We start from the raw sequence: 56,528 nt of genomic DNA, 5'->3' as shown, positions 1-56,528 counted from the left end.
GCGAATCCATGTTATTGAGGATGTTAGCCGCCGATTGCAGACCACCGATGGTCGACGATTTGAGCCGTTGCTGCCCCGAGAACTGCCGCTCCATAATCTCGTCCAACTCTTGCAGGGCGCGTGGCTGAATCCCCTCCAGGGTCGCCACCCGCATAACGATATCGTGCCGAATCCGCTCCGGCATCTCAGCAAGCACCTGCCCGGCCTGATCCGGCTCAAGATAAGAGACGACGATAGCAATGATCTGCGGGTGCTCGAGACGAATCATCTCGGCGATGGTCCGCGGGTCGAGCCACTTCAGCTGATCGAGCCCGCGCGTCGTCCCACCCATGACGATCCGGTCGATGATCGAGGCGGCCTTCTCCTCACCGAGCGCCTTCACCAGGGTGCTGCGGATGAACTCCGTCGAGCCAATCCCGAGCGAGGTCTGTTCGGCAGCGGTGTTGATAAACGCATCCAGCACCTCATCGACCTGTTCGCGAGTGATCTTTCCGACCTGCGTCATCCCCAGGCCGAGCTTTTGCACCTCACGCGGACCGAGATAGCGCATGATTTCGGCGGCTGCATCCTCGCCCAGAGTCAGCATCAGCACCGCAGCCCGATCTGGACCCTTCATGCTACTCGCCATGCCGCATCACCCCCACCGCTCGCTCGTCGCCCAATCAGCGATCGTCTTCATCCAGCCATTGCTTAACGGCGTTGGCCGCCAACTCCGGTTCATTCTCGATCAACTCCAACACCGCCTGCAGTTTAGCCTCGTAGGGGCGCTCACGCATATCGCTCAATTGCTCACCGCCCAGGCCAGCCAAGCGCAACGTCGCCTCACTCTCCTGCTCTCCTTCACCAAGCGGACTCGCCAGTGCTGCCTGCTCACGCTCGGCAGCCTCGCCTTCGCTCTCTTCAGGTTCGACACCGCCAAGCACCCGATTCACAATCGGGCGAATCGCAATAATGTAGATCAACAACCCGATTGCGGCGAAGACCGCCAAGCGAATCAGGTCCCTCACCCACTCCTGCTCCCAAACCTCGGGGGGCGGATCGGGCGGCGAGACGATCTCGGCAAAGGGAACGGTTACGACGCTAACGGCATCGCCGCGCTGCTGATCGAAGCCAACCGCATCACGGACCAACGCCTCAAGCCTGGTGATCTCGGCATCGCTCAACGCCTCGCGCACCACCTGACCTTCTTCGTTCTCAACGTAGCGGTGATCAATCAGCACGCCAACGGTGAGCCGATCTAGCACGCCGAGCGCCGGCTGCGCCTCGACCAGGCTCCGCCCCACCTCCCAGTTGCGAGTCTCATCGGCGCTAAAGGGCGTCCCCCAGCCACCGGCACGGTCGTTATCAGGATCGAGCGCCCCCGGTCCGGGCGGCTGATTGGTCAACGCTCCCGGGATGCCGATCGGCCACTGGTAGCCACCACCGCTGCGCTCCGACATCTGCTCACTGCGAATCGCACTGCGCTCCGGATCGAAGAACTCCTCAAGGTGTCGGCGCGTATCGAAATTAAGCCGTGCGCTAACCTGCGTGCGCACGCGCCCCGGACCGATCAGCGGCTCCAGCAGGTCCTCGACCCGGCGCTCGATTCGCTCCTCGACCTGACGCGTCAGCTCGTGCTGTTGCGCAGCGGCTGTTGCCTCGGTCGGTCGCTCATCGGCGGTCAACAAACGTCCGCGATGATCGACGATACTAACGTTTTGATGACTTAGATCGGAGACGGCGCTGGCAACCAAGTGGACGATGGCATCGACTTGCTGGCGCGGCAGCTGCCGCTCCTCGCTCAACTCGAGAATCACCGAAGCCTTCGCCTCGCGCCGATCACGCACAAAAACAGACTGCTGGGGAACATCAAGGTGAACGCGCGCCGAGCGCACCGCCCGCAACGACTGGATCGAGCGTGCCAGCTCGGTCTCCAGCGCCCGATCAAAGCGAGTGTGCTCCATGAACTCGCTGACCCCGAAACCGGGGTCCTCGCTGAGCATCTCGTAGCCGAAGCCAGTCGTGCCCCGGGGCAACCCCTCAGCGGCGAGAAAGATACGGGCACGGTGGACATGCTCGGCGGGCACCCGGATATCGCCGGTGCGCTCATCAAACTCGACCCGCACGCCCCGCTCTTCGAGGACGTTGATGACCTGCGCAGCGTCCTCGGAGTCGAGATCGGCGTAGAGGGTTCGCAACTCGGGAGGACCTTGCGCCCAGATAAAGAGCGCCACCCCAAGCCCCACGATGGCGAGCAGGCCAACGCCCAGAGCGATCTTGCGCAGCGGATTTTCACCCAGCCAAGCCTCAAGCTGCGCCTGCCAATCTTCGGGCAAATAGCGCCCAAGGCCGGAGCTATCACGCCCTCCAGCATCCTGTCCCGAGCCGTTTTCCACCGGCGACGGCGGCATCGCGCCATCCGCCTCGGCCATTGCCCGGCTCTCAGCCATGGCAAACCCTCACGAGCTAGACTTGCATATTCCGGATTTCTTCATAGGCCTCGAGGAAACGGTTGCGCACCTCTTTCATCGCCTCGAAGGAGATCTGCGCCTTTTGCGCGGTGATCATTACATCGGTCAGAGAGACATCCTCGCCGCGCATGTAGGCATCGCGCAGCGACTCGGCATCGACCTGACGCCCGTTGACCTGCTCAACCGCCTGCCGCAGTAAGTTTGAAAACTCCTCAACCGGCGGGCCATCGGTCTGCCGCTGCGGTGACTGCTGAGGCGTGCCGGTGGCACGCATCTCGGACAGTGCTTGCTCGATTCGGAAATCCGCCATAGCCACGATCCCTCAACTTCCGTAGGCGTACAGGACAACCCCGCCCGAACGCTCCGGAATCTCTACGCCCTCTTGCCGCATCCGCGCCAGCTTATAACGCAGCGTGCGGCTACTGATCCCCAAACGCGCTGCGGCCTCCTTGCGACTCCCACCGACCGCCGCCAGAGTCTCCAAAATGCGCCGATACTCCCGACTCTTCAGATCCTCCTCCAGCGTCGTTGCTCCTCCATCAGCCGCCGGCACCGGGGGGTGCTCAGAGATCGGGGCAGCCGCCGCCCGCATCGCCACCGCCGGATGTGTCAACGTCGGAGCGGGCGATACCGTTGACGCGCCCGCGCCCTCCGCCCAACTCGCCGTACTCTGCGGCTGCGCCTCAACGGTCACCGGCTCGAAACGGATCGCCTCGCTATCGACGGCATCGCCTTCGGCTAGAATCAAAGCGCGCTGAACGACATTCTCCAGCTCACGAACATTGCCCGGCCACGTATGCTGTACCAGTTTCCGCTCAGCCTCTGGGGTCAATCGCGCACCCCGACCGTTGAGCTGAGCATACTTGACTGCGAAGCTCCGTGCGAGCGGAACGATATCGGCAGGACGCTCGCGCAGCGGCGGCAGGTGAATCGGGAAGACGTGTAGCCGGTAGTAAAGATCCTCGCGAAACCGCCCAACTCGCACATCGTCGCGCAGATCGCGGTTACTGCTTGCCAACACCCGCACATCCAGCGGCACAGGACTGTCCCCGCAAAGCCGCTCGATCTCCCGCTCCTGCAAGGCCCTTAAGAGCTTAGCCTGTAAGCCTAGCTCAATCTCCGAGACCTCATCAAGGAGCAGTGTCCCCCCTTGCGCCTGCTCGAACTTTCCGGCGTGTGCCCGGTTCGCGCCGGTAAAGGCACCTTTCTCGAAGCCGAAGAGCAGTGCCTCCAGCATACTTTCAGGAATCGCCGCACAGTTGACCGCGACGAAAGGACCAGCAGCCCGCGGCGAACGCTCGTGGATGTAGCGGGCGAAGATCTCCTTGCCCGTCCCCGACTCACCGGTCAGCAGCACGGTCACATCCTTGCTCGCGACACGCTGAGCGAGTGCCAACAGCTGCCGACTGCTGTGGTCTTCTGCCACCAACCCGGGCCCATGAGCGGTGATCCGCGCCACCGCCGCAGCCAATTCACCCTCCGCGCCTTGCTCGGCGACGTAGTCCGCCGCACCGTCGCGCATCGCCGCCACCGCACCACTGACTTCGGCCGCTGCCGAGACGACAACGACCGCGGGCGCCAACGGGTGCCGGGCCACCGCTCGCCACTCATCGCCGTCGACTCCGCCCTCACAGCAGACCGCGGCGCTCACCCCGCCCCGCTCCAAAAGGCGACCTGCTGCAACCGCTCCCTCCGCCTCAACGGTCTGGAACCCGGCACTCTCCAGCGCCCGAGATTGCCGCTCCCGACGCTCTGCCTCGCGAGCCACCACGAGCACACATTGCTGAGTCATAAGCCTAACCCCCTAAGCACGAAACCGACCGCGGCCACATGCCGCCGATTAGCGGCAAATTATGCACTGTTCGTGCCAGTTTCTGCCGCTCTGCCGGCACATCCTGCAACCCCTTGCCGTACAACGCTCCACCTCCCTCTATGCGTAGCGCCCGTGCGCCTCGGGAAAGGACCACCACACACCTAGCCGGCAAGAAAAGGCCGGAAGGCGGCAAAATCTTGCCGCCCGAAGGATAAGCATCGCTCACTTTCCGGCTTTGCGCAAGAAGCGAGCGGACCAGCTGGCCGACTGCGAAGACAAGGGAGAACAAGGGAGAACAAGGGAGAACAAGGGAGAACAAGGGAGAACAGAGGGGAAAAAGGGGGAAGGGGAGAAAAAGAGAGACAAGCCCGAGGAGGGAAGCTGCCGCCACGGCGACGCCCGCGAACAAAAAGACCTAGGAGGACCGAGCCCTGCTCAGCGCGCGGAACCGCCGGAGTCTTCGCCGCGATCAACCGCCTTGGAGACCTGATGATAGGCGGCACCGGCCTCTCGGCGCCGCTGATCCATACGGGAGGCCTGACCGAGCCGATCGCGCTCCTGCTCCATCAGCTCCCGGACTTGTCGACCAACCTCCAGGGCCTGCCGCAGCCGGGCCGCCGCGCGCTGGCTGCCCATCCCTTCGCTGTCTAAATCGGCCTCGGGGAGACGTCGCAGCTGCTCGACGCGCAAAGCATCGCGCTCCATAACCCCGTCCCAGTCATACTGCTCGGCGCGCTCAAGCATCTGCCGAGTCAGCTCTAGAACTCGGGCGCAGCAGCGCTCGGTGGCATCCTCTGCGACACCGACACCACCGAGCGGCTGCTCGTCGGTCACCATCCGCTGACGGGCACCGCCCCCGTCAGCGCCCTTGGGCCGCCGCTGCCGCCGCCGCTTCACGGTCGCGCAACTCCGGCGGGATCGCATCCCACGCGCTCTTGATCTCACGCATCAGCGAGGCCACCTCATCGAGGTATTCGACCTGGCTGTGCATGTTGGCCTCGACCAAGCGGCGCTGCATGTAGGAGTAGAGCTCTTCAAGATTACCGGCAATCCGGCCGCCGCGCTCGTGATCCAAGCCCGAGCGCAAACCGTCGAGGATCGAGATCGACTTACTGATCAGTTCGCCCTTGGCCGAGACCTCACCACGCTCCATTGCGCCGCGGGCCTGCGAGACCCGATCCAGAAAGCCGTCCATCAACAGCTGCACCAAGCGGTACGGATCCGCGTATGCAGCGCTCGAGTAGCTTCCGACCTGTTGGTATTGATTTACGCCGCGATGCATAGTCTTTTCCCATTCTATGTGCCTAGGGGGCATTGAGGGTTTTCCGGTTTCGCACCTATTGTGTCGGCAGATTACAGCGACTCTTGAGGGGGGGGTGTTGGCCATTATCGAAAAAAAAACGCGGATCACTTATTCTTCGTCATCATGGCCAACCGCTGCTCGATAAACTCGGAAGTCCGATTCATCTCGGCCACCCGCTGATCCATGCGGGAAAACTGGCTCCGCAACTGCTCCTCGCGCCGCTCCATGCGTCGATCAAGGCGCTCCCGGTCACTATCGATGCGCTCCAAGCGACTCTCAAGACCATCAGTCCGCATGCTCAACACGCCACCGCGTCCGGCGACCTCGTCGAGCACCCCATCGAGCCGCCCCATAACGCCGTGCTCAGGATCGGTCATCAGCTGTGTAACCAACTCAGGATGCGCCCCCGCCATACGCTGCAGCTGCTCACTGTCGAGATCGAGCGTACCGTCGCGATTGGTGCGCACCCCCAAATCACCGAGCGCGCGCAACGGTTGACCGGCCAAAGCCGCAACCGGTTCAGTTAGAGCGCGGCTCAGGCGTGAGCTGATGTTGCTAACGCTCGGATCGCCCTGCAATGGGGCCGCCTCATCGGCATCTGGGTTATAGGCAGTAAGCTGGTTGATCTGGCCCCGCACCTGATTGTAGGTCTCGATCAACGCCTGGATATTCTCCTCAATCAGCCCGGTCTGCTCACGCACCGAGACGCGCGTACGCCCCTCACCGCCGAACTCTAAGGTGACCCCCTCAATCGCGCCCTCAATGGTATTCTCGGGGCGCGTAATCACCATGCCGTCGATCACCGCCTGCGCATCGGTAGCCGCCTGCACTTGCTCGAAGGCCCCAACGCCTTGCTGCCCCCCTCCTGCAGCTACGCCAAACTGCAGCAGCGAGAGGTCGCCTTCGTCTTCATCCGCGCTCTGCTCGGCGCGGATCTGCTGAATGGCGTTGGCTTCACCGGTGCCCTCGGTCGCAATGGCCAGCCGCGGACCGGCGCCGTCGTCAACAATCGAGGCGCGCAACCCTTCGGCTTGCTCATTGATGGCGTCGCGAATGCCGAGCAGCGTCGACTGCTCTTCGCCGATGTGAACGATCTGCTCGCGCCCCTGGCCATCCGTGATGATCAGCCGACCGGTGCCGATCGGATCGGAACTCTCGGCAAAGACACCGGTCGCAGTCGCGATGCGCTGTCCCTGGGCTAGCTGCAGGACTTCAACATCGTAGTCCCCCGGCGGGGCGCCCTCTTCGGCGCGTACACGCGCTACGTCACTGTGGGTCGAATCGGTATCGATCCCGGAGTAGGCCGAAGCATCGGCCAATCGCCCGATCCCTTCGCGAAACTCACCGACCGTCGCACGCACCTGGCCCAGCGCCGAAATCTGCTCCCGCAGCTCCTCTTCGCGACGCTCCAACCGCTTATCGGTCGGCGCGCGCTCGGCCCGAATCAGATCCTGAACCATCTTGCGCGTATCAATCCCCGTGCCGACATCCATCTTACTCGGCATATGGGGCATTTGATCGGTGACCGACGTAGGCATGGGAGCCCCCTTTATCGCTACTGAATCGTCATCGCCCGTCGCCGTCAAGAGACCTCAGCCCCGCACCGGCACACCCTAGCCACCCCGTCGCCCACCCCTTAGGCGTGCTCGTCGAAGAGCATCCCCTGGACCTCCTTCAAGTGAGCGGCCACGGCGAGCATCTCCTCCGGGGGGATCTGTCGCACTACATCCTCCGTCCCCCGCACATAGACCGTTACCACAGTCTTGCCGGTGCGATCGTCGACACTGATCTCCAGGTCCCGCCCCATCTTGCGGATGAAGTTCTCGAAACGCTCCACCGCCTGCGCTAGGGCCTCCGGATCTTCGGCGCGATAGACATCAAGCGGAGAGAGATCACCCGAGGGCGCCATCAAGAGGTGCTGAGCACCCTTGCCCTCTTTTTGCTCCGACTCTCCGGCACCGCCTGCCGCTTCGACCCCCCTGCCTGCCCGTTGGTTCCCGCTCACCTCGTCTGGCGACTGATTGACGGTGCGCCCCCATCCATAACCTGCAGCGGTCACAGCACTGTAACCATGGATCTCACTCATACTGCCTCCCCACCCGCCCCGTGCCACGGAGCCTCACGGGCCAGGTTCCGGAAAGGCAGTCCGGATCCTAGCCGCGGTTATTGTTGGAGTAGCTGCAGCACCATCTGCGGCATCTGGTTCGCCTGCCCAAGGACCGACGTCCCAGCCTGCTGCAGAATCTCCGTACGCGTCATCTCGGCCGTCTCTTCGGCAAAATCGGCATCGAGAATTCGCGAGCGAGACGCGCTCAAGTTCTCCGAAGAGATGTTCAAGTTATTGATCGTTGCCTCAAAACGATTCTGCACGGCACCAAGGTCAGCACGCACTGAGTTGATCCGCCCCAGGGCAAAGTCGACAGTCCGGATGGCGTTATCCGCCGCCCCCCGAGTCTGCACGTTGATCGTCTCAACCAGGCCGTCGACCTCCTGACCCGAGACTGCATACCTCTTAGTCTGGAGCAGATCGCCGTCGGCGCCAAGCAGGCCGATCTTAGCCAGCTCGTCGGCATCCGCCTCAATGGCGATCGTTCGACCTAGATCGTTAGCCAGCTGGATACCCCGCTGCACATGCAACCCTTCGCTGTAGTCGAAACCAGCCTCCAAGGCCCCATCCAGGCCGTCTGGAATACCCAGTGGCCATGCACCGACATCTGAGCTGGTCAGCCGGAAGTCAGACTCTGAGGAGAGCCTCACGCGACCATCCTGGATCTCGGCACGCACACCGGTCGATGCACTCTGCTGGTTAATCGCATCAATCATGTTCTGCTGTGAGGCAGACTCATCCTCGGAGACAACCTCAAAGTTAACTTGGAGACCGTTGATTTTCAGGCTGCCGTGCTCCTGCTCCCCCAAGGCTGCGAAGTCGAAGTCGAACTCCTGCATCGCCCGATCGGCACGGAAGACCTGCACCCCGGTGACCGGGTTGCGCTCGTTGATTCGCTCCACAATTTCGGCGACACTGCGCGCACCACTCATATCGATCGCCGTACCGTTAATGTGGATCGAGACCCCATCCAGATCCAACTCCTGACTCTGCCCAGAGGCAATCTGAGTCAACACACTGTGTCCATCAAGAATCTCGGCACCCAATCGCTCACCCCGCAGATCCATGCCGGCAACCGTTAGGCTCTGGGCTCGGTTGGCACCGACCTGGAAGATCAAATCGCGCAACGACCCATCGATCACATTTTGCTGGTTAAACTGGGTATTTTCGGCGATGCGGTTGACCTCGTCGAGGGCGGCCTGAACCTCGCGGTTCAGCGCTTCGCGGTCGCTCGGCGTGTTGGTGTCGTTCGCCGCCTGGACGGCGAGCTCACGCACGCGCTGGAGCAGGTTGCTCATCTCCTCCATGGCGCCCTCTGCCGTCTGGGCGAACGAAATGCCGTCGTTGGCATTCCGAGCCGCCTGATTGAGGCCGTTGATCTGCGCCGTGAAACGCTCGCTGATCGCCAGACCTGCAGCATCATCCCGCGCGCTATTGATCCGCAAACCAGAGGAGAGACGCTCAATGGCCGTCTCCATCTCGCTCTTGGACGCATTCAGATGCCGTTGCGCGTTCAGCGATGCAACGTTCGTGTTGATCACCTGTGCCATGACCCGTCTCCTTAAGTCCGGCGCCTCTCAAGGACGCCTAATCCGCTGACCCCAACGCGGGCCTACACCGCCTGGACAACAGCCCGCGCTCTTGCCCAAACGTATCGGCGCCCGCATCGAAAGCTTTAGTGGCACGGACAAACGCCGCGCCACCATCAGCGGCCTTCAGACTGCAGCCAGCATAGCGGGCCAGGGATCTTTCTAATCCAGCCTCAGCCCTGCACCACCCGGCAACGGATCCTTCGGCTTCAGGTACCTCTCCTCTCTACCTAAACGCCTCTCCTCCCTCTTATCCTAGCCACCTCTTCGGAGGCACCACCCTTCAGAAGCAGCTAGAAGTCACAGCTTACAGGCGATCAACCATCAACAAACTCCGCACGGCTCGCAGGGCCCGAGGGGTCAAGTCGGGCCCTGCTCGCCCGCTCTTCATTGCAACAGCGCCAACACGCTTTGCGGACTCTGGTTGGCTTGCGCCAACACCGACGTGCCAGCTTGCTGCAGGACATCCGCCCGAGTCATCTCGGCACTCTCGCGAGCGAAGTCGGCATCAAGGATGCGCGAACGAGAAGCCTCCATGTTCTCGGTGACGTTCTGCAAATTGCTGGTGGTCGCCTCGAAACGGTTCTGAATAGCACCGAGGTCAGCACGCGCCTCGTTGATCCGACCCAGTGCAAAATCGACGGTCCGGATGGCGTCGTCGGCACTCTGACGGGTCGTTACATCCAGGGCGTTCGGACCGCTGACCGTGGTGGTCCCCGACTGAATCAGTTCGCCGCCCTCATCAGCCAGCCCCAACTCAGTCAGCAGATCAGCGTCACCGCCGAGAGCAATCGGCCGATCGACACTGGTGGCCAGCTGCACGCCACGCTCAAAACGAACCGCTGCGTCGTCCTCTAGCCCGATGGGATTGTTGTCACCTGCCTCAATGCGGAAGTCCGACTCGGAGATGAACTGCACCGCATCATCGCCGGCAGCAACCGCTCGAACACCAGTGTCCTGAGAGGCCCGGTTAACCTCATCGACGAATTCTTGCAGAGTCGCCTCGGAACCGACACCAACCCGCGTGCCGTTAATCGAGATCGATCCACCATCCGCTGGTGAGGTAAAATCAAAGACCTGACTCTCAGCGCGGTCGGCCCGGAAGGCCTGTACTCCGGTTCCGCCAGCGGCTGCGTTGATGCGGTCGACAATATCGGAGACCTCACGGGCATCATCAACGCTGATGCTGACCCCATTGATGCTGAAGCTGCCCTCGAAGCCGAGATCACCGTAACTGCCGTCGGTCAGCTCGCGCTCAACCGCACGACCGTCGAGGATCTCCGCACCCAGGTTGTGCCCGCGAACGTCCAGACCCGCCACGTTGATGCTCTGCGCTCGGTTGGCACCGACCTGGAAGACCAGCTCACGCAGCGAACCGTCGAGCACGTTCTGATTGTTGAACTGCGTCGTCTGGGCAATCCGGTCGATCTCCATGATCGCCTGCTGCACCTCGGCATCCAGCGCGCGACGATCTGCCGCGGTATTGGTGTCGTTTGCCGACTGCACGGCCAGCTCACGCACCCGCTGCAGCAGGTTGCCCATCTCCTCCATCGCCCCTTCTGCAGTCTGGGCAAAGGAGATGCCGTCGTTGGCATTCCGCTCAGCCTGCCGCATGCCGTTGATCTGCGAAGTGAAGCGCTCGCTGATCGCAAGGCCGGCGGCGTCATCCGAAGCCGAGTTGATGCGTTTACCCGAGGACAGACGCTCCAAGGCCTGCTGCTGATCGGCCTGTGACGCGTTCAAATGCCGCTGACCTGTCAGCGACGCAATATTGGTGTTGATGACCTGTGCCATAGCTCTTCTCCTCTCACTTCGGTTGCCGAGAAGGCCAGGGCGGCGACTGACTGCCGCTCATGAGCACCCCACTTCCGCCTTCACCTTCCCTATCGGCCGCAAGCGGCAATCCTTAACCCCCTTGCCGGCAATTTTTTTCCGCCAGACGGCGACCTTGTACTTCGCGCTTCCGCTCGCACACCGCGCGTATCGCCCGCACCTGCGGGCAGACTGGTCGCCTTTACCCTGGGCATGGACAGCATGCCACGAACTGCCGGCAAAGGGAAACCGTTTTCCGGCTGCGGGGGGCATTTTTTTTCCGCAAGGATGCCGTTTGCCGCCTTGCCGCGCGCAATCAAGAGCTGGCAGTGGCTGCCGATAAAAGGGGGGATGAGCGTTTACACACCAGGGAGAGCAGGGAGAGGAGGCATGGGACGTCGCTGCTTAACAATTCTGATTGCACTAGCTGGTGGCTGCATCCTGGCCACTCCGGCGGCAGCCGAACGGGTCTACTACCAGCACAACCTCTACGGTGGATTCGACGCCGGCAAGTGGTACTTGCAAGCAGATGAGGAGACCGTGTACGACGCCTACAGCATCGCCGCTGTCATCGGTATGGTTCGCCGCCAAACCCCTGTTGTCCGCGTCGAGGCGCGTATCGCGACGGGGCGCAGCGATGAGGTGGCCGGCACTGAAGCCAAACTGGACTGGACCCACACCACGCTGGTCGGTCTTTCGCTTTACCACGGCGCCGACTGCCACTTCGACATCATGGGCGGCGTGAGCAGCTATAGCATCGACTGGCAGCAGGGCAACGGGAAGCAAACGGAGATCGATCTGGCCTATGGTGCCGAACTGGGCATTCGAACCGGCTCAAGCACCCTCGTCACATTGAGTGCGCTCTGCTACTCAGGCACCGAGAACTGCTTTAGCAGCAGCAACGAACGCCTCTACAGCGTAAACCTCGGTGTGCGCTGGCTCTTCGGACCTGAGTTCTTAAGCGGCGGGATTGAGCGCGCACGGCGCGAGGCCGAGGAGTGGCGGCGACAGCGCTAGCCGCCCAGAAGCCTCTATAGATAATTGAAAAGACTTAGATTTTGAACCCTGCCGAAGGTCGCCTGCGCGGCCTCTAGGCCGGTGAGCTGCTTGTGGAAGCGGCCCGTCGCCTCGGCGTAATCGAGATCCTCTTCCGAGGAGATGGTGCCGTGCAGATCAACCAAGGCGGCGTGGTTACTCGCCCGCTCGGTATCGAGGGTCGAGAGCCGCGCCCCCACTTCGGCACGCGTGTGGAACATATTCTCTAACGCGAGATCGATATCCCCGAGCGCGCGGTTGACCGAATTGCGAAAACCAGCCCCCTGCCCCTGCTCCTCAAGGGCATGCACCAGCTGATGCACTGTATCGAAGATCGACTGCGGGCGACTGGTCGAGACCGTGAAGGTGTCACCGTGCTCTGGCTCCCCATCGACCTGGACACGCACCCCCTCCTCGATCTCAATGGCGCTCCCGGGCCTATAGCGCGGGTAGTCTTCGATACCGCCGCGCGCTTCCGGCTCGGCCTCCAGGCTTCTCGCCGCACCTTCCCCCCTCTCCCGGGGCTCCTCCATACCCCTGGCCCTAGCCGCTCCCTCCTCTGATCCATCACCATCATCCGCAAGGGCCGCACCGGAAGCTGGATGAACGCTCTCCCAGGAGTCGGTGCTATCCTGACGGCGCTCAATCGCGTAGCGTAGATCGCCATCATCATCCTCGATAAAACGCAGCCGGTAGTCGTACTGCGGATCGAGCCGACGCACCCCCTGATCAACCACGGTAACCACACCGCTGCCACGGTTTTCTACATTCTCGTAGGCCTGGAAGTGACCATTGCCGTTCGGCACCTTCATGAAGGTGGAGAACCCGGAGTGGTCGACCGCCATCGAGCGCCCGGGACCCACTCGCACCTTGCGGGTGTTTTGATCACCGTGGTACTCGACCCGGCCATCAGGCTGCATATTAAAAGGCCGGGTGCGCGTCTTCGCACCAGCAAAGAGATACTCGCCATTGCCATCGGTGCTGTTGGCCACCTGCATCAGCTGATCGTAGCGCTCGCGAATCTCCGTAGCGATGTAGGCGCGTGTCTGCCGATCCTGCGAATCGTTTGCCGCCTGAACCGTCAACTCACGAATCCGCTGTAAGTGGTGGCTCGCCTGATCGATCGCGCCTTCGGACATTGAGAGACGGTTGCGCGCCATATCGCCGTTGCGGTTGAACCGCTCAATCGAGGAGACGGTGCGCTCTAAGTCGAGCACCCGAGCGGCCGAAGAGGGATCGTCCGAGGGCCGCAACACACGCCGTCCACTCGAGAGCTGATTCTGGCTCTCATTGAGCGCCGTCTGCTGGCCGCTCATGTTCTGCACGCCGGTGTTATAGACGTGGCTGGTCGATACCCGCACGGCTTACCTCCTAGCGACGCACCGAGTTGAGGAGTTCCTGAAAGACCTGATCGGCGCTGGCAATGATCTGCGCAGCGGCCTGGTAGGCTTGTTGATACTCCATCATGTTGGCCGCTTCCTCGTCGAGATTGACCCCAGAGAGCTCCTCCCAGTGCTCTTCGGCCTGGCGCAGCAGCGTCTGCTGGGCATCGCGATTGGTCTGTATGCGCTGGCTGTAGGCGCCGATATCACCGACCATGGCGCTGTAAGCCTCCTGGAAGGTGCTGTTGCCGTCGTCCATAAGCGACTGATCCATCAGTTCGGCCATACGCAAAGCGTTGGTATTATCGCCAATGCCGTCGTAATTGCCAGTGATCTGGAAGCGATCGCCCGGATCGGGAGCCCCGGAAATGCGCACGGTCACATCGAGCTCGGCAGGGAGATCTTCGGAAAGCAAACGGAGACGTTCAGACTCATCGCCGCTGCTGCCGCCGCCCAACAACCGCGCCATCTCCTGCCGCCCCTCGCCGTCGACGCCAGGAAAATGAACATACTCCGAGTTGACCTTCTCACTGAGATCAATCTCCTGGCCCCGCTCTGGATCGTCCGGATTATAGGGGAAACGCGCATTCGGAACCGGCTCATCACCGACATAGAGCTGGAAGTAGCGCTCTCCGTCCGGGTTCACCGTGTACTCCAGGAAGATCCCGCGGCGCAGCGGTCCGTCATCCTCCAGAGCGCGCAACACCCCGGCCATATCACCGACCTCAGGGGGGCCGATCCGTCCCCGCCCGGTGTTGCTGCTCTGGCCTTCGGCGCTCACGGCCTCACCGGTTAGGGCCGGGGCGGCGGCTGCAACTTGAGCGGGGCGCGAGAGCAAGGTATCGATCCCCGAGGCTCCCGCCCGGGTCGGCTCAATGCGGAAGCGATCGCCATCTTCAGCCGTTTCGCCAAGAAGGGCCGCCTGCCGCGGCGACGGCACTTCAATCTGTAACCCGTTGAGTCGATAGCGACCGTCGGCATCGGCCTGCACGTCCTCACCAAGCACCCAGCGCTGACCGCTATCAGCCCGCAAATGCCACTGCTCGCGCGAGCCATCGTAGCGCAGTTCGTAGTTTTCGCGCTTAAGCTGACTCACGTTATCGTCGTCGATCGTGACCTGCGGCACCGCGCTGCCGCGATTATCGCGGTGACTTTGAACCTGCACTTTGCCGACCTGGAAGAAGTCCCGCCCCGGCCGCGGCTCGCCACTGTCGAACTGCACACCGCGCCTATGCTGGGTGTTGAGCTCGGTTGCCAGCGCAGTCGCCACCCGCCCGATCTCATCCCGCGTCTTATCGAGCACGCCATCACGGAACTCAATCAGCCCCCCGAGTGAACCGCCGCGAATCCGATCGGTCACGCGGACTTCGCGATCGCCGATCTGCATCGCCAGCTCAGCACGCGCGCCGTCGTAGGGGTTACCGACGACCTTAAGGTCGTTGTGTCGATCCCCAGTGACCAGCGGCTGCCCGGTACCGACACTGACGTTCAGCGATCCGTCATCCTGGCCGATCACCCGCACGGCCACGAGCTCTGACAGCTGCCGTATCTTCTCATCGCGCTGATCAAGTAGATCGTTCGGAGGCCGCTGCGGGTTATGCCAGCGGCGGCGAATCTCGTTATTCAACTCGGCGATCGACTCACCCAGGGCGTTGACGTGTTCCGTCTTTTGTGCCACCCGCCGCTCAACGTCGTGTTCAAGCTCACTGAGGCGGTTATCCATCGTTCCGAAACGATCGACCAGCGCCTGCCCACGGGTTAGCATGAGCTGCCGGGTGACGGTGTTCGACGGGTCGTTGGCGACCTCCTCGACCGCATCAAAGAACTGCCTAAGGGCTGGACTCAACCCGGCGTCCTTGTCGGCAACCAGATCATCGACGCGAGCGACCATCTCGCGCAGATTATCGAGCCGTTCAAACTCGGCGTGGTTGCGCCGCAGCGCTTCAACCCGCGACTCTTCGCTCAAGCGCTGAATCGTCTGAATCTGCGCACCGGTCCCAATCGCCCCGCGGGCAAAGTAGCGCGGCGTCGTCGTATCCTGCTCGACGCGCTGCCGGCTAAACCCGTCTGTATTGACATTGGAGATGTTATGCGAGGTCGTCGACAACCCGCGTTGCGACGCGCGCAGCCCCGAAATGCCCGTATTGAGTATATCCGCCATAGCTCTGATCCCTATGAGGCCGCCGAACCCACCGACCCTCAGCTAATTTGTCGTCACTCACTCGGAAATCTTGAGCAGTTCACCACCGGCCCAGACACCGTAGCCATGCTCACCATCCAGCGCCATGATCCGCTCAAGCTTGTCGGCGTAGGCCGGATCCGTAGCATAGCCAGCCTCTTGTAGGGCGCGCACAAACTGCCGCGGATCGTCGCCGGCCAGTAAAGCCTGCTGATAACGCGGGTTGCGCTCAAGGAAGTCGACATAGTCGGCAAAGCTCTCATCAACCGATGCGTAGGCACGAAAATCGGCCATCTCACGCTGCGGAATACCGCCCCGGTACTCCAAGGTCGGCACCCGTACCGAATCTCCCTGCCAGGCCGCGGTATGCGCTTTGATGTTGAACAGGTTATGCGAGCTGCGCCCGCTGCCATCTTGAATAACGTGCTGTCCCCAGCCAGTCTCCAACGCCGCTTGCGCCACCAGGGCCACGGCAGGCACGCCCAAGCGCTCCGCAGCCTGACGAGCTGCCGGGGCGATATCAGCCACAAATTCACGCGGGCTACTCCACGCCGTCCCTTTGCCTCCGAGCCCACCCGCCGTCGGCTCGGACGGCTCCGCCCGCTTAGCCGGCGCGGCCCGTTGCAGAGCCGCTGCCCCCTCCTCGGTCACCCCATCAGCCGGCTCACCACGCCGCACCGCCACGGCCGCTGGAACCGGCGCACGGCGGTAATCGGAGAGTTCACGCGGGCCACCGTGAACCTGATCGGTCTCAAAACCGGCGTTAGCCCGCAACTGCTCCTCGATCATCGGCGCCAGCCCCATCCCTTGACCCCGGGCCATCTGCAACGCGACTTGCCGATCGAAGAGGCTGCGGTAGGTCTCCTCGGCGTTGCCGCCGAAGAAACTATCGCCAGGGGTCGCAGCGCGCATCTGCTTGAGCATCATTTCAACGAAGACCGCTTCGAACTGCTGCGCGACCTCACGCAGATCCTGCTCAGTCGGCTGCTGCAACCGCCCACGCAGCTGGTGCAGGCCCTGCGGATCAATCGCGTTGCCTAAGCTCCCTGCCTCACGCATCGCCTGCCCCCGCTATCGTCGGCTCACTGCCTTCGTCCCCACCAATATACACCACTGACATACACCGGTCTCACCGCTGCTCCGAGCCGAAGATGCGGTCCCGGCCCCATAGCGAGGACCACACCTCCGGCCAAGGTCAGCTTTTGTTTTAGATCACGGTCAACTCAGCGCGCAGCGCTCCAGCTCGCTTCAGCGCCTCAAGGATAGCGATCAGATCGCCGGGGCCAGCACCGACGCTATTGATAGCATCGACGATCTCGTTGAGATCGGCCCCCGGCTCGAAGACGAAAGCCGGGTTGCCGCCTTCGACATCGCCGAATTCCTCATTCGGCGCCAAGACCGGCTCATCGAGCCCAGGCGGGGCGGCGGCGACCTGCTGCGCTGGGGCGGCCCCAATGGCAACTGTTAAGTTGCCGTGGCTGACTGCCGCTGGCCGCACCCGAACCCGCGCCCCCATCACGATGGTGCCGGTGCGCGAATTGACGATCACCCGCGCTGGCGCCTCACCCGGTTCGACGTGCAATTCCTCAAGATAAGAGATGAAGCTGACCCGCTGATTGGCATCGGCTGGCGCCCGCACCCGCACCGAACCGGCATCACTCGCGCGGGCGGTGTTGGGACCAAGGTGGTGATTGATCACCTCGGCCATCCGGCGCGCGGTCGTGAAGTCGGGATTGTGCAGATTGAAGACCAGCTCACCGCGATCACCAAAACCGCTCTCGATCGAGCGCTCGACCATGGCTCCGCGCGGAATACTCCCGCCAAGGTGGTTTTCGACCGGCAATTCGGTGTTCTCGGCGCCAAAACCGCCGACGATCACCCCGCCTTGGGCAACGGCGTAGACCCGCCCATCCGAGCCACGCAGCGGGGTCATCAACAACTCTCCCCCCTGCAGGCTATCGGCGTTCCCCAGCGAAGAGACCTTGACATCAATCTGCTGCCCCTCGCGCACGAAGGCCGGAAGCTCGGCGGTTACGATAACGGCCGCGGTATTATCCGACTGCGGATTGACGTCGTGCGGAATATTAACCCCCATCTCCGCCAGCATCGAGCGCACGCTCTGCTCGGTAAACGGGGCGTTATCCCCCGTACCATCAAGTCCAACCACCAGGCCGTAGCCGACCAGCTGATTGCTCCGCACCCCAGCCACCGAGGCGATGTCTTTGATTCGCTCCGCCGCCGCCGCACTGGCCGCAACCAGGCCCAGCGTCAGCAAGCCGCCCAGCACCAACCCGCGCACTACTCGCCGCGAAAGCTGCGAAGCCATCTTAATCGCCCTCTTGCCGCTCATCGCTCTCCTCAGCCCCCGCTGACTGCCGTCGCCGCCAACGCGCCGCCAATCTCTGCCCGCTGCGCTAGCGCCCCATGAAAAACCGCGTCGTCCACCCTGGACGCGCCGCATCGCCGATCGTGTCGCTGCCTGTGTAGGCGACCCGCAGCTGTGCCACCCGGCTCGATGAGATCTCGTTGTTGGCCCCGACATCGTCCGGGCGCACGATACCGGTGAGGGTCAAGTACTGCTCGCCTTGACTCGCCGTGACCGCCTTCTGACCGCGGATGATCAATTGTCCGTTGGGCATGGTGTCGACGACCATAGCCGTAATCGTCCCCGACAGGCTTGTGGTCTCATCGGCGTCACCCCCCCCATCGAAATTGGCCTCGCCACCGTGCTGGAAGGTCATCGGCCGCCCGGCCACCTCGAACTCCTCGCCGCCGATTTGCAGCGCCTGCAGATCGCCCTCCGCCTGGCGGAACATATTTGCGTTCACCGAACGACTGCCACTGATCTCCTCCTCGACGATCACCGTGATCACATCACCGGGACGGCGTGCGCTGCGATCCTCGAATAGGCGCATACGCCGATCCTCATCGAAGAGCGCGCCACGCGGCGACTCAGCCAAATCGGGGAGTTGCACCCGCGGAGCAGTGATCGGCGACGGCCCATTCTCAGGAGGCTCGACAGTTCCTGCACACCCCCCGAGCACCGCCAGCAGCGCGCCCACCAACGCGGCTCGCAGAAGCCCACCTGCCCACTCGGCTTGCCGCCCCATCGAGACACCTCCCACTCAACACCTCATCCGACCGGCCCCACGCCGCCGCCGCCAACACGCAGCACCAGAAACCATCACCTCGCACCTTGTCCCGAGCACAATCAGGCGCGATCCGTTGCAGTTACTCTACCTGTTTGTTAGACGTTCTGATTCATAAACTGCATCATCTGATCGGTCGTCGAGATAGCCCGCGTGTTAGTCTCAAACCCGCGCTGCGTCTCGATCATCCTAACCAACTCCTCAGCAATATTGACATTCGAGGTCTCCAGCGCCCCCTGCATCAGGGCACCGAAGGCATCCTCTCCCGGTGCGCCGATCACCGGCGCCCCACTGGAGGCAGTCTCCTGGAAGAGATTCTCACCGATCGGCTGCAGCCCGGAAGGATTGATGAAATCGGCCAAATCGACTTGCCCGATCTCTTGCGGATCTGGGTCGTTCGGCATCTTCGCCGTCACCGTGCCGTCGCGCCCAATGGTGATCGACTCGGCATTCATGGGCACCTCAATCGTTGGCTCAAGCAGGTACCCACCTGACGTCACCAGCTGCCCCTGCTCGTTGAGCTGAAAGGCCCCATCACGGGTATAGGCGATCTCACCATCCGGACGCAGCACCTGAAAGAAGCCCTTCCCCTGAATCGCCATATCGAGGTTGCGCTCGGTCTGCTGAATATTGCCCTGCGAGTGGATCTTCTCCGTACCAACGACTCGCGAACCCGTGCCGAGCATCAGCCCCGAAGGCAACATGGTGTCCTGGCTAGAGCGCCCGCCAGGCTGACGCACGGTTTGGTAGAAGAGATCCTCGAAGTTCGCCCGGTCCTTCTTGAAACCGTTGGTATTGACGTTCGCTAAGTTATTCGACGTCACCTGCATGCTCTTTTGCTGGGCGTCGAGACCGGTCTTGGCCACCCAAAGCGCGGGATTCATGGCCTATCCTCCATGTTGTAGTGGGCGCGATCTAGTTGCATCTGCGTCTGTTGCCCCGGCACGATCAAGCCGGATGCCTAAGCAGCTGAGCGCTGCTCTGGGCGTTCTCCTCGGCGGCCGTCAGCATCTTGATATGCGTCTCGAACTGCCGGGCGTGATCGATCATCGTGACCAGCGCCTCGGCCATGTTGACGTTGCTGCCTTCGAGGGCGCCGGCACGCACGCGCACACTGGCATCATCCAGCGCCGGCTCACCCTCAGCGTGCCGCATCAGGCCATCCTCGCCCTTGATGAGCTGCCGCGGGTCGGGGTTAACAAGACGCAGCCGGTCGACCTCAATCGGTGCCTCCGGTGCCTCGCGCGGAATCGCCGTAATGACGCCATCGTCGGCGATCTCGATCTCGCTATCCGGCGGGATCGAAACCGGGCCGTTCTCCCCCATCACGAGGTGGCCATCGCCAGTGCTGAGCACTCCCTGTGCATCGGCCTGGAAATCGCCACGCCGCGTGTAGGCCTCATCGCCGTTGGGCGCCTGCACCACGAACCAGCCGTGATCTTGAATCGCCACATCGAGCGACCGGTCGGTCGTCATGATTGAGCCCGGGGTGAAATCCGTGCCAGCCCGCAGCTCCTCCGCATAGGCGCGCGTCGGAAAACCCGGGCCATACATCGGCGCCTGGAAGAAGCTATCGAGGTCGGCACGAAACCCCGGTGTATTGGCGTTGGCCAGATTCTGGTTGTTGTGGTGCTGCGCTTGCAGGGTATGTTTCGCCCCGGTCATCGCGATATAGAGCTGACGATCCATGACATCCTTCCCGTCTGAGCCACACTGGGGTGCCGCCTAACAATGAACCCGAGCTAGCCTGCCCTAGCGAATTTGCAGGATCTCTTGCGTCACCTGATCCTGGGTCGAGATCATCTTGGCATTGGCCGAGAAGTTCCGCTGCGCGGTAATCATGTTGACCAGCTGCTCGGAGACCTCGACATTCGACTGCTCAAGCGCCCCCGCCTCAATGCGCCCAAAGCGCCCCTCGCCAGGAACACCGACCAGTGGATCGCCGGCCTCGGCAGTCGCCTGCCACGAGGTCTGGCCAGCGTTTTGTAGCCTCTCCTCGGAGGGGAATCGGGTCAGCGCCACCATACCGACGGCTTGCCGTTCGCCGTTGCTGTAGCGCGCGTAGATCGTACCGTCCTTCTCGACGTTGACGTTCTCAAACTCACCGGCCGTGTAGCCGTCTTGCGAGATCTCCGTCACATTGAACGGGCGGGCAAACTGCGTCACGCCGCCGAAATCGATCTCGGCAAGCAGCGGCTCGACCTGTGCAGCAAACTCTCCTTCAATCTCTTGCATGCCGTCGCCGAGCAGATTCCCCGCCCCATCGAACTCCAGCACCTGCGGCTCGCCAAAGAGCGCCTCCTGGTCATCCGGGTCAAGCCCGCTAATCTCAGTAAAGACGCTCCACTGATTCTCCCCGCTCTTCACGAAGTAGAAGGTCGCATCACGCGCAGAGCCTTGCGAATCATAGAAAGTTGTCGTCGTGGACTCGTTGAATGTATTGGTATCCTCCGGATCAAAGAGAGCCGGATCTAAAACTTCGGCATCAGCGTTGAGATTTGCACTGAGCTTGGCGCTCTCGGTCGCACTCGCTGCAATACCCTCGGTCGGCACCCGCAAGAGATCGTGGCCATCACCGACACGATTCCCATCATCATCGGTACGAAAACCCGTAAGGTTTCTGCCGGCATTGTTTACGATGTAGCCGTCACGGTCGATCTCGAACTCACCGGCCCGCGAGTAGGTGATTTCCCCTTGCTCTTCAAGCCGAAAGAACCCCCCACCCTCAACGCCCAGATCAAGACTGCGCTCGGTGAAGTCAAACGCTCCCTGGTTAAAGAGCTGCCCCACGTTGGCTAGGCGCGACCCTTGACCAATGGCCAGGTTAGGGACCCCCATCGCCCCCATGGCGAACAGATCGTTAAACTCGGCGCGCGACTTCTTAAAGCCGGTTGTGCCCGCGTTCGATAGATTGTTGCTCGTCGTCTCCAAGTCCTTCGACGCGGAATTGATCCCGGTCAGCGCAATATTGAACGACATAGTGGCTCTCCCTTCAATCCTAACCCAACTTTTGACAGTTAAAGAACACCCGATGCCCCAACAGCCGAAGCACGCAGCCTCGCGCAGCCCATCTCCCTAGCGCACCCGCTTCACATCGGCCAGCGACATCTCACCGAGGCCGACCACATCAAGCTGCGGCGGCCGCCCCCCCTGTCCCATCGAGACACTCGTGACCGGCGCACCGACCAGCATGCTGACCGAACGTCGATCTTCCCCATCCTCAACGTAGGCCCGCACGCGGTACTGCCCCGAGGGCAGACGCCTCCCGTCGTCGTTCGTGCCATCCCAGGAGAAGGGCCGCTCACCCTCTTGAACCTCGCCCAACTGCTCGTAGTAGACCCGCTCGCCGGCTTGGTTTTGGATCTCAATCGTCAAATTCGGGGCCGACTGCTCAAGCTGCAGCAGCGCCTGTAGTTCGCCCTCCTCGGGCAGATATCCCTTATCGCCCTCGGTCAACACCTCCCGCCCAATCAACTGCGCGGCACGCAGCGACTGATCCGAACGCATGTGCTCGAAAAAGCTGCTGAAGTCCGACTGCAACTGATGAATCCCGGAGGCCGTTGCAAACTGCGCCAGCTGCCCCATCATCTCGCTAGGATCCTGCGGGTTCATCGGATCCTGGTTCTTGAGCTGCACCATCATCAGCTCCAGGAAGTCCTCGTGGCCGATGCTCTGCCGATCCTTCTCATCCTTGTCCCGGCTGCCGGAGACGCGCAGCTCCTCGGGCACGCGCTCCTCGAACGAACGCGGTACAGCGCTCTCGCGCCCGCCCAGCTGCATGCCGCCGCCCGCAGCACGCGCCTGCGGCTGCCCCGAGGCGGCGGCCTCGGAGGCTCCCCCCGTCGGCGCCGAAGCGCCCCCAGGCTTCTCCCCACCACCTCCGGCAGGGGCCTGACCCGACTTAGCACTCGGCTGAGCCGCGGCCGCATTGCCCATCAACTGTGCAGGGTTCAGCATCTCCACACTCCTTTACGCCGCTGCCCGGACGCGCCTCTAGCGGCCAAGCCGCAGGGTCTCCATCATCAGGTCGCGCGAGGTATTCATCACCTCAATGTTGTTCTGGAACGAACGCGAGGCCGAGATCATGTTGGTCATCTCTTCGACCGTGTTGACGTTCGAACGGTAGACATAGCCGTTCTCATCGGCCATCGGGTGGTGCGGCTTGTAGATCGGCTCAATCTCCGCGTCACTCTCCACCACCCCCGGCATGAAGACCGGCACGCTCGGCGAGGGACTCGCCCAGGGGTCGTGCAGCGGCGCATGGTGCGTGCCGTTTAGGCCGGCCGGGTGGGCACCGAAGAACTGGCGCTGAAAACTGACCGGACTGACCCGGTCGACCGGCCCGCCGCGTTCGGCCCAATTCGGCGTCGTCGCCGGCTGCGGCCCGCCCTGCCCGGGGTAGCCACCCTGAGCGTGGTGCAGCGCCGCGGCAAAGACCGGTTGACGTGAACGATAGGCCTCTTCCGGACTGCCGGCGACCGTCTCGGCATTGGCCAAGTTACTGGCGATGGTGTTGAGCCGCAGCTGCTGGGCATTCATGCCGGTTCCGGCAACATCAATGGCGTGCATCAAGGACATGAACGATCACTCCCCTCGGATAGCGCTCGTCAGCGAGCGGATGCGGCTGTTCAGGAACTCGAGCGTGGCCTGATAGTTGATCGCGTTCTCGGCAAACTTGGCCTGCTCGACGTGCATCTCGACGGTGTTGCCATCCAACGCTGCGCCGTGCGGAACCCGGTATAAAGATTTCGGATCGCCTGCCGTTACAGAGGAAGGCGGCTGCAGATGCTGGCTGTGAGTCACCCGCAGCGGCTGCGCCGAGGGCGCCGTCGCCTCGCGCATGGCGGTACGAAAGTCCATATCGCGCGCCTTGTAGTTCGGTGTGTCGGCGTTGGCGATATTCGAGGCCAGCAGCTCGTGGCGCTCACCGCGCAGACGCAGCGCGTTTTCGTGTGTGCTGAAGGCTTGATCGAGCCCAATACGCATGGCGCAGTCCTTCGGTTGGTTTCCGTAATCAGCCCATGGGTCCCCTTTGCACGTCTTGTGCCAACCGGGGCCAGGCAATGAAAGCAGGGAGTTAGGGGAAGAGCTTGCCGTGAAAGCGGCAGGAGGTTGCCGCTTTTGCCGGAAAAAGACTACCGCCCGGCAGGGCCGACTTAGCCGCGGCGATAGACCACGCCGCCGCCGAGACGCAGCAGCTCGAAGGCCTCCGAGTGGCGGGAGAGCGACTCTGATGCGCCGACAATCAAGTAGCCACCCGGCTTAGTCGCCTGCGCGATGCGCTCGACGATGTCGCGGCGAGAGTCCCAGCCGAAGTAGATCAGCACGTTACGACAGTAGACCAGGTCAAACCGACCAAGCCCGGCGTAACTCTCAAGTAGGTTGTGCACCCGGAACGAGACCCGGCGACGGATCTCCGCCTTGACCTGCCAGGTATTCTCACCCACGGCGTCGAAAAACCGCTGCTGTCGCTCCGAGGCCAGCCCACGACTCGCGACATTGGCCGTATAGCGAGCCGCGCGCGCCTGCTCAATCATCGCCGGAGAGATGTCAGTGCCGACGATCTCAGCATCGAGTCGCCCACCGGCGGCCCGATACTCTTCGATCGTCATGCTGATTGAGTAAGCCTCCTGCCCGGAAGAACAGGCCGCCGACCAGATGCGGAGACGCCGCGCGCCTTGCTTCTCCATCTCGGGCAATAAGTGCTTACGCAACACCTCAAAGGGGTAAGCATCGCGAAACCACTGCGTCTCATTGGTTGTCATCGCCTCGATGACTCGCCCTTTGAGATCCGCCGTAGGGCGCCGCTCCAGCGCCCGCACCAGGTCGCCGAGGTCAGGAATTCCCTCTGCCTGCAGCACCGGCGTCAGACGGCTCGCCACTAGGTACTGCTTGTTATCGCCCAGCACGATCCCGCAGGCACGCTCTAAGAATTGCGCAAACGCCCGGTAGTCCTCGTCTCTCATCAACAGCTCGGCCAAGAGCTCCCCCTTATGGCAACTAGACGCCGACACCGAGCGCATGAAGACGCGCGCGCACTCGATCCGCCAACTCGTCCGCTTGGAACTTGGCAAGGAAATCGTCGGCCCCGACGCGACGCACCATCTCGGTATTGAACACCCCGCTCAAGGAGGAGTGCAGCAGCACGTAGACCGAGGCAATGCGCTCGTCCTCACGCAGCCGCGCAGTCAAAGTGTAGCCATCCATCACTGGCATCTCGATATCTGAAACAACCATCAGCAGATCGTGCAACCCGGAAGGCTCCTCGCGAGCCCAGCTTTTGAGCTGTTCGAGCGCTTCGCGGCCGTTATTCTTCGTAACCACCCGCAGCCCGAGATCGTCGAGGGTGCGCTGAATCTGAGCCAGCGCCATGCGCGAGTCGTCGACCACCAACACTTTGTAATCCTCGGCGCCGACAGCGGGCGCAACCCCCCCGCCATCGGTCGTGCGCGGATCGGCACCGCTCTCCCGCTGCACCTCGGCGAGCACCTTTTCGACATCGACGATCTGGATCATCTCGCCTTCGTAACGGGCCACGGCCGTAAGGTAAGACCCGGCGCTCCCGCCACTTGGCGGCGGCAAGACATCCTCCCAGTTGATGTTGATGATCCGGTCGACACCGCCGACGAGGAAACCTTGAACCTGGCGATTATACTCGGCGATTATGATGTAGTTGCCCTCTTCCTTATGGATCGCCTTTCCGGAGGTGGCAAAACTGAGATCGAGCACCGAGAGCGTCTGCCCGCGCACGTAGGCAATCCCCCGCGATGCCGGATGGGCGTGCGGCACCTCGCTGAGTTCCGGGGCCGGGATCACTTCGCGCACCTTGAAAACGTTGATCCCGTAGCGCTGCCGCCCTTCGAAACGAAAGAGCAGCAGCTCCATTCGATTCTGGCCGGCCAGGTGAGTGCGCTGGTCGACGGAGTCTATAATTCCGGCCATGATGCTCCGAGCTCCTCAATCGCTGTAAGGTGTCAAACCACGCCCAGCAAGCCACCCAGGCCACAGTGCAAGTGTCACGGCAGACGTCACGCCGCCACCGGAGCAGACCAAGGTCGTGATCGTAAAATGAACCCCGCCCCCACCCAGCATCCTGGCCCTCGGGCCGGGCAATCGCCATTATACTTGATATCCTCGGGTTCCTGTGACCAGCCACTTTTGACCGATCACTTTATACCGGTCACCTTATCATGGTAATCCGCGACCACCGCGAGGGAAAGATGCTGCCACACCCTTTCCGTCGACGCTGGAGACGCCGCCGCCGCAGCGTCGCCACAGTCACCAGGCCACTGCTTATCAGCACCCTCGGCGGTGTCCTAGCACTGCTCGGCCAGCTCGCCACTGCGCTGGCGGCGGAAGCGCCGCGGCAGTCGCCGGCGGCAATCGAACACGCCGCCGAAAGTTTCCTGCGGCAAGCACTTGCCGCCGAGTATGAACATTTCGAGGTCAGCGCACGCGGCGTCGATTCTCGTCTCAGCCTGGAGGCCTGCGACGATACGCTCGAGGCTTTTATTCCGCATGGACGCGATGCCGCACGGGCGAGCACAGTCGGGGTCCGCTGCACCGGCAGTGTCCCGTGGACAGTCTACGTCCGCATGGAGATCGAGGCACAGGCCAAGGTCGCCGTCGCCGCCCGCCTCCTGCGCCGCGGCACCGTACTGCGTGCGGGCGATCTACGCTTGGCTGAACGCGACGTACGCCGGATGCACAGCGACTGGTTCACGGACTCAGAAAGCCTGATCGGACTGGAAGTGCAGCGCACCTTGCGTGAAGGCTCACCGATACGCTCCCGCGATGTCGATCAACCGCTGCTCATCCGCCGCAACGATCGCATCCGGATCCAGGGCGGCAGCGGCGGGCGCGTCAGCATCACCGCGCGCGGGCGCGCCCTTGAGGACGGTCGCGAGGGTGAGCGAATCCGCGCAGAGAACATCGACTCGGGACGCGAGGTCGAGGGGTGGGTCATTGATCGCGGCACCATCCAGATTGGGCCTCGTCCCTGATCCGACGGTTGCGTCCCGCCGCCAATTCGGTCAAAGTAGGCAACCGAGAGTGATGGCTTAAGCTCGCTTAAGATCCCGCCCAGCGTGCCGATATACTTTCACAGAGGAGGTCTTGCCGTACAGCACGGAGGTGACTGCGCGAGACCACTAGCGGAACAGAGCTGAGGAGAGCCCGATGTCCAATCCGATCGAAGGGGGCCCGCGCCCCATCGGGTCCACGGCGGCACAGCCGGGTAAGGGGCATAAGGTCAACGACCCAGGCCACGGTGCAACGGCAGCGACGCCTCTGCGTAAACACGGGGGGGGTGCCGACGAGGCCGCCGCTTCAGAGCGCCTTCAAGGGGTGCGTGAGCGCATCGACCAGACCCCCGAGGTCGACCGTGAGCGCGTCGAGGCGATCAAGGCAAAGATCGCCAACGGCGACTACCCGATTGACGCAGAGAAGATTGCTCGCAAATTTGCACAATTCGAGGCCCTGATTGAGGCCGAGGGGTAGGCCGCGGTGAGTGATGGCGCCGAGCCCGTACCCAACCCCCGTCAAACAACACCGATCGAGCAGCCGGAGCGGCTGCGGCGTCGAGTGGAACGCTGTCGCGAACGCGCCTTAGCACTGGCCCACACCCTCGATATCGAAGCCGAGTACCTTGCTCAGCGCCGGCTGGAGGGATATGGGGAGTTGTTGCAACGCAAAGACGAGCAGATTCAAGCGCTTGAGGAGGCAGAACGCAGATTGCGGCGTGCTCTCAACGCTGCGGACCTGCCGGCCGGACGCGAAGGTGTGCGCATGGCGCTGCGCCGCGCCCCGGCAGAACTGGATGCCGACTGGCAGGCGCTGGAGCAGGCCTTGTACGCCATTCAGGCACGCAACGAGGCCAATGGCCGCATGATCTACCGCAATCTCGAGCACGCCCGCAGGGTTGTCGATCTGATCGCCGGCCTGCACGAGCACCAGGATGAGCTGACGTACGGCACCAACGGGAGTTGCAGCGCGACGCAACGCAGCCGTAAGATCACAGAGGCGTAGCGAGCCCCGGGCGCACGCACCCAGGCCGCGGGTGAGCTGTGCTCGCTCGACTCGACGACCGAGTACACCGAGCACCGACCCAGCGACCACCCACCGTTCGGAAAACCAACGTGTTGCAGGCACCGGGAGGCGGCAATCATGACCGACATCGACCCTGCCGGTATCCACAGCGAATCGGCCCGCCCGAGTTACGGTGAGCATCTTCAGGAGCAACGCCGCGAGGAGGCACTGCGCTCACCTGCCGTAATCGACGAACAGGCACGCGACCGCGGGCTACACGGCACCGAAGGCACGGCGACATCACCAGCGAACGCTCCCGGCGAGGCCGTCGCGGTAACCGCTCACCCGAACAATGCAGCGTCGACCAACACGGTCCGCAACCCAGAGCAGGCGCGCGAACTGGCCGCTGAGACCCGTGACCGCATCCTTGAATCACCCCGGGAGGCGGTTGCCTCGGTGCGCGACACGGCACAGGAGCCGGGTGCTACCCGCATCAGCCGGGCCATCGAGGCCCTCAGCTAGGACCATAGGCCAGCGCGAGACGATCGACCCGGACAAGATCAGGTCAGCAAAGAAGGGGAGCGGGACCCAGCGGCTGACCCGCTCGCCGCCGAGGCGCGACGGTGGCGCCGGATCGGCGCCCCGGATCGATTACCCCGGATCAGTTAATTTTCTCTTTAATCCGCGCCGCCTTGCCACTGAGTTCGCGCAGGTGATAGAGCTTAGCCTGGCGAACATCGCCGCGCCGCTTCACCGCAATGCGCTCAATCTGCGGACTGTAGGTCTGGAAGACCCGCTCCACGCCCTCGCCGTGCGAGACTTTGCGCAGCGTGAACGAGGAGTTCAGACCGCGGTTGCGTTTGCCGATCACCACACCCTCAAAAGGCTGCACCCGCTCGCGCCCGCCCTCGCGCACCCAAACCTGCACCAGCACTGTATCGCCGGGCCCGAACTCGGGCACTTCGTGCTTACACGCCTCAATCTGCTCCTGCTCCAACTCGTCGATGATATTCATCGCGATTCCCCTCGCTCTTGCATCTCTTCTAGTGGACCATCTCGACCGCTGTTATCGCGATCCGCCTCGGCAGTAGCGCGAAGCTCGTCGTCCCGCTCGCCGGCGGACCCTAATGCGCGATACTCGGCAATGTATTCATCCAACAGTCGCTGCTGCTGCGGCTCCAGGGCTCTCCCAGCGAGCAGATCAGGGCGCCGTAACCACGTCCGCCCGAGGGCCTGCTTAAGCCGCCACTCCGCCACCGCCCCGTGATCGCCCGAACGCAGCACCCCGGGAACCCCCCGCCCAGCGAAGACCTCCGGGCGCGTATAGTGAGGATGATCAAGCAATCCGGCAGCGAATGAGTCTTCACGCGCCGAATCGGCGTGCCCCAAGGCCCCAGGGAGCAGACGCACCACGGCATCAATCGCCACCATAGCCGGAAGTTCGCCACCACTGAGCACATAGTCGCCGATCGACCACTCCTCATCGACCTCGGCTTCAAGTAGCCGCTCATCAATCCCTTCATAGCGGCCACACAACAGCACCAATCGCTGCTGTCGGGCCAGCCGTACCACCCCGGCCTGATCGAGCCGCTGCCCCTGCGGGCTCAGATAGATCACGCGCGCGGGCCGCTCATCGGCCGCCCGCGCCGCAGCCACCGCAGCACGCAGCGGAGCCCCCTTCATAACCATCCCGGGACCGCCACCGTACGGTCGATCATCGACCGTTGCATGGCGATCCTCGGCGTAGTCACGCGGGTTCCAGAGCACGACCTCGGCCAGCCCGCGTTCGACCGCCCGGCTTACGATACCAAATCGAGCGACCTGCGCCACCAACTCTGGAAAGAGGGTGATGACGTCGAACCGCTTAGAAATCGGGGTCCCAGTCAACCTCGATGACCCCCGCTTCCTGGTCCACGCGCACTACCGAGTGGCCGAGCACAAACGGGATCAGGCGCTCGCGCTCGCCGTGGACGACCAGCACGTCGTGGGCGCCGGTCTCGATCAGATGATCGACCACTCCGAGCTCGACACCAGCCTGCGTACGAACCCGCAGCCCTTGCAAATCAACCCAGTAGTACTCACCATCGGGCAACTTGGGCAGCGCATCGCGGGCGATCCGGATCGTACTGCCGAGCCATCGGCGCGCCTGATCACGATCATCGACACCCTGCAGCTTAGCGAGTAAGCCCTTGCCCTGCCGTTTCCCGTCTTCAAGAGTCAAGACGAGCGAACCCGCACCGCCGGGGTCCTCAAGTCGCCACTCGGAGTAACGCAGCAAGTTCTCTTTCGGCTGGGTGTAGGCGTAGACCTTCAGCCAGCCCTGGACACCGAACAGGCCGACAACACGACCCACGGCAAGCCACGCTTGCTCCCGGTGCTGCCCCACGATCCCGCAATCGCCGCTTATTGTGCGACAGACTGCTGCTGCGCGCGCTCCGCGTCGCGAATCAACTTAGCGACCCGCTCGCTCGGCTGGGCCCCCTTTTCAATCCAGCGCTTCGATCGCTCCAGATCGAGCTTGTAGGGGGCCTCCTGCCCGGCGGCCACCGGATTCAGAAAGCCGAGGCGCTCAATAAAGGCACCGTCGCGAGGCCTTTTCGAATCACTCACCACCACGTGGTAGAAGGGACGCTTTTTCGATCCTGCTCGTGCCAGTCGAATGGTAACCATATCCGCCTTAAACAATTGCCGTTGAACCCTAGAGTTTGCCCCGCCTGGGGGCACCTAATCCTCGGGACGCAGCGACAACGAGCCCAGCCCGCCCCGACGTAAACCGGGCATTGTACGCGCTTTCACGCCAAAGGGAAGCCCCTGTGTGCTGTTCAAGCCCGCCCACCTCTCAGGCGAAGGGGCTCTCGCGTACGATCGTCTCACGCCGATCCGGCCCCGTCGAGACGACCGCAATCGGCACCCCGATCAGCGTTTCAATCCGCTCGAGATAGGCGCGTGCCGAGGCCGGTAGCGCTTCATAGTGCTCGATACCACTCGTTGGCTCACTCCACCCGGGCAACTCTTCGTAGATCGGCTCGCACTCGGCGAGGGTCTCGACCTCCGCCGGCAGGGTATCGCGTTCCACCCCGTTGCAACGATAGCCGACGCAGACCCTGAGCTGCTCAAGGCCGTCGAGGACATCGAGCTTGGTGATACAGAGCCCGCTGAGGCTGTTGATCTGAACCGCCCGGCGCATCGCTACGATATCGAGCCAACCGCACCGCCGCTGCCGCCCGGTCGTCGCCCCGAACTCCCGCCCGCGCTCACCGAGATAGGCCCCCATCGCATCATCGAAGCCGAGCTCGGTCGGAAAAGGACCGTGGCCGACTCGCGTCGTGTAAGCCTTGGTGATACCGAGGACGTAGTCGACGGCACGCGGGCCGACGCCGGTGCCGGCCGCCGCTGCTCCGGCGCACGTATTCGAGGAGGTCACGAAGGGGTAGGTGCCGTGATCGATATCGAGCAGCGTCCCTTGGGCCCCTTCGAAGAGGATGGAGTGCCCAGCCTGCATCCGTGAACTCAGCAGCGCGCCGCTATCGGCGACCAGCGGTGCCAAGCGCTCACCGTGCTGCAGCGCCTCATCGAGCACGCGCTGGAAATCGAGCGTTGCGGCCCCGTAGTAGCGCTCCAAAATAAAGTTATGGTAGTCGAGCAATTCACCGAGTTTGGCCGCTAAGCGCTCGCGATGGAAGAGATCAGAGAGGCGAACCCCGCGGCGTGCCGCCTTATCCTCGTAGGCTGGACCGATGCCGCGCCCGGTGGTGCCGATGGCCGCCTTGCCACGGGCCTTCTCACGGGCCTTATCGAGCGCGATGTGGCTCGGCAAGATCAGCGGGCACGCGGGGCTGACCCGCAGACGCTCGGCCGCAGCAATCCCGCGCGCACTCAGGGCGTCGATCTCCTCGAGCAGGGCAGCGGGTGAGAGCACCACGCCATTGCCGATGACACAGGTGACCTCGGGACGCAAAATCCCCGAAGGGATCAGGTGCAAAATCGTCTGCTCACCATCGATCACCAAGGTGTGACCGGCATTGTGGCCGCCCTGGAAACGAGCAACAACTTGCGCATGCTCGGTCAGCCAGTCGACGATCTTTCCCTTCCCCTCGTCACCCCACTGGGTGCCGACGACCACCACATTCTTGCCCATGCTTACATGGCCTCCACTTCCCAACGCCCATTGCGGGCCACAAGACGCCGATCACACCCTTGCTCTCCCGGTCCGACCGGTTCGTCTGTGCCCTCTGCTGTCCCCTCTACCCTCGTCGACTCGTGACCGAGCCGCTGCTGCCGCTCTTTCGGCCCGCCATCGTCTCTCTGCTGCGGCTCTTCCGGCCGATCGGGCGGCAGCTGCCACACCACCCGCTCCCCTTGCTGCCGCAGCCTCTGCACCTGCTCCAGAAGCGCTGCATCCTCCCCCCATGGCGCCAAGATCCCTCCGCCGGCTGCCGAGGCCGCCGCCGCAGAGCCGCCGCCCAAGGCCAAGAGCGTCTTTAGATCAGTGCTGTAACCGGTCGCCGGACGCGGCCGACCGAAAGCGCGGCCGATGCCGTCGTAGCGCCCACCACGCGCCACCTCCTGCGGATGATCGGGGACGTAAGCGGCAAAGACCAGCCCCGTGTGGTAGCGGTAGCCACGCAACTCACCCAGATCGAAGCAGAGGTCGAGCCACGGTGCGCGCCGAGCCAGACTATCGGCGAGGCGCTGCAGCGCCGCCAGCGCCTGATCGAGGGCCGGATCGATGCCGCGCAGCGTACCCTGGGCTTCGGCCAAGACCGCATCGGCAGCGCCGTGCAAGCGGGCCAAACTCGCCAAACGCTCGGCTAGCCGCGCATCACCGACTCCGGCCTGTGCCAACACGTCCGCCATCTCATCGACCGCCTTACGCTGAAGGGCATCGTAGAGTGCCCCCTCTTGTCGCGCATCGAGCCCGGCCTGCGCACTCAAGGTGCGGAAAAAACCAACGTGGCCGATGTCGAGATGCAACGCTTCAAGCCCGGCCGCTCGCAGCGTCTCGAGCATCAACGAGAGGATTTCAAGATCGCTCTCAATGCCGGCGTGACCGTAAAGCTCGGCGCCGAGCTGTAAGGCGTTGCGGCTGCCCGCCGGTCCCTCGGGGCGGGCCTGCAACACGCTACCGAGATAGCACAAGCGCGTCACCCCAGGGCGGCGCAACTGATGGGCATCGATGCGTGCCGCCTGCGGGGTGATATCGGGGCGCACCCCGAGCATCCGCCCCGATAGCTGATCGGTGATCTTAAAGGTCTGCAGGTCGAGATCATGCCCCGTGCCGCTGAGCAGCACTTCGATAAACTCGACGAAGGGCGGCATGATCAGCTCATAGCCCCACACCGTATGCAGATCGATAAGCCGTCGGCGCAGCGCCTCGGCCTGTGCGGCCTGCGGCGGCAGCAACTCGTCAACCCCATCGGGGAGCAACCAAGGAGCCTGTCGTTCCATCAACACCGTTCCATCAACTGCGGACCAAGTAGAGCAGCAGCACGCCGAGGCCCATAGCGACTAAACCGATCGCACGTAGGCTGCCGTCGTCCATCTCGGCCGCCTGTCGCATCGCCTCGCGAAACATCCCCGGACTCGCTGCTGGCATGATCCCTTCTAAGACCAGCAGCAGAGCGACCGCGGTCAGCAGATCTTGGATGGCCATCGCCGCACGCCTCCCCGTTGCCCTGCTGACCGCCCGCGCCCCCTACTCCTCAAGCCGTGCCGCCTCAAGCTGCGACAGACCGGGTACGCCTCCGCCGTCAAAGAAGCGGAAGAACTCCGAGTTGGGGGAGAGCACAAAGAGGTCGTTGCCACTCTGGAAGGCCTGACGATAGGAGCGCAGACTGCGCTGGAAGGCGAAAAACTCCGGCTCAAGGCCGTAGGCAGCAGCGTAGAGTTCGGCTGCTCGGGCATCCCCTTCACCGCGCATCTGTTCACCGTCACGATAGGCCTCGGCCAGGATGACCGTGCGCTGACGATCGGCCTCAGCGCGGATGCGCTCACTCGCCTCGTCACCGCGCGCCCGGATCTCACGGGCGACCCGCTCCCGGTCGGCAACCATACGCTCGAAGATCGAGTCGGTGACGTCTTCCGGCAGATCGATCCGCTTTAACCGCACATCAAGCACCTCAAGGCCGAGGCTCTCTGCGGCCTCAGCGGTCTCAATGCGCAGAATGTCCATGATCTCGACCCGTTCACCGGAGATAATATCCTGCACGGTGCGACGACCGAACTCGGCCCGCAGACCGTCGCGAATGATCTCGCGCAGACGCTGATTGGCGCGCTCCGGCTCACCGCGCACGGTCATGTAGAAGCGCTCGGCATCTTGCACGCGCCACTTGACGAACGAGTCGACGATGAGGTTTTTCTTCTCCGCCGTCAGGAACCGCTCCGGCGACTCATCGAGGTTCTGTACGCGCGCATCGAACTTGCGCACGTTATTGACAAAGGGGAACTTAAAATGAAGCCCCGGGTCGTAGTCGGACTTCACGACCTCACCGAGGCGAAACTTCAGTGCGACCTCCTTCTCGGAGACGGTAAAGACCGAGAAGTAAGCAAGCACCGCGGCGACAGCCAGCAGGGGCAGCACGACGTTTTGGATACCCTTTCGCATCACCGCATCCCCCTATCCCGCAGCGCCTCACGAGCCCGCAGCGTCGGCGTGACCGCATCGCGTTCAGCAGGCAGATCGAGATGGTCGGCCAGCTGTGGACCGGCCCCACTCTGCCCGCGCTCTCCCATTAGACGATCCAGGGGCAGATACATGAGCGATTGGCTCGCCTCACTGTCCAGCATAATCTTCGGTGCCTTGCCTAGAATCTCCTCCATCGTCTCAAGGTAGAGACGCTGGCGTAGCAGCTCCGGGGCGTTACGATACTCAGCGACCAAAGCCTCGAAGCGCGCCGAGTCACCCTCGGCGCGAGCGACGACCTGCTCGCGATACCCCATGGCCTCCTCACGAATCCGTGCCGCCTGACCCTCGGCGCGCGGCAGCAGTTCGTTGGCGTAGGCCTGCGCTCGGTTGATCTTGCGCTGCTCGTCCTCGCGTGCCCGAATGGCATCTTCAAAGGCCGGCTGGACCTCCTCCGGCGGCTGGATATCCTGCACCGCAACCTGCACGACGCGCAGCCCGGTCCGGTAGGTATCCATGACATCCTGGAGCAGGCGCTGGGTCTCGCGGGCGACCTCAGTACGCCCCTCAGTCAGCACAAAGTGCAGGTCGCGCTTACCGACGATCTCGCGGATCGCACTCTCGGTGACCTGCTTCAGCGTGCCGTCCGGCATGCGGAAGTTAAAGAGGTAGAGGAAGGGATCGTCGATTTGATACTGCGCGGCGATGCGCACGTCGACGATGTTCTCATCGCGCGTGATCATCAACGCCTCGTGCGGCAACGGACGCGACTGCCCCTGCAACGACTCGTACCCGATCTCAGCGATCCGCCGCTGCTCGACGTTGACCCGCTCCACGGTCCCGATCGGCCACGGCCAGTGCCAGTGCGGCCCCGGTGTGGTCGTCTGAGCGTAGCGCCCGAAGGTCAGCTCGACGCCGCGCCACCCCTGATCGACAATGTAGATGCCGGAGAGGCCCCAGACCACGAATGCAGCACCCGCCAGCAAACCGATGCCGACACGGCCCGGACCCCGCGGGGACGGCCCCTCGCCATCGCCGGAGGCTCGTCCACCGCCAAAGAGGCCACCGAGCTGATCGCGCAGCTTGCGAAAGACTTCATCGAGATCCGGCGGCCCACCGCTGCCGCCACCTCTCGGGCCACCACCCCACGGATCGCGGCCACCGCCGCCGGGTTCATTCCACGCCATTCAGGACTCCATCCGTCTACGAAGCGCCCCAGGAAAAGGGGGATTCTATTTGGGTTGGGCTCATTGTCGCAACCTTCGCGGCCCGATGCGAGCACGACGCGCCCAAAAACAAGACCGGGTGTGAAGGGGCGAGGGGCGAATAGAAGCCGCTGGCTAACAGGGCATATCGGCCGCCTGCCACTCGGTAATCCGCTCCGGCAACAAACCCTCGCGGACACACAGGCGCTCGAGCTCGTGGTGCGGCAACTCAACAGCGACCTCCAACCACCCACTCTCGGTATAGCGCTCCTCCAAGACCTGCCCGATGCGAAAGAGCTGCGCGCGCAGCCGCCCCTGCTCAGGGGCTAACAAGATCTGCCGCCGCACTCGCAGCGGGGCGATGCGCGCGGCAATGGCTGCCAGCAGCTCGTCGAGCCCAACCCCGTCGCGGGCCGAGATGCGCACCCCAGCGCAGCCGTCGGCATCATCGTTCAGCCGCCCCGGCGTCAAAGCCGTGGTATCGACCTTATTGTAGACCCGCAGCGTCGGCACCGCCTCCGCCCCGATCTCGCTAAGCACCGCCTCGACCTGCTCGATTTGGTGCTCGCGCTCTTCGGCACCGGCATCGATGATGTGCAGCAGCAGATCGGCATCGCTCACCTCCTCCAGCGTCGAGCGAAAGGCGGCGACCAGATCGTGCGGCAAACGGCTAATAAAGCCGACCGTATCGGAGATCACCGCCGCAGTGCCGGCGCCCAAATCGACGCGCCGCCAGGTCGGATCGAGGGTAGCAAAGAGCCGATCTTCAGCCAGCCGTGAAGCACCGGTCAGGGCGTTAAAGAGGGTCGTCTTGCCAGCGTTGGTGTAGCCGACCAGCGAGACGACCGGCAGCTGCCGGCGGCGCCGCGCTTTACGCCCCTGCTCGCGGGTGCGCCGCACCTTGCTCAGGCGCCGCTCAATCTGCTGCATGCGCCCGCCGATCAGGCGTCGATCCATCTCCAGCTGCTTCTCACCCGGACCGCGCAGACCGATACCGCCCTTTTGCCGCTCCAAGTGCGACCAGCCACGCACCAGCCGGCTTGAGACGTGTTTAAGCTGCGCCAGCTCGACCTGCAACCGCCCCTCGAAGGTGCGCGCCCGCTGCGCGAAGATATCAAGAATCAGTCCGGTGCGATCGAGCACTCGGCAGCCGAGGTCGGCCTCTAAGTTGCGCTCCTGCGCCGCCGACAGCGGCTGATCGACGAGCACCAGCGCCGCCTCCAGGGCCTCGACCTGAGCAGCCAGTTCAGCGACCTTACCACGTCCGATGAAGGTCCTCGGGTCGGGCGCATCGCGCCGGTGGCTAAACCGGCCGACGACTTCGGCACCGGCCGAGTCAGCCAAAGCGACAAACTCATCGGCGGCATCCAGGGCATCGCCAGGCAGACGAACGTGAACGGTCACCGCCCGCTCGCCGCCTCCGGGGCGACTAAAGAGGTCGGCCGGCCCACTGCCGAGGGTATGCTCAGAGATCGCTCTCCTCCTGGCCGCCTTCGCTCGCGACCGCGTGCTCATCGTTAAGCTGCGGGATACGCACCCGGCGCGCCGGCACGATCGTTGAGATCGCGTGCTTGTAGACCATTTGACTGACGTTGTTGCGCAGCAACACTACGAAGGGGTCGAACGACTCGATCTGCCCCTGCAGCTTGATCCCATTGACTAGATAGATCGATACCGGCACTTTCTCCTTGCGTAGGGTATTGAGAAACGGCTCTTGCAGCGATTGCCCCTTCGCCATGGCAATTGGCCTCGTCAGTTCGTTATTGTTATAAGGTGGCAGCGAACGCCCCGGCGCCGGCTCGTCCGGGCCGATCCAGGCCCCTCCAGGCTCGTCACGCTGCCCCGTTGCGCCACTTACAATCCCGTCGCTCAGTCTACTGATGATACACGGCCGCTGACCAGTAGTATCGGGCGTGTTACCAGCGACAAGCGGATTCGCTGTACGCTCGACGCCGAGGAGTGAGTCGCTGCGGGGATCAGCGCCATGGTTAATGATAGAGGGATTCGATGAGCGCGCGTGCGATCGAACCACTGCCCGATACCTTGATTGATCAGATCGCTGCTGGTGAGGTGGTCGAACGGCCCGCTTCGGTGGTCAAGGAACTGGTCGAAAATGCCCTCGATGCCGGCGCCCAGGAGATCGAGGTGATCGTCGAACGCGGCGGCAAGCAGCGCCTGCGCGTCCGCGACGACGGCCACGGCATCGCCCCTGAGCAACTGGCACTGGCGCTACGCCGTCACGCTACGAGCAAGATCCGCGCATTAGAGGAGCTTGAGCAGGTCCGCAGTCTCGGCTTTCGCGGCGAGGCCCTGCCGAGCGTCGCCGCGGTCTCGCGCTTAACCCTTGAGTCGCGCACCGCCAACCACGAACACGGCTATCGGCTGCAGGCCCATGACGCTGCCAGCAGCGCCGAGCCACAGCCGCTTGCCCACCCGCTCGGGACCACCGTGACGGTCGACGACCTCTTCTACAACACGCCAGGACGACGGAAATTTTTGCGCGCCGAGCGGACCGAGCTCAACCACATCCAGGAGGCCCTACGCCGCTTGGCCCTCGGGCACTTCGGCGTCGGCTTTAGCCTCTGCCATCAAGGGCGCACACTGTGGCGCCTCAACCCGGCACACAGCGAACAAGCGCAGCAGCAGCGTCTTGCACAGCTGCTCGGTGAGGCCTTTGCCGAAGCCAGCGCCTATGTCGAGATGGAGGGCGCCGGGATGCGCCTGAGCGGCTGGCTCGGACTGCCGACGGCAGCACGCCGACAAGGCGATCTGCAGTATCTCTTCGTCAATCGTCGCCTGATCCGCGATCGCACGGCGGCGCACGGGATTCGTCAAGCTTACCGCGATGTGCTCTACCGTGATCGCTACCCCGCCTACGTGCTCTATCTGGAGATCGATCCGCGGCAAGTCGATGTCAATGTCCACCCGATGAAGCACGAGGTGCGCTTTCGCGACGGCCACACGGTGCACGAATTTCTCGCCCGGCGCATCGCCACCGCGCTGGCGCAGATCGAGCCTGCGACTACACTGCCGACGGGGGCACTGCCGACTGGGGCGCCACCCGCTGACGCTACCGCCGCATCGGCATCGGTACCGACATCGACACCCTCGGCAACGGCGCCGAGGGCACCCACCCAATCGCCCACCCCGCCGCGGCAGTCAACTTTAGCGCTGGGCGAGGCGAGGCGTTTGTACGGGCGCTGGGAGCCTGCGGAGGATGCCGCAGCGGCAGAGGACGAAGAGCCGCTACTCGGCTACGCCGTCGGGCAGATTCGCAGCGCCTATATCCTCGCTGAGTCGAGCCGTGGGCTTTGGATTGTCGATATGCACGCTGCCCATGAACGCATCGTCTATGAACGGCTCAAGGCGCAGCAGGCCGGCCCCGGGCGTGTCGAGATGCAAGCGCTGCTGATGCCGGTTACGATGCCGGTCACCCCGGCAGAGGCGGAACGGGTTGAGCGAGCCAACGCAGAGCTAGAGAGTGTCGGCCTTGAGGTCGATCGCTGCGGACCGGATCGGGTCCGCGTGCGCGCAGTGCCAGCGCTGCTGAGCGGGGCCGATCCAGCCGAGTTGCTGCGTGAAGTGCTCGCCGAGTGGCCGGAGTGGGGCGATCGTGACCCCGCTGCCGGGATCGCCCCGACCCTCCACCCTGCCATCCAGCGCGTACTGGCGCTCATGGCTTGCCACGGCTCAGTACGGGCGGGGCGGCGCTTGACGATCGCCGAGATGAACACCCTGCTGCGCGAAATCGAGCGAACCCCGCGAGCAGCACAGTGCAACCACGGCCGCCCGACCTACGCGCTGCTCGATGACACTGCGCTCGCACGCCTCTTTAGCCGGGGGCGCTGATGGGCACACTCCCGGTGGTCTTTCTAATGGGGCCGACGGCAGTCGGCAAGAGCGCCTTAGCCCTTGAGATCGCCCGTCTGCTGCCGGCGGAGATCGTAACGATCGACTCAGCGCAGATCTACCGTCAACTCGATATCGGGGCGGCCAAGCCCGACGCGGCGGCGCGCGCGCGCTGCCGCCACCACTTGCTCGACCTGCGCGATCCGGCGACCCCTTATTCGGCCGCGGAGCTGATCGACGACGCCCGCACAGCGATTGCGCAGATTCGCGCACGCGGCGCCCTCCCGCTGCTCGTCGGCGGGACTGGGCTCTACTTTCAAGCGCTGGAGGAGGGCTTCTCCCCCCTACCGGCAACCGATCCACACATTCGCGCCGAACTGGCCGCCGAGCTCGCCCGCAGCGGCGTCGTAGCCCTGCATCGGCGGCTGCAGCGGCTCGACCCACCGACTGCCGCGCGCCTCCATCCGCACGATGCCCAACGCATCCAGCGTGCCCTCGAAGTCGAACGCTTGACCGGCCGGCCGCTGAGCGAAATCCAGCGCCAGCCGCGGCTACCAGGACTCACCGAGAGACCGCTTAAGGTAGCCCTGTGGCCGCCCTCTCGCGCCTGGCTCCACGCCCGCATTGAGCAGCGCTTTCGCTACATGCTCGCCGCCGGCTTGGTCGGTGAGGTGCTTACTCTCTACCAGCGCCGCGACCTGAGCCCAGAGTTGCCAGCGCTGCGGGCCGTCGGCTATCGTCAAGTCTGGCACTATCTGACGGGGGAGTGGAGCCACCGACAGATGATCGAGCAGGCACTCGGCGCCACGCGCCAATACGCTAAGCGGCAGCTGACGTGGATGCGTCGCCACTTCGCCACACCGGCACTGCAACTGACAGCCGACGACGATCCGATGCAGCACGCCGCCGCCGAGTCTGTAGTGCGCGCCGTTGAACGGTTTGAGCACGCTTGACGACCAACGCCGTCAACCACTCCCCGACTGTTGGCCGGCACGAAGGGTGAAAGTCCACCACATTCACAACAGGTCATAACCATGCCGCACCTTCCGCGCGCCCTCTACACCCCGGAGCAAGTCCGCGAGCTTGATCGACTCGCCATTGAGAGCGGTGGCATCCCCGGCGAGCGCCTGATGGAACGAGCCGGTCAGCGCGCCTATGCACTGATCCGCGCCCGCTGGCCGAGTGCCCGCCGTCTCCGGATCTTTTGCGGCGGCGGCAACAATGGCGGCGATGGTTACATCGTCGCGCGCTTGGCGGCAACCGCCGGACTCGATGTCGAAGTCTATTGCCTCTGCCCACCAGAGCAACTGCGTGGCGATGCGGCACGAGCGGCCAAACGCTACCTCGAGACCGGCGCCCCCTGTTACCCCTTCGTGGCGTCAGCCCCCCCGCCGCCATCGGCCGAGAGCGCCGCGCACGGCTCGCTGCAGGTGCCGATGCGAGAGGGAACCGTCTTCATTGATGCGCTCCTCGGCACCGGCCTTGATCGCCCGGTAAGCGGCGACTATGCAGCGGCGATCGCCGCGATGAATGCCGATTCCGCCCCGGTACTGGCTATCGACATCCCCTCCGGGCTCCACGGGCGCACTGGCGCCGTGCTCGGCTGCGCCGTACAAGCCGATGCAACCGCAACCTTTGTCGGCCTTAAAAGCGGCCTGCTGACCGGTCGCGGGCCGGCACTCTGCGGCCAACTCTTTTTCGACGACCTCGGTACGGCAACGCTTTTGGCAACACTCTTGGAGGACCGAGCTGAACCGCTCGAACCCTACGCCGAACGGATCGACGCAGCCATCCTGCAACAGACGCTACGGCGGCGCCCGCGGGATGCCCACAAGGGGCTCTACGGCCATGTATTGATCGTCGGCGGCGGTGCGGGGATGGCGGGCGCGGCCCGTCTAGCCGGCGAGGCAGCACTGCGCAGCGGAGCCGGCCTGGTCAGCGTTGCGACCCGCCCCGAGCACGTCGCTGCCATTGTCACTGCGCGCCCCGAGTTGATGGTTCACGGCATCACGCAGCCGGCCGAACTCACCCCGCTGCTTGAGCGCTGCAGTGTGCTCGTACTCGGCCCCGGGCTCGGAACCGACGCCTGGGGCGAAGCACTCTGGCTCGCCTGCCGAGAGTGGTGCCGAGACTGGCCCGGCCCCACCGTCATCGACGCCGATGGGCTTAACCTACTCGCCCGCTATGGTGACCTTGCCAGCTACGATCACAGCAAGCCTAGCCAGTCCAGCGAGTCCAGCGAGTCCAGCGGCGACCACAGCCGCAACCGAAGAGACGACAACGAAGGGCTTAGCATCCCCACTGCCGGGCTCCAGCACGCCACCATCCTCACCCCCCACCCGGGCGAGGCGGCCCGGCTCCTCGCTACCGATACGGCCACGATCAACGCCGATCGCTTCGCCGCCGCCCGCGCCCTGCAGCAGCGCGCTGGCCCCTCCGGGGTGGCCATCCTCAAGGGCGCCGGCACCCTCGTCGAAGATGGTCAGCGGTGCGCGCTCAGCGACACCGGCAACCCCGGCATGGCCAGTGCCGGCATGGGGGATCTGCTCAGCGGCATCCTCGGCGGCCTACTTGCCCAAGGGCTCAGCCCCGCTGCGGCGGCACGCTGCGCTGTCTACTTGCACGGCTGCGCCGGTGATCGCGCTGCGGCCAAACACGGCGAGCGCGGCCTGCTCGCCAGCGACCTGTTCGATGCTTTGGGGCGACTGATCGACGGCAGACCGCGCCCACCGAAACCCTTTACACTCTAAGGAATCACCAAGGTACTCCCGGCGCGGATGCGATCGCTGCTCAGATTATTGGCCTGGCGCAGCGCCTCGGGGGTGACGTCGTAGCGGCGGGCGATCACGCTCAAGTTTTCGCCGCGCCGCACTTCGTGCTCGCGCACGCCATTGCCCCCCTCCTCGGCGGCGATCCGGCGCATCTCCGGCAGGATGTAGTTCTCGGCGTAACGACGCACCGCTGCTAAGACACCGTCGGCGAGCGCGCGCTGGTAGTCGGGATCGTTTAACCGCCGCTCCTCCTCGGCGTTGGTCATAAAGCCCAACTCGACGAGCAGGGAGGGCATATCGAGCGATTTCAGCACCGCGAACCCAGCCTGATCGACCCGGTTGCGCAGCAGATCGGCGTGGCGATCGAGCTCGCTAAGCATGTAGTCGCCCATCGCTAAGCTGGCCTCGATGGTGTGTCCGCGCGATAGATCGAGCAGCACCGAGCGCAGATTCTCATCCTTATCTTCCAACGAGACACCGCCAATAAAATCGGCTGCATTCTCACGCTGCGCTAGCATGCGCGCCCGCTCCGAGGTTGCACCGTCGAGCGACAGGGCGTAAACACTCGCCCCTTTGACATTGGGATTCTCCGCCCCATCGGCGTGGAGCGAGATGAAGAGATCGGCGTTGTGCCGGCGCGCCTTGCGAGTGCGATCACGCAGCGGCATGAAGTAGTCGCCTTCGCGAATCATCAGCGGCTTGAGGTTCGGCTCCTCCTTCATCAAGGCTTCGAGCTTGCGTGCTACGGCCAGCACGACATCCTTCTCGTAAGAGCCACCGGGGCCGATCGCCCCCGGGTCGACCCCGCCGTGCCCGGCATCAATGGCCACAACGGCACGCTGTCGCTGCCGTTCGGCCGCTGAACGGACCGGCTGGCTGCGCCGCTGCGCTGGCCGCTGCTCGGTGGCGTCAGCACTCTGGGCCTGGGAAGCAGACTGCTCCACCTCCCCTCCCTGGCGTGGCGTCAGATCGACCACGACGCGCTGCCCGTCACTGCCGCCGGGACCGACCACAAAACTGCGCGAGTCGACACTGCGCTCCAGATCGAGCACGATGCGCAGCACCCCGCCCTCCTGCATACCGCTGCGCACTCCACGCAGCAGACCAGAGGCAGCAGGCAGCTGATCGGTACGCAGCTCTGTCTGCGGGAAATCAATCACGACCCGTTCGGGCTCACGCAGGGCAAAGAGCTTATGCTCGACCTCGGCGTCGAGATCGAAGACGATCCGCAGCCGCTGCGACTCGGCCTCGATCTCGACCCCTTGCAAACCGGCAGCAGCAGCCCACACCCCCCCAGGGAGCACGAAAAGCCCCAGCAGTGCAAAAGTGGCCACGACTCGTCGGCGCACAGAACCCCCTAGCCCAGCGGGCGGTGACTCGACCCAAAAGGTGAAGCGCTCCTCTTTAGGTTAGGTCTTCAACAGGCAGCGGCGCAAGGGTTTTTCTTGGCAGACTCGATAGATATAAGAAGAAGTTCGGAGATCACAAGAAGTCACGGGAGAACGCCGGGAGTCAGGCGTAGCGTCTCGACTGCGCTATCGGGTGTCATCGGGAGCCAGGGCCGCGACCACCGCCTGCCCGCGCCCCGTATGCGCCGTCACAGTAAGCCGTCGGCCGGAAGTGGCGGCACAGACCGCCAAGTGCAACTCAAGATCAGGCGCCGGCAAAAACCCAGCGCCGCGCTGCGGCCACTCGATCAAGGAGAGAACGTCAGAGGCACCGATCTCCTCTGCGCCAATAAAGGCGAGCTCTTCGGGGTCGGCAAGGCGATAGAGATCGAGATGCAGCACTCGCCCAGCGGCGGTCTCGTAACACTCGAGAAGTGTATAGGTCGGGCTGCGCACCGTACCGGTTACCCCGCGGGCACGCAGCAGCGCCCGGACCAGGGCCGTCTTGCCGGCCCCTAAAGTGCCACTCAGATAGACGACCCCGCTGTTGCCCAACGCCCGGCTGAGCGTGGCCCCGTAGACGACGGTCGCTGCTGCATCGGGCAGCTCGACTTCAACGGCGGAGATCATTGCCGTACCCTGATGGATATGCCATACGCTGACCGTTCCATCATACCCTCACCCCCGCGACCTGCGGCACTAGGCGCGGCCAATTCCGATAGCTCGATCGAGCCTGCGCCTCACCCTCAAGTCGCCGCGCTGCGCACCTGGGCTCGCGAGCTCGGCTTTGCCGACTGCCGGGTCACCCACGCCGGGGCACTGGAACACGACGAAGCCCACCTCATGCGCTGGCTGCAAGCGGGGCGGCACGCCGAGATGCACTTTATGGCCCGTCACGGTCGTAAGCGAGTGCGCCCACAAGTGCTCTTCCCCGGTGCCCGCTCGGTGATTGTCGTTCGCCTCGACTACCACCCGAATCACGCCGCCGACGCGCTCCGGGTTCTCGCCACCGGCGAACGCGGTTACGTCGCCCGTTACGCCCTCGGACGCGACTACCATAAGCTGATGCGCAAGCGCCTCGCCGAACTCGGTAGCCGCCTCGCTGCAGCCCACCCCGGGATACGCTACCGCCCTTTCGTCGACAGCGCCCCGCTGCTTGAGCGCGCCTTAGCCTGCCGGGCCGGCATCGGCTGGATCGGCAAACACACCCAACTGCTCTGTCGTCAAGCCGGCTCCTACACCCTGCTTGGAGAGCTGATTACCGATCTTGCGCTGCCCGTCGACCACCCGCACGCAGCGGGGGCGTGCGGCAGCTGCCGCGCCTGTCTAAAGGCCTGCCCGAGCGGGGCGTTAACCGGCCCCTACCAGCTCGATGCGCGCCGCTGCATCGCCTATCTGACGGTCGAGCACCCCGGCTCGATCCCGCTCGCTCTGCGTCCGACGGTCGGCAACCGCATCTTCGGCTGCGATGCCTGTCAGCTCGCCTGCCCCTGGAACCGCACCGCCGACACCACGCAGACGGCCGACTTCGAACCGCGCCACGGCCTCGACGCCCCACAACTGGCTATACTGTTGGGGTGGGATGAAACCCACTTCCAAAGGCAGACCGCCGGCATGGCGATACGCCGCCTGGGGCACGAGCGCTGGCTGCGCAACGTCGCCGTTGCCCTCGGCAACAGCCCACCGTCGCAGCGGGCGCAGGCGGCGCTCGAACGCCGCCTGACCCACCCCTCGGCCCTGGTCCGCGAACACGTCAGCTGGGCGCTTGCGCGTCAGCAGCGCCCTACACCGCGTTCCACTTTGGCTTAGGCCAGAAACATTAACTTAGGCCAGAGACAGGCGCTCGGCAACCTGGCGCTCGGCAACCCCCCCCATCAGGCAACCTGCAGGGGAATCGCACCGCGGCGCTGGGTGATGCAATTGCCTTCGTCGAGGTAGACGAGGCGCGGCTGGAAGTGGGTAAGCTCCTCTTGCATCACCCCGGCGTAGGCACAAATGATGACCCGGTCGCCGGCGTTGCACTTATGGGCCGCAGCGCCGTTCATCGAGATCATGCGCGACCCCCTTTCGCCGATGATGGCGTAGGTCACGAAACGCTCACCATTTTCGATGTTGTAGACGTGGATCTGCTCGTACTCGCAGATCCCCGCCGCCTCAAGCAGATCGAGGTCGATGGCGCAAGAGCCTTCGTACTCGAGCTCGGTCTGGGTCACTCGCGCCTTGTGGAGCTTCCCCTTGAGCATCGTCATTTGCATCACTGATTCACCTCGTACCACGCTGTCATTTTGGGGGCTGAGCGCCATCCACACGGTCAGGTACACAACCATGCAGCCCCAAAGCTCGCAAACATGATTGCAGCATCATGTGCACCTGCACAATCCCAAAGCTCAGCAATTATGCCCTGCCGCCCCCCCTCAGGCAATTCTCTGTCACGATCGGTTCACGACCGATTCACGATCGACCCAGCGGGCCAGTCTCGACATTATCGATCAGTCGCGCCCGGCCTAAGCGCGCCGCCCCTAAGCAGACGAGCTGCTGCTCGTCGCCGCGCGGTGCGGCCAAGTCATCGCTGCGGCGGATCGCCACATAATCGACGGCATCGAAACCAGCCGCACTCAGCCGCTGCCGCCCCTGCACCTCCAGGTCGGCCCATCTGGCCACCTCCTCAGCGGTCGTGCGCGCCCCACCCCGTGTCAACGTCTCGGCCAGATCCCGCAGCGTAGCGTAGAGGGCTGCTGCAGTGCGCCGCTGCGCCGGATCGAGATATTGATTGCGTGAACTCAACGCCAACCCATCCGGTTCACGGACCGTTGCCGCAGCGACAATCTGCGTCGGCAGATCGAGATCGGCAACGAGCTGTCGCACCACTTGCAACTGCTGATAGTCCTTACGCCCGAAGATGGCAAGATCGGGCTCGACGATGTTTAACAGCTTGGTAACAACCGCCGCCACACCGGCAAAGTGGCCGGGACGATCGGCACCACAGAGCGTATTGGTCAACGCCGGCACGTCGATCTGCGTCCGCAGCGCGCCGGCTGGGTAGATCTCGTTGACCGGCGGGGCCAAAACCGCTGCAACCGGATAGGCGGCGAGCGCTTCGAGATCGGCAGCGAGCGTGCGCGGGTAGGCAGTGTAGTCTTCGCTCGGACCGAACTGCAGCGGATTGACGAAGATCGAGACCACCAGGCGATCAACCTGTGCGGCCAGCTGCTCGACGAGCTGTAAGTGGCCCCGGTGCAGATTGCCCATCGTCGGCACCAGCCCAATCCGCGCCCCGGCGGCGCGCCACTCTCGGGAGAGTGCACGCATGCGCGCGCGCGTCTCGATTACACAAAAGACCGCTTCTGTTGGGCCTGTTGTACCTGTTGCATTCGGTGCGCTCATTACGCCTGTTGCCATGCTTGCCAACCCGTTGCCTTAGAAGCTGTGCTGCGGAGCGGGAAAACGCCGACCCTTGACGGCGACGACGTAGCGCTGCAGCGCCCCGACGACCCCCGTGCCGCCGCCCCCCTCACTCCCTTCACTGAGAAAGTCGTGGGCAAAACGCGGCGGCTGCGCGGTCACCCCGAGCACGTCGTGAAGGACCAAGATCTGCCCATCACACCCGCCCCCGGCTCCGATCCCGACAACCGGCATCCGCAGAACAGCGGCCAAGTGTTCGGCCAACGGCGCCGGTACGCACTCTAAGATGAGCAGATCGGCACCCGCCTGCTCCAGGGCGCGGGCGTCGGCCTCCATCGCCTGCTCCTCGGCCGCTGTCCGCCCTTGCACCCGGTAACCGCCAAGCTTATGGACGCGCTGCGGCTTCAGACCGAGGTGCGCGCAGACTGGAATCCCATTCTCGCTCAGTCGCGCCACCAGTGCTGCCTGCTCAGCACCGCCCTCAAGCTTGACCATTTGCGCCCCGCCCTCCTTCATAAGCCGTCCGGCGTTGTGCAGCCCGAGCTCAACGGCGGTGTGACTCATAAAGGGCATATCGGCGACGACTAAGACGTTGCGCACACCGCGGCGGACACAGCGGGTGTGATAGATGATGTCGTCGACCGTCACCGGCAAGGTCGTCTCGTAGCCCTGGATGACCATCCCGAGCGAATCGCCGACGAGCAGCAACTCGACACCGGCGCGTTCGCTCGCAGCGGCGAAACTAAAATCGTAAGCGGTCAGACAAGCAATGGGTTCGCCTGCCGCCTTCATCGCCGCTAAGCGGGCGACGGTTACCGGGGCACCAAGCGGGGCAACAACGGCATCCGTAGGGCTCATAGTGCGAGATCTCGTAGGTGCTGTAATCGATTCAGGATGCGGCAGAGACGCCGCTTATGGATAGACGCTATAAAAGTTGATCGTACTCCGGCTCGGTCGAGCACCCAACCGACCGCTCCCCGCCGGAGCGGTTGCGATCGGGCAGCGAGCACGCCGGCGCTGGTAGACGCACCAGCGTGCTACGATCGAGGTGCGCTGCGAGCTCGGCAGCCCGTCCCTGTCCTGGAATCAGCGCTGTCGGAGCGATCTCGGCCAGGGGATACAAGGCAAAGGGGCGCTCTGTCAAGCGGGGATGCGGCACCTGCAGCTGAGCGCTCGTCGTGCACAGTTCGCCGTAGAGCAGCAGATCGAGATCGAGCGTCCGCGGCCCCCAGCGCTGCTGTGGATCGCGCCGGCGCTGCTGTCGCGCCTCGATCCGGTGCAGCGCTGCAAGCAGCCGCTCGGCACTCAGGTGCGTGCGCAGTTCGGCCACGGCGTTGACGAAATCGGGCTGCGCCGCCAACCCGGGAGCCGACAGCGCCGGATTGCGATAGAAGGCCGACAGCCCGGTCAGCTGCGAGACCGGCAACTCTGCTAACCGCCGCACCGCGACGGTCAGCTGCCACAGCGGATCCCCCAGATTGCTGCCCAATCCGATGTAGGCAGCCACCGGCGTAGCGGCTGCACTGTCCGCTTGCGCGCTCATCCGTCGCCGCTGCCGCCGCTGTCGGTAGCCGGAGCGCCCCGCTGCGTCCGCGCGCCCCCTCGGCGACGGCCACCGCGGCGGCGTCCAGGCTTAGCGGCACTGCGCTCGCCCGTCGACGCCGCTGCCGTGACCTCTTCGACCTCGGCCGTCAGCTCCGATGCACCGGCGACCGGAAGCGACCGCGATGCCGCAGCACGGCGCGTAGTGGCACGGCCTGCAGCGGCATCTGGGGACGCCGGCGCCTGCTCTTGGAGCTGACGCCACCACTGTGCTAGATCGCCCGGAGCATCACCGGCGGCGGCCCGCAGCTCAAGAAAGTCGTAGGCAGCACGAAACCGCGGATGCCCCATCAACCGCTGTGCCCGCTTGCCGCCGCGGCGCGCCAAACGCGACTGCATCGCCCAGATCTCGCGCATCGGGATGCTAAAACGCTTCGGTAAGGCGATGCGCGCTTGCTGCGCCGCCTGCACTTCGGCTCCGGCCTGCTGCAGCGCTGGGGCTGGCGACTCACCAGCGGCACGCAGTTCGCGCTCGCGCAGGCGAACCGCCGGCCACAGCAACGCGGCAAAGAGAAAGGCCGGCGTCACCGGCTTATCGGCGCCGATACGCTCATCGGTGCTGCGCAGCGCTGCGGCCAAAAACGGCACCCACTGCCGGTCACCGTCGGCCTCCAAGGCCGCCGTCGTCACCGGCAACAGCGGCGCAAAGAGACCGTAGTGGCGCAGCATTTCGAAGGCCTCCAGCGCCATCCCGGAGAGAAAGAGTTTCAGCGACTCATCGAAGAGGCGAGCCGGTGGCATCTCCGCCAGGCTTGCCGCCAACTCGGGAATCGGCCGCGCCGTGCTCGGGTGGATGCGGAACCCTAGCTTCAGAGCAAAGCGCACCGCCCGCAACATGCGCACTGGATCCTCCCGGAAGCGCTCGTAGGGCTCACCGATCAGGCGGATCAGGCCACTCTGCAGATCTTGCATACCACCGGCGTGGTCGACCAGCGAGAAGTCCGCTATGTTGTAGTAGAGGGCGTTGACCGTGAAATCGCGCCGCAGGGCGTCTTCAGCGAGCGTGCCGTAGACATTATCGCGCACGATGCGGCCGTTCTCGTAAGCGACATCTCCCTCAAGATCGTCTTGGGCGGAGGAGTGCAGCGCCCGAAAGGTCGCCACCTCAATGATCTCAGGCCCAAAGCAGACGTGCGCAAGACGAAAACGCCGTCCGATCAGACGGCAATTGCGAAAGAGCCGCCGCACCTCCTCGGGGCGGGCATCGGTCGCGACGTCGAAGTCTTTCGGCTCGCGGCCTAAGGAGAGATCGCGCACCCCGCCACCGACCATGTAGGCCTGGTAGCCGGCCTTGCGCAGCCGGTAGAGCACCTTGAGGGCGTTGTCACTGATATCGGCTCGCGAGATCCGATGCGCATCGCGAGGGATAATGGTCGGCTCGACCTTCGACAGCTCGCCCTGACTGAGAACGCTTTCGCTATATTCCAACGAAATGTCCAAACACCCTTGTCCATAGAGTACGGATCGGTATAATACCATCCTCAAGGCGATCAGTTCAGCCTTTGCGGTATCTGTTTTGCTCCCATCGTCTAGTGGTTAGGACGCCGCCCTCTCAAGGCGGTAACAGGGGTTCGAATCCCCTTGGGAGCGCCAAACTGGCAGCGGCGAGGAGCGCACGATTCCGCGCCGAACTCGAGTGATCACTGCGAGACGAGCCGTGCCGACGCCCTCCCCGAAGCGACCTCAGCCACCACCACAGCCGCCCGCCTTTTGGACTCGCCTCGCCGCGCTTTTCTACGATACGCTGCTCGCGCTCTCCATCGTTGTCGTCGCCACCCTGATCTACTTGATGCTGGGCGCCTATTTCACCGGAGCCGAAGACGTCAACACCGGCGACTCTCTGCTGCGCGTCTATCTAGCCGCCATCCTCTACGTCTTCTTCGTCGGCTTCTGGATGCACGATGGAGCAACCCTTGGTATGCGCGCCTGGGGGCTCTACATCGTCGATGCGCAAGGCCAGCACCCCGACCTCGGCCTCGCCAGCAAGCGCTTTCTCTTCGCCATACTCTCGTGGCTGCTGCTCGGTGGCGGCTTCCTCTGGGCGCTATTTGACCGCGACAAGCGCACCCTGCACGACCGCCTGGCCGGGACCTGGGTGCTCAAGAGAAGCCCGACCAGATCATAAAAACCTTTTTTTCAAGGCGCTCCTCTCTCCGGGCGCTCCGGGCACGAGTGCTGGACCGGCAGCGTAGCGATTCAGCGCACCCGCAGCGTCCCCCAAACTCCAACAGCCATAAAGAGCAGCGCCGGCAAGAGCGCAGCTAGCGAGGGCGGTAAGCCGTAGACGATCCCCGCCTGCCCGAAGGCACGATTGAGCAAAAAGAATCCAGCCCCGAGCAAAATCCCTAGGACAATCCGCTGCCCCGCCCCTGAAGAGCGTGCTGCCGTGAAGACCAGCGGCACCGTTACCAGGATCATGGCCAGGGTCGCTAACGGAGTTGCCACCTTCTCCCAGAGCGCCAACCGATACTGCGCGCTATCGAGTTCATTCGCTTCCAGATAGCGAATGTAGGTCGCCAGCTGCCCAGCCGGTAGACTCCGCGGGTCGGCGACGACGACGCCGAGCACCTCCGGGCTCAAGGCCCCATCCCACTGCCACTGTTCGAACCGCTCCTGCTGGATCAGCCCGGGCACCCCGATAACACCGGGATAGGCCGAGAGCTGCGCAAACAGGGCGCTCGCTCCCGGCTCCTCGCCCGGCGCGACGATCACCTCCGGCAGCGGCGCCAACTCCATGACAGCCACCGCGGAGAAGACCCAGCGATCGCGCCAGTAGTGCGCATCGGCGGCCTCGATGCGTTTAACCAAACGCCCGCTATCGAAGCGGTAGACCGTCACCCGCTCCAGATGAGCACTTGAGCGCGGGCGCTCGGCACGCAAGAAATCGTCGCCAACGCGCGCCCACAGCGCCCCATCTGGACCGGTCCGCAGCCGGTCGGCCTCGGCCACACCACGCATCGCCGCCGCCTGACGCTCCGCTTGCGGCACCAAGTACTCACCGATGGCTGTTGCAAAGAGCGCCAACACCAGACCGCCGGCGAGCACTGCGGCGGCGATCTGCAACACCGAGACGCCGGCTGCGCGCATCGCCGTCAGCTCTTGACGTGCCGCTAAGGCCCCCAGCCCCATCAGCGTGCCGATTAAGGTCGCAAAGGGGAAGGCCTCGTAGGCCAGCTCCGGCACCCCAAGGGCGGCCTCGATCAGGATATCGCCGGTCTCCTTGCGCGCATCGGCGACCCCATCGACCAGAGCGAAGACGAAATCGAGCGCCAAAATTGCGACCAGCGCCACCAGCGAGGCACCAATCACCACACGCGCCAAATACCCGGTCAAGATCCACATCTTAGGACTCACGCCGATCCGGACCACTGTCTTCAGTCCGCGGCCCACTCTGTGCGCTCTGTGCGGCAGCGGGCTGCTGACCGCCCACCGCCCCAACACCGGTGCCACCAGGCCACAGCCGCCAACGCCGACCGAAGCGCCGCCACGTCCACACCACGGCCACCATAACCCCGAGCGCATGCACCCACAACAGACCGAGTTCACCCGGGATGTCACCCTGCTCGATCCACTCGCGCCCGGTACTCAGCAACTGAAAGTAGACCACGAAGACCAATACCGCGCTGAGCAGCTTACCGTAGCGGCCATCACGCGGCTCGGCCTTGGCCAGCGGCACCGCCAACAACGTCAATACCACCACCATGAGCGGCATCGAGGCCCGCCAATGCAGCTCGGCCCAGTCGCGCGCTGAACCGCGCTCCCAGAGCTCAATCGAAGGCGTCCCCTCGCGATCGCGCCTGACCTCAACCGGCTCATACGTATCGACCAGCAGGCCGTGCCGCTCAAAGCGGGTCACGCTCCAGTCGAGCTCGCCCGGGCGGCCGTCGTAGCGATAGCCGTCGCTGAAAATAAAGTAACGCTGGCCGCTCTCCGGATCGAAGAGCTGCTCGCCACGGGCGGCGCGCACAATCGCCTCGCGATCGGCATAGCGGACATGCACGAAGATCTCCTGCAGCTGCCCCCCCTTCGTCGCCCCACCGGCGTAGATGGTCCCCTGTCCTCCGCCAATAAAGCGCCCCTCGCGCAACGCCCCGATATCAGCAGTTCGTGCCGCCTCCTCGATGTAGACATCGCTGGTATAGCTGGCCCACGGCGCCACGAAGAGGCTCAGCAACGCCACCAGCAGCGCCACCGGCACTGCCAGATAGAGCAACCCGCGAGCGATCCGCGCCGGCCCCAGGCCACAGGCCGCCAACACCGGCAGCTCGCTATCGCGATAGAGGCGCCCCATCGCCAGCACCAGCCCCAAAAAAAGCGCCGCCGGGATCACCACTCCGAGATAGCGTAGAATTTGCAGTCCCATGAGGGTGGCCACTGCTGCGCTGGGCAGCTCACCGCCGGCGGCCTCGGTCAAGTATTCGATGGTGCGATTGGCCGCCAAGACGACAAAGAGCACCAGAAAGACCGCCACCATCGCCAGCAGCGCCTCGCGCACCAGATAACGGTCGACGATCGACAGCGGATGAGGGGGGAGGTAGATGTGCACAAGCACCATACCTTTCCGTACACTATGGTTTAAGGTCGCGCAGAGGATACTAGTGGATCGAAGGAGCCCAGGGAAGGCTCAGCGCAAAACCCCGACCTCAACCAGATAACGCAGCACGCCGAGAGGAGCTAAGAGGTGACCGAGATCGATTTCTACATCATCGATCAAGCGGGCGCGAGCGCGCGTGAACAACTCGCCTGCCGCATCGCCGAAAAGGCCTACGAACGGGGGCTGCGCGTGCTGCTGCTGACCGCCGACGATGAACAGAGCGCACGCCTCGATCGCCTGCTCTGGACCTTCCGGCAGGGCAGCTTCATCCCGCACGCTGTCCAGCCAGAGCGCGAGGGTGAGCCCGTCACTATCGGACAACAGCCCGAACTGAGTGACGATCCAGTGCTGATCAACTTAACCGACACCGTACCGCACACCTGGGCGCAGCGCCAACGCCTCAGCGAGATCATCGACCAACGCGAAAGCGTCGTCACTCCCGGACGGCAACGCTATAAGAGCTATCAACAACACGGGCACAAACCGCGCACGCATCGAATCGGCGAGGGGCGAGAGCGGTGAACGAGAAGACGACACAGAGCAGCAATACACCCCGCCAGACCGGCCCAAGCCAGCGGGGGCCGAGTTCGCCGGGACCTGGCCAGAAGAGCTCGGGCCAACAAGAGTCACAGAGGCCAGAGTCACAGCGGCCAGAGTCACAGCGGCCAGGGCCAGAGCCACAGCGGCCAGAGTTACACCGCACACCGCCGACAAACCACACCCCCGCAGGTGTCAAGACCACGGCGGAACACACTACAGCGCCGAGCGAACTCGACCCAATTGCCGCAGAGCCCGAAGCCCCCACCCCGCCGCTGCTCTACGACGTGATCTTCACCGGCGAGCAGGTTCGCCAGGCCGACGGTCCGTGGCTCGGTGAAGCGGCACCGACGCACACGGCAGCCGCTAGCGAGCCGCACTTACCGGCGCCGCCACCGCCCTCCATACGAGCCTTGTGGGAGGGCGATGCGCAGTTGCGGGAAGAGGCAATTGCCAGCATTCCGCCGACGGTGCGCCACGAGATCGAGCAACGCGCTCAGCGCGCCCTGCTGCAAGAGCTGCGCAGTGAACTGGCACAACGACTCCCGGCAGTACTGCAGCAGAATCAGCATGTGCTGCGCCACACCGTCGATGAGGCTTTGCGGGCGGCGCTGCGACAGGCGCCACAAAAGACCACGGTCACGCAGACCACGCAGACCGCGCAGACCGCGCAGACCACGCAGACGGTCGCGGACACGGACACGGACACGGTCAAACAACGACAGCAACAGCACTCAAGCAGCGACCCACTCACTCAGACAAGAGGCTTAGATGGAGAAGACGTACGACCCGAGCGCCATTGAGAGCGAGCTCTACACCCTCTGGGAGCAAGGCGGCCACTTCGCCCCCAGCGGCACCGGCGAGCCCTACTGCATCATGATCCCGCCGCCGAACGTCACCGGCACGCTGCACATGGGACACGCCTTCCAAGATACCGTGATGGACGCCCTCATCCGCTATCAGCGCATGCGCGGACGCAATACGCTCTGGCAGCCGGGGACGGATCACGCCGGGATCGCCACCCAGATGGTGGTCGAGCGGCAATTGGAGGCCGAGGGACTGACCCGGCACGATCTCGGGCGCGAGCGCTTTCTTGAGCGGATCTGGCAGTGGAAGGCGGAGTCTGGCGGCACGATCACCCGGCAGCTGCGCCGCATGGGGGCCTCGGTCGACTGGGCGCGCGAGCGCTTTACCATGGACGATGGGCTCTCGCAGGCGGTCACCGAGGTCTTTGTCCGCCTCTATGAGGAGGGGTTGATCTATCGCGGCGAGCGTCTGGTGAACTGGGACCCGGTGCTGCATACCGCGGTCTCCGATCTGGAGGTGATCGCCGAGGAGGAGTCGGGCCACATCTGGCATATGCGCTATCCGCTCAGCGACGGCGAGGGGAGTGTTGTGGTTGCCACCACGCGCCCGGAGACGATGCTCGGCGATACCGCCGTTGCGGTCCATCCGGAAGATGAGCGCTACGCCCACCTGATCGGGGGCACCGTCCGCCTGCCGCTGGTCGAGCGCGAGATCCCGATCGTCGGCGACGACTACGTCGACCCGGAGTTCGGCAGCGGCTGTGTGAAGATCACGCCGGCTCACGACTTTAATGACTTTGCTGTCGGTGAGCGCCACGGTCTGCCGCGTATCAATATCTTCACCGAAGAGGCAGCGATCAACGACAACGCCCCGGAGCGCTATCGCGGGCTCGACCGCTACGCGGCACGCGAGCGTGTCGTCGAGGATCTGCGCGCCGCCGGCCTGCTCGTGGAGGTCGAGGCGCATACGCTGATGGTGCCGCGCGGTGATCGCAGCGGGGCGGTGATCGAGCCATACCTCACCTGGCAGTGGTTTGTACACACTGAGCCGCTGGCCAAGCCGGCGATCGCGGCGGTCGAAGAGGGGCGCATCCGCTTTATCCCCGGCAACTGGGATAAGACCTACTATGAGTGGTTGCGCAACATTCAGGACTGGTGCATCTCGCGTCAGATTTGGTGGGGGCACCGCATTCCGGCGTGGTACGACGAGGCCGGTGCGGTCTACGTTGGGCGCTCGGAGGCCGAGGTGCGCGAGCGTCACGGTTTGAGCGCGACCACTGTACTGCGGCGCGATGAGGATGTCCTGGATACCTGGTTCTCTTCGGCGCTGTGGCCCTTCTCGACCCTCGGCTGGCCGGAGGAGCGCCCCGAGCTGCGCACCTTCTACCCGAGCTCGGTGCTGGTCACCGGCTTCGATATCATCTTCTTCTGGGTCGCCCGGATGATCATGATGGGCCTTCACTTTATGGGCGATGTCCCGTTTCGCGAGGTCTACATCCACGGCCTGGTGCGTGATCCGGACGGGCAGAAGATGTCGAAGTCGAAGGGCAACGTCCTCGACCCGCTCGATATCGTCGACGGCATCGACCTGGAGTCACTGGTCGCTAAGCGCACCGCCGATATGATGCAGCCGAAACTGGCCGCGCGTATCGAGCAGATGACCCGGCGCCACTACCCCGACGGTATCGGCGCCCACGGCACCGATGCACTGCGTTTTACCTTCGCCTCGCTGGCGACGACTGGGCGCGACATCGTCTTCGATCTTGGACGGGTCGAGGGCTATCGCAACTTCTGCAACAAGCTCTGGAACGCGGCGCGTTATGTCTTGATGAATGTCGAGGAGCACGTCGAAGCGGGACACGAAGCGGCGCACGAAGCGGGGCAGGCAGAGGGGGCAGCTGGGAGG

The 56,528-nt window shown here is 64.0% G+C and carries 56 protein-coding genes and 1 tRNA gene (1 of these 57 running past the window's edge); 14 read left to right on the top strand and 43 right to left on the bottom strand.

Features of this window, described 5'->3' with window-relative positions; genetic code table 11:
- The 10 genes from fliG to CKO15_RS05990 form a co-directional block, all read right to left on the bottom strand.
- On the bottom strand, positions 1–628 hold the 5' portion of the coding sequence (gene fliG, locus CKO15_RS06035; protein WP_200193564.1) for a flagellar motor switch protein FliG. Its footprint begins 371 nt before the window's first position; 628 of the gene's 999 nt are visible here — the first part of the coding sequence; its start codon is at positions 626–628; its stop codon lies off the left edge, out of view.
- Positions 629–662: 34 nt separating this feature from the next.
- Complete coding sequence (gene fliF / locus CKO15_RS06030; protein ID WP_200193562.1) at positions 663–2,429, bottom strand: flagellar basal-body MS-ring/collar protein FliF; 1,767 nt, start codon at positions 2,427–2,429, stop codon at positions 663–665.
- Between the two features lie 16 nt (positions 2,430–2,445).
- Positions 2,446–2,760: a flagellar hook-basal body complex protein FliE gene (gene fliE / locus CKO15_RS06025; RefSeq protein WP_200193561.1), complete on the bottom strand. Its 315-nt coding sequence runs from the start codon at positions 2,758–2,760 to the stop codon at positions 2,446–2,448.
- 12 nt (positions 2,761–2,772) lie between these two features.
- Positions 2,773–4,242 (bottom strand): sigma-54 interaction domain-containing protein, encoded by a 1,470-nt coding sequence (locus CKO15_RS06020; RefSeq protein WP_200193559.1) that lies wholly within the window; start codon positions 4,240–4,242, stop codon positions 2,773–2,775.
- A 456-nt stretch (positions 4,243–4,698) separates the two neighbouring features.
- Positions 4,699–5,160 (bottom strand): flagellar protein FliT, encoded by a 462-nt coding sequence (locus CKO15_RS14080; protein ID WP_200193556.1) that lies wholly within the window; start codon positions 5,158–5,160, stop codon positions 4,699–4,701.
- Positions 5,123–5,545 (bottom strand): flagellar export chaperone FliS, encoded by a 423-nt coding sequence (gene fliS / locus CKO15_RS06010; protein ID WP_200193554.1) that lies wholly within the window; start codon positions 5,543–5,545, stop codon positions 5,123–5,125. The genes CKO15_RS14080 and fliS overlap by 38 nt, the downstream gene beginning before the upstream one ends.
- 125 nt (positions 5,546–5,670) lie before the next feature.
- Positions 5,671–7,104, bottom strand: coding sequence for a flagellar filament capping protein FliD (gene fliD / locus CKO15_RS06005; protein ID WP_200193552.1), 1,434 nt, complete (start codon positions 7,102–7,104; stop codon positions 5,671–5,673).
- Between the two features lie 98 nt (positions 7,105–7,202).
- Entirely contained in the window at positions 7,203–7,652 is a 450-nt protein-coding gene (locus CKO15_RS06000) for a flagellar protein FlaG (RefSeq protein ID WP_200193550.1), read from the bottom strand.
- A 77-nt stretch (positions 7,653–7,729) separates the two neighbouring features.
- The gene (locus CKO15_RS05995) at positions 7,730–9,223 is read right to left on the bottom strand and encodes a flagellin N-terminal helical domain-containing protein (RefSeq protein WP_200193548.1); all 1,494 of its coding nucleotides are present in this window, start codon (positions 9,221–9,223) and stop codon (positions 7,730–7,732) included.
- 426 nt (positions 9,224–9,649) lie between these two features.
- Positions 9,650–11,056 (bottom strand): flagellin N-terminal helical domain-containing protein, encoded by a 1,407-nt coding sequence (locus CKO15_RS05990; protein WP_200193546.1) that lies wholly within the window; start codon positions 11,054–11,056, stop codon positions 9,650–9,652.
- Positions 11,057–11,464: 408 nt separating this feature from the next.
- On the opposite strand from CKO15_RS05990, the gene CKO15_RS05985 reads away from it, so the two are divergent.
- Positions 11,465–12,091: a hypothetical protein gene (locus CKO15_RS05985; RefSeq protein ID WP_200193544.1), complete on the top strand. Its 627-nt coding sequence runs from the start codon at positions 11,465–11,467 to the stop codon at positions 12,089–12,091.
- A 14-nt stretch (positions 12,092–12,105) separates the two neighbouring features.
- Here the strand turns inward: CKO15_RS05985 and flgL are convergent, their stop codons facing one another.
- The 13 genes from flgL to CKO15_RS05920 form a co-directional block, all read right to left on the bottom strand.
- The gene (flgL, locus tag CKO15_RS05980) at positions 12,106–13,470 is read right to left on the bottom strand and encodes a flagellar hook-associated protein FlgL (protein WP_200193542.1); all 1,365 of its coding nucleotides are present in this window, start codon (positions 13,468–13,470) and stop codon (positions 12,106–12,108) included.
- 10 nt (positions 13,471–13,480) lie between these two features.
- A complete protein-coding gene (gene flgK, locus CKO15_RS05975; RefSeq protein WP_200193540.1) occupies positions 13,481–15,652 on the bottom strand; it encodes a flagellar hook-associated protein FlgK in 2,172 nt (723 codons plus the stop codon).
- 57 nt (positions 15,653–15,709) lie between these two features.
- Positions 15,710–16,729, bottom strand: a complete 1,020-nt coding sequence (gene flgJ, locus CKO15_RS05970) for a flagellar assembly peptidoglycan hydrolase FlgJ (protein WP_200193538.1) — start codon at positions 16,727–16,729, stop codon at positions 15,710–15,712.
- 148 nt (positions 16,730–16,877) lie between these two features.
- Positions 16,878–17,996 carry a flagellar basal body P-ring protein FlgI gene (locus tag CKO15_RS05965; protein WP_200193573.1) on the bottom strand — a complete coding sequence of 373 codons (1,119 nt, stop codon included), beginning with the start codon at positions 17,994–17,996 and terminating at the stop codon, positions 16,878–16,880.
- 88 nt (positions 17,997–18,084) lie between these two features.
- Positions 18,085–18,780 carry a flagellar basal body L-ring protein FlgH gene (locus CKO15_RS05960; protein WP_200193536.1) on the bottom strand — a complete coding sequence of 232 codons (696 nt, stop codon included), beginning with the start codon at positions 18,778–18,780 and terminating at the stop codon, positions 18,085–18,087.
- Between the two features lie 137 nt (positions 18,781–18,917).
- On the bottom strand, positions 18,918–19,703 hold the full coding sequence (gene flgG, locus CKO15_RS05955; RefSeq protein ID WP_200193534.1) for a flagellar basal-body rod protein FlgG: 786 nt from the start codon (positions 19,701–19,703) through the stop codon (positions 18,918–18,920).
- Between the two features lie 64 nt (positions 19,704–19,767).
- Positions 19,768–20,508, bottom strand: coding sequence for a flagellar basal-body rod protein FlgF (flgF, locus tag CKO15_RS05950; protein ID WP_200193532.1), 741 nt, complete (start codon positions 20,506–20,508; stop codon positions 19,768–19,770).
- A 63-nt stretch (positions 20,509–20,571) separates the two neighbouring features.
- Positions 20,572–21,798, bottom strand: coding sequence for a flagellar hook protein FlgE (gene flgE / locus CKO15_RS05945; protein ID WP_200193530.1), 1,227 nt, complete (start codon positions 21,796–21,798; stop codon positions 20,572–20,574).
- Between the two features lie 96 nt (positions 21,799–21,894).
- Entirely contained in the window at positions 21,895–22,776 is an 882-nt protein-coding gene (locus CKO15_RS05940; RefSeq protein ID WP_200193528.1) for a flagellar hook assembly protein FlgD, read from the bottom strand.
- A gap of 36 nt (positions 22,777–22,812) precedes the next feature.
- Positions 22,813–23,397: a flagellar basal body rod protein FlgC gene (flgC, locus tag CKO15_RS05935; protein ID WP_200193526.1), complete on the bottom strand. Its 585-nt coding sequence runs from the start codon at positions 23,395–23,397 to the stop codon at positions 22,813–22,815.
- 6 nt (positions 23,398–23,403) lie between these two features.
- A complete protein-coding gene (gene flgB, locus CKO15_RS05930; RefSeq protein WP_200193524.1) occupies positions 23,404–23,805 on the bottom strand; it encodes a flagellar basal body rod protein FlgB in 402 nt (133 codons plus the stop codon).
- 170 nt (positions 23,806–23,975) lie between these two features.
- The gene (locus CKO15_RS05925; protein ID WP_200193522.1) at positions 23,976–24,785 is read right to left on the bottom strand and encodes a CheR family methyltransferase; all 810 of its coding nucleotides are present in this window, start codon (positions 24,783–24,785) and stop codon (positions 23,976–23,978) included.
- Positions 24,786–24,819: 34 nt separating this feature from the next.
- Positions 24,820–25,761, bottom strand: a complete 942-nt coding sequence (locus CKO15_RS05920; RefSeq protein ID WP_200193520.1) for a chemotaxis protein — start codon at positions 25,759–25,761, stop codon at positions 24,820–24,822.
- A 248-nt stretch (positions 25,762–26,009) separates the two neighbouring features.
- Here CKO15_RS05920 and flgA point away from each other — a divergent pair, with 248 nt between their 5' ends.
- The 4 genes from flgA (at position 26,010) to CKO15_RS05900 (ending at position 28,368) form a co-directional block, all read left to right on the top strand.
- Positions 26,010–26,822 (top strand): flagellar basal body P-ring formation chaperone FlgA, encoded by an 813-nt coding sequence (gene flgA / locus CKO15_RS05915; protein ID WP_200193518.1) that lies wholly within the window; start codon positions 26,010–26,012, stop codon positions 26,820–26,822.
- 175 nt (positions 26,823–26,997) lie between these two features.
- A complete protein-coding gene (gene flgM / locus CKO15_RS05910) occupies positions 26,998–27,318 on the top strand; it encodes a flagellar biosynthesis anti-sigma factor FlgM (RefSeq protein ID WP_200193516.1) in 321 nt (106 codons plus the stop codon).
- A gap of 6 nt (positions 27,319–27,324) precedes the next feature.
- Positions 27,325–27,846 carry a flagellar export chaperone FlgN gene (locus tag CKO15_RS05905; RefSeq protein ID WP_200193514.1) on the top strand — a complete coding sequence of 174 codons (522 nt, stop codon included), beginning with the start codon at positions 27,325–27,327 and terminating at the stop codon, positions 27,844–27,846.
- A gap of 138 nt (positions 27,847–27,984) precedes the next feature.
- A complete protein-coding gene (locus CKO15_RS05900) occupies positions 27,985–28,368 on the top strand; it encodes a hypothetical protein (protein ID WP_200193512.1) in 384 nt (127 codons plus the stop codon).
- Between the two features lie 139 nt (positions 28,369–28,507).
- Here the strand turns inward: CKO15_RS05900 and rplS are convergent, their stop codons facing one another.
- The 11 genes from rplS to hfq form a co-directional block, all read right to left on the bottom strand.
- Complete coding sequence (rplS, locus tag CKO15_RS05895) at positions 28,508–28,861, bottom strand: 50S ribosomal protein L19 (protein WP_200193510.1); 354 nt, start codon at positions 28,859–28,861, stop codon at positions 28,508–28,510.
- Entirely contained in the window at positions 28,858–29,733 is an 876-nt protein-coding gene (gene trmD / locus CKO15_RS05890) for a tRNA (guanosine(37)-N1)-methyltransferase TrmD (protein WP_200193508.1), read from the bottom strand. The genes rplS and trmD overlap by 4 nt, the downstream gene beginning before the upstream one ends.
- On the bottom strand, positions 29,711–30,232 hold the full coding sequence (gene rimM, locus CKO15_RS05885) for a ribosome maturation factor RimM (RefSeq protein ID WP_338036009.1): 522 nt from the start codon (positions 30,230–30,232) through the stop codon (positions 29,711–29,713). The genes trmD and rimM overlap by 23 nt, the downstream gene beginning before the upstream one ends.
- A gap of 17 nt (positions 30,233–30,249) precedes the next feature.
- Positions 30,250–30,516, bottom strand: a complete 267-nt coding sequence (gene rpsP / locus CKO15_RS05880; RefSeq protein ID WP_200193506.1) for a 30S ribosomal protein S16 — start codon at positions 30,514–30,516, stop codon at positions 30,250–30,252.
- 169 nt (positions 30,517–30,685) lie between these two features.
- Complete coding sequence (locus tag CKO15_RS05875; RefSeq protein WP_200193504.1) at positions 30,686–31,984, bottom strand: adenylosuccinate synthase; 1,299 nt, start codon at positions 31,982–31,984, stop codon at positions 30,686–30,688.
- Between the two features lie 2 nt (positions 31,985–31,986).
- Positions 31,987–33,294 carry an ATP phosphoribosyltransferase regulatory subunit gene (locus CKO15_RS05870; protein WP_200193502.1) on the bottom strand — a complete coding sequence of 436 codons (1,308 nt, stop codon included), beginning with the start codon at positions 33,292–33,294 and terminating at the stop codon, positions 31,987–31,989.
- 13 nt (positions 33,295–33,307) lie between these two features.
- The gene (locus CKO15_RS05865) at positions 33,308–33,499 is read right to left on the bottom strand and encodes a DUF2065 domain-containing protein (RefSeq protein WP_200193500.1); all 192 of its coding nucleotides are present in this window, start codon (positions 33,497–33,499) and stop codon (positions 33,308–33,310) included.
- Positions 33,500–33,541: 42 nt separating this feature from the next.
- Complete coding sequence (gene hflC / locus CKO15_RS05860) at positions 33,542–34,450, bottom strand: protease modulator HflC (protein ID WP_200193497.1); 909 nt, start codon at positions 34,448–34,450, stop codon at positions 33,542–33,544.
- On the bottom strand, positions 34,450–35,655 hold the full coding sequence (gene hflK / locus CKO15_RS05855; protein WP_200193495.1) for an FtsH protease activity modulator HflK: 1,206 nt from the start codon (positions 35,653–35,655) through the stop codon (positions 34,450–34,452). The genes hflC and hflK overlap by 1 nt, the downstream gene beginning before the upstream one ends.
- Positions 35,656–35,808: 153 nt before the next feature.
- Positions 35,809–37,188: a ribosome rescue GTPase HflX gene (gene hflX / locus CKO15_RS05850; RefSeq protein ID WP_200193492.1), complete on the bottom strand. Its 1,380-nt coding sequence runs from the start codon at positions 37,186–37,188 to the stop codon at positions 35,809–35,811.
- Entirely contained in the window at positions 37,139–37,411 is a 273-nt protein-coding gene (gene hfq / locus CKO15_RS05845) for an RNA chaperone Hfq (protein WP_200193490.1), read from the bottom strand. Before hfq ends, hflX begins: the two co-directional genes overlap by 50 nt.
- Before the next feature lie 269 nt (positions 37,412–37,680).
- Between hfq and mutL the strand changes: the two genes are divergently transcribed.
- The 3 genes from mutL (at position 37,681) to CKO15_RS05830 (ending at position 42,272) form a co-directional block, all read left to right on the top strand.
- The gene (gene mutL, locus CKO15_RS05840) at positions 37,681–39,522 is read left to right on the top strand and encodes a DNA mismatch repair endonuclease MutL (RefSeq protein ID WP_200193487.1); all 1,842 of its coding nucleotides are present in this window, start codon (positions 37,681–37,683) and stop codon (positions 39,520–39,522) included.
- A complete protein-coding gene (gene miaA / locus CKO15_RS05835) occupies positions 39,522–40,475 on the top strand; it encodes a tRNA (adenosine(37)-N6)-dimethylallyltransferase MiaA (RefSeq protein WP_200193485.1) in 954 nt (317 codons plus the stop codon). Before mutL ends, miaA begins: the two co-directional genes overlap by 1 nt.
- A gap of 81 nt (positions 40,476–40,556) precedes the next feature.
- On the top strand, positions 40,557–42,272 hold the full coding sequence (locus tag CKO15_RS05830; RefSeq protein WP_200193483.1) for an NAD(P)H-hydrate dehydratase: 1,716 nt from the start codon (positions 40,557–40,559) through the stop codon (positions 42,270–42,272).
- Here the strand turns inward: CKO15_RS05830 and CKO15_RS05825 are convergent.
- Positions 42,269–43,627, bottom strand: coding sequence for an N-acetylmuramoyl-L-alanine amidase (locus tag CKO15_RS05825; RefSeq protein ID WP_200193481.1), 1,359 nt, complete (start codon positions 43,625–43,627; stop codon positions 42,269–42,271). The two genes, CKO15_RS05830 and CKO15_RS05825, sit on opposite strands and share 4 nt — an antisense overlap.
- Positions 43,628–43,828: 201 nt before the next feature.
- The gene (gene tsaE, locus CKO15_RS05820; RefSeq protein WP_200193479.1) at positions 43,829–44,311 is read right to left on the bottom strand and encodes a tRNA (adenosine(37)-N6)-threonylcarbamoyltransferase complex ATPase subunit type 1 TsaE; all 483 of its coding nucleotides are present in this window, start codon (positions 44,309–44,311) and stop codon (positions 43,829–43,831) included.
- A 12-nt stretch (positions 44,312–44,323) separates the two neighbouring features.
- Between tsaE and queG the strand changes: the two genes are divergently transcribed.
- Positions 44,324–45,490 (top strand): tRNA epoxyqueuosine(34) reductase QueG, encoded by a 1,167-nt coding sequence (gene queG, locus CKO15_RS05815; RefSeq protein WP_242464599.1) that lies wholly within the window; start codon positions 44,324–44,326, stop codon positions 45,488–45,490.
- Positions 45,491–45,555: 65 nt separating this feature from the next.
- On the opposite strand, the gene panD is transcribed toward queG, so the two are convergent.
- From panD to pcnB, 5 genes are all read right to left on the bottom strand, one after another.
- Positions 45,556–45,936: an aspartate 1-decarboxylase gene (gene panD, locus CKO15_RS05810; RefSeq protein ID WP_200193477.1), complete on the bottom strand. Its 381-nt coding sequence runs from the start codon at positions 45,934–45,936 to the stop codon at positions 45,556–45,558.
- A 196-nt stretch (positions 45,937–46,132) separates the two neighbouring features.
- Positions 46,133–47,065 carry a pantoate--beta-alanine ligase gene (panC, locus tag CKO15_RS05805; RefSeq protein ID WP_200193566.1) on the bottom strand — a complete coding sequence of 311 codons (933 nt, stop codon included), beginning with the start codon at positions 47,063–47,065 and terminating at the stop codon, positions 46,133–46,135.
- Between the two features lie 33 nt (positions 47,066–47,098).
- Complete coding sequence (gene panB / locus CKO15_RS05800) at positions 47,099–47,941, bottom strand: 3-methyl-2-oxobutanoate hydroxymethyltransferase (protein WP_200193475.1); 843 nt, start codon at positions 47,939–47,941, stop codon at positions 47,099–47,101.
- A 67-nt stretch (positions 47,942–48,008) separates the two neighbouring features.
- Positions 48,009–48,626 carry a 2-amino-4-hydroxy-6-hydroxymethyldihydropteridine diphosphokinase gene (folK, locus tag CKO15_RS05795; RefSeq protein WP_200193472.1) on the bottom strand — a complete coding sequence of 206 codons (618 nt, stop codon included), beginning with the start codon at positions 48,624–48,626 and terminating at the stop codon, positions 48,009–48,011.
- Entirely contained in the window at positions 48,623–50,119 is a 1,497-nt protein-coding gene (gene pcnB, locus CKO15_RS05790; RefSeq protein WP_420842120.1) for a polynucleotide adenylyltransferase PcnB, read from the bottom strand. Before pcnB ends, folK begins: the two co-directional genes overlap by 4 nt.
- Positions 50,120–50,203: 84 nt before the next feature.
- Between pcnB and CKO15_RS05785 the strand changes: the two genes are divergently transcribed.
- Positions 50,204–50,278, top strand: a tRNA-Glu gene (locus CKO15_RS05785).
- A 64-nt stretch (positions 50,279–50,342) separates the two neighbouring features.
- Positions 50,343–50,810: an RDD family protein gene (locus tag CKO15_RS05780; RefSeq protein WP_200193470.1), complete on the top strand. Its 468-nt coding sequence runs from the start codon at positions 50,343–50,345 to the stop codon at positions 50,808–50,810.
- A gap of 71 nt (positions 50,811–50,881) precedes the next feature.
- On the opposite strand, the gene lptG is transcribed toward CKO15_RS05780, so the two are convergent.
- Both lptG and lptF read right to left on the bottom strand, forming a co-directional pair.
- The gene (gene lptG, locus CKO15_RS05775; RefSeq protein WP_200193468.1) at positions 50,882–52,027 is read right to left on the bottom strand and encodes an LPS export ABC transporter permease LptG; all 1,146 of its coding nucleotides are present in this window, start codon (positions 52,025–52,027) and stop codon (positions 50,882–50,884) included.
- Between the two features lies 1 nt (position 52,028).
- Positions 52,029–53,240, bottom strand: coding sequence for an LPS export ABC transporter permease LptF (gene lptF, locus CKO15_RS05770; RefSeq protein ID WP_200193466.1), 1,212 nt, complete (start codon positions 53,238–53,240; stop codon positions 52,029–52,031).
- 126 nt (positions 53,241–53,366) lie between these two features.
- Here lptF and CKO15_RS05765 point away from each other — a divergent pair, with 126 nt between their 5' ends.
- The 3 genes from CKO15_RS05765 to CKO15_RS05755 form a co-directional block, all read left to right on the top strand.
- Positions 53,367–53,801, top strand: a complete 435-nt coding sequence (locus tag CKO15_RS05765) for a DNA polymerase III subunit chi (RefSeq protein WP_200193464.1) — start codon at positions 53,367–53,369, stop codon at positions 53,799–53,801.
- Positions 53,798–54,619 carry a hypothetical protein gene (locus CKO15_RS05760; protein WP_200193462.1) on the top strand — a complete coding sequence of 274 codons (822 nt, stop codon included), beginning with the start codon at positions 53,798–53,800 and terminating at the stop codon, positions 54,617–54,619. The genes CKO15_RS05765 and CKO15_RS05760 overlap by 4 nt, the downstream gene beginning before the upstream one ends.
- On the top strand, positions 54,588–56,528 hold a 1,941-nt coding region (locus CKO15_RS05755), incomplete at its 3' end, for a valine--tRNA ligase (protein WP_200193460.1). The genes CKO15_RS05760 and CKO15_RS05755, both read left to right, overlap by 32 nt.

It is taken from the genome of Halorhodospira abdelmalekii (genome assembly GCF_016583625.1).
GTDB classification, from domain to species: Bacteria; Pseudomonadota; Gammaproteobacteria; order Nitrococcales; family Halorhodospiraceae; genus Halorhodospira; species Halorhodospira abdelmalekii.
This window is presented reverse-complemented; position numbering and strand designations above follow the sequence as displayed.

What these genes read in the sequence shown, in the direction of transcription:
- fliF (WP_200193562.1), bottom strand. Translation starts at nt 2,429, where the DNA reads ATGGCTGAGAGCCGGGCAATGGCCGAGGCGGATGGCGCGATGCCGCCG.
- fliE (WP_200193561.1), bottom strand. Translation starts at nt 2,760, where the DNA reads ATGGCGGATTTCCGAATCGAGCAAGCACTGTCCGAGATGCGTGCCACC.
- CKO15_RS06020 (WP_200193559.1), bottom strand. Translation starts at nt 4,242, where the DNA reads ATGACTCAGCAATGTGTGCTCGTGGTGGCTCGCGAGGCAGAGCGTCGG.
- fliS (WP_200193554.1), bottom strand. Translation starts at nt 5,545, where the DNA reads ATGCATCGCGGCGTAAATCAATACCAACAGGTCGGAAGCTACTCGAGC.
- fliD (WP_200193552.1), bottom strand. Translation starts at nt 7,104, where the DNA reads ATGCCTACGTCGGTCACCGATCAAATGCCCCATATGCCGAGTAAGATG.
- CKO15_RS06000 (WP_200193550.1), bottom strand. Translation starts at nt 7,652, where the DNA reads ATGAGTGAGATCCATGGTTACAGTGCTGTGACCGCTGCAGGTTATGGA.
- CKO15_RS05995 (WP_200193548.1), bottom strand. Translation starts at nt 9,223, where the DNA reads ATGGCACAGGTGATCAACACGAACGTTGCATCGCTGAACGCGCAACGG.
- CKO15_RS05990 (WP_200193546.1), bottom strand. Translation starts at nt 11,056, where the DNA reads ATGGCACAGGTCATCAACACCAATATTGCGTCGCTGACAGGTCAGCGG.
- CKO15_RS05985 (WP_200193544.1), top strand. Translation starts at nt 11,465, where the DNA reads ATGGGACGTCGCTGCTTAACAATTCTGATTGCACTAGCTGGTGGCTGC.
- flgK (WP_200193540.1), bottom strand. Translation starts at nt 15,652, where the DNA reads ATGGCGGATATACTCAATACGGGCATTTCGGGGCTGCGCGCGTCGCAA.
- flgJ (WP_200193538.1), bottom strand. Translation starts at nt 16,729, where the DNA reads ATGCGTGAGGCAGGGAGCTTAGGCAACGCGATTGATCCGCAGGGCCTG.
- CKO15_RS05965 (WP_200193573.1), bottom strand. Translation starts at nt 17,996, where the DNA reads ATGGCTTCGCAGCTTTCGCGGCGAGTAGTGCGCGGGTTGGTGCTGGGC.
- CKO15_RS05960 (WP_200193536.1), bottom strand. Translation starts at nt 18,780, where the DNA reads ATGGGGCGGCAAGCCGAGTGGGCAGGTGGGCTTCTGCGAGCCGCGTTG.
- flgG (WP_200193534.1), bottom strand. Translation starts at nt 19,703, where the DNA reads ATGAATCCCGCGCTTTGGGTGGCCAAGACCGGTCTCGACGCCCAGCAA.
- flgF (WP_200193532.1), bottom strand. Translation starts at nt 20,508, where the DNA reads ATGGATCGTCAGCTCTATATCGCGATGACCGGGGCGAAACATACCCTG.
- flgE (WP_200193530.1), bottom strand. Translation starts at nt 21,798, where the DNA reads ATGTCGTTCAATATTGCGCTGACCGGGATCAATTCCGCGTCGAAGGAC.
- CKO15_RS05940 (WP_200193528.1), bottom strand. Translation starts at nt 22,776, where the DNA reads ATGCTGAACCCTGCACAGTTGATGGGCAATGCGGCCGCGGCTCAGCCG.
- flgC (WP_200193526.1), bottom strand. Translation starts at nt 23,397, where the DNA reads ATGTCCTTGATGCACGCCATTGATGTTGCCGGAACCGGCATGAATGCC.
- flgB (WP_200193524.1), bottom strand. Translation starts at nt 23,805, where the DNA reads ATGCGTATTGGGCTCGATCAAGCCTTCAGCACACACGAAAACGCGCTG.
- CKO15_RS05925 (WP_200193522.1), bottom strand. Translation starts at nt 24,785, where the DNA reads ATGAGAGACGAGGACTACCGGGCGTTTGCGCAATTCTTAGAGCGTGCC.
- CKO15_RS05920 (WP_200193520.1), bottom strand. Translation starts at nt 25,761, where the DNA reads ATGGCCGGAATTATAGACTCCGTCGACCAGCGCACTCACCTGGCCGGC.
- flgA (WP_200193518.1), top strand. Translation starts at nt 26,010, where the DNA reads ATGGTAATCCGCGACCACCGCGAGGGAAAGATGCTGCCACACCCTTTC.
- flgM (WP_200193516.1), top strand. Translation starts at nt 26,998, where the DNA reads ATGTCCAATCCGATCGAAGGGGGCCCGCGCCCCATCGGGTCCACGGCG.
- CKO15_RS05900 (WP_200193512.1), top strand. Translation starts at nt 27,985, where the DNA reads ATGACCGACATCGACCCTGCCGGTATCCACAGCGAATCGGCCCGCCCG.
- rplS (WP_200193510.1), bottom strand. Translation starts at nt 28,861, where the DNA reads ATGAATATCATCGACGAGTTGGAGCAGGAGCAGATTGAGGCGTGTAAG.
- rpsP (WP_200193506.1), bottom strand. Translation starts at nt 30,516, where the DNA reads ATGGTTACCATTCGACTGGCACGAGCAGGATCGAAAAAGCGTCCCTTC.
- CKO15_RS05875 (WP_200193504.1), bottom strand. Translation starts at nt 31,984, where the DNA reads ATGGGCAAGAATGTGGTGGTCGTCGGCACCCAGTGGGGTGACGAGGGG.
- CKO15_RS05870 (WP_200193502.1), bottom strand. Translation starts at nt 33,294, where the DNA reads ATGGAACGACAGGCTCCTTGGTTGCTCCCCGATGGGGTTGACGAGTTG.
- CKO15_RS05865 (WP_200193500.1), bottom strand. Translation starts at nt 33,499, where the DNA reads ATGGCCATCCAAGATCTGCTGACCGCGGTCGCTCTGCTGCTGGTCTTA.
- hflC (WP_200193497.1), bottom strand. Translation starts at nt 34,450, where the DNA reads ATGCGAAAGGGTATCCAAAACGTCGTGCTGCCCCTGCTGGCTGTCGCC.
- hflK (WP_200193495.1), bottom strand. Translation starts at nt 35,655, where the DNA reads ATGGCGTGGAATGAACCCGGCGGCGGTGGCCGCGATCCGTGGGGTGGT.
- hflX (WP_200193492.1), bottom strand. Translation starts at nt 37,188, where the DNA reads ATGAGCACGCGGTCGCGAGCGAAGGCGGCCAGGAGGAGAGCGATCTCT.
- hfq (WP_200193490.1), bottom strand. Translation starts at nt 37,411, where the DNA reads ATGGCGAAGGGGCAATCGCTGCAAGAGCCGTTTCTCAATACCCTACGC.
- mutL (WP_200193487.1), top strand. Translation starts at nt 37,681, where the DNA reads ATGAGCGCGCGTGCGATCGAACCACTGCCCGATACCTTGATTGATCAG.
- miaA (WP_200193485.1), top strand. Translation starts at nt 39,522, where the DNA reads ATGGGCACACTCCCGGTGGTCTTTCTAATGGGGCCGACGGCAGTCGGC.
- CKO15_RS05830 (WP_200193483.1), top strand. Translation starts at nt 40,557, where the DNA reads ATGCCGCACCTTCCGCGCGCCCTCTACACCCCGGAGCAAGTCCGCGAG.
- tsaE (WP_200193479.1), bottom strand. Translation starts at nt 44,311, where the DNA reads ATGATCTCCGCCGTTGAAGTCGAGCTGCCCGATGCAGCAGCGACCGTC.
- queG (WP_242464599.1), top strand. Translation starts at nt 44,324, where the DNA reads ATGGATATGCCATACGCTGACCGTTCCATCATACCCTCACCCCCGCGA.
- panD (WP_200193477.1), bottom strand. Translation starts at nt 45,936, where the DNA reads ATGCAAATGACGATGCTCAAGGGGAAGCTCCACAAGGCGCGAGTGACC.
- panC (WP_200193566.1), bottom strand. Translation starts at nt 47,065, where the DNA reads ATGAGCGCACCGAATGCAACAGGTACAACAGGCCCAACAGAAGCGGTC.
- panB (WP_200193475.1), bottom strand. Translation starts at nt 47,941, where the DNA reads ATGAGCCCTACGGATGCCGTTGTTGCCCCGCTTGGTGCCCCGGTAACC.
- folK (WP_200193472.1), bottom strand. Translation starts at nt 48,626, where the DNA reads ATGAGCGCGCAAGCGGACAGTGCAGCCGCTACGCCGGTGGCTGCCTAC.
- lptG (WP_200193468.1), bottom strand. Translation starts at nt 52,027, where the DNA reads ATGTGGATCTTGACCGGGTATTTGGCGCGTGTGGTGATTGGTGCCTCG.
- lptF (WP_200193466.1), bottom strand. Translation starts at nt 53,240, where the DNA reads ATGGTGCTTGTGCACATCTACCTCCCCCCTCATCCGCTGTCGATCGTC.